This is a genomic window from Methylobacterium sp. Leaf91 (assembly GCF_001422815.1).
Lineage (GTDB): Bacteria > Pseudomonadota > Alphaproteobacteria > Rhizobiales > Beijerinckiaceae > Methylobacterium.
Window position 1 is genome coordinate 1 of sequence record NZ_LMMP01000049.1, and the last position, 56,716, is coordinate 56,716.

Genomic DNA, 56,716 nt, shown 5'->3' on the forward strand with positions numbered 1-56,716 from the left:
TCTGCCACACTTGCGGCGGATGAACGCCCGATTAACACTACCTACTCCGAAATCTGCCACACTTGCGGCGGATGAACGCCCGATTAACACTACCTACTCCGAAAGAATGAATCGACCGATTCCTCGAGGCCGGGAGACAGTCCATGTCCCAGACGATTCACGTCAAACCGACCCATGACGGCACCTATACGGTCTATCGGGGTCCGACGGCCCTCGTGAGCGGCCTCACGCGGCTTCAGGCAGAGCTGTATCAGGCCAGCATCTCCCGCCAGGCCCAGCGCCCCCTGGTGGGATTGACGGCCTGATCCGGGATGGCCGGCGTGTGAACGGTCATCTTCGCGTCAGCTGCAACACCCGGAGGTCGGCAATCGCCCCGGCTTCCGTCAACCCGCGTTCCTTGGCTTCGATCACGTAGCGGTCGTCGGCCTTTCTGACCGTATAGACATGATAGCTCGCGCGGCGGTGCAAGGTGCCGCCGTGCGACACCGCCGAGGCCGAAGGCGCTCCGACCACCGGGACGGCGGCACCACCGGGGCCTTCGACGAAGGCGATGCTCCCCACATGGTTGTGCCCGTGCAGGATCAGGTCCGCGCCGGCACGCGCGATCATCGCCGTGAACGCATCCGCGTCCTTCAATTCGCGCCCGGGCGACGCCCCCCCTGGCTGCGGCGGATGATGGATCATCGCCACGCGAAACGGTGGTTCGGGCTCGGCGCCCAGCTGTTTCAGAATGGTCTCGACAGCCTGGATCTGAGAAGGGCCGAGGCGCCCACTGGCGACGAAGGGCTTGGTGGGAATCGCGGACGAGACCCCGATCAGGGCRAGCGGTCCACGGCGCCGGAGATAGGGGAAGATGCCGTCGGTGCCATCGTCACCGGAGGTCCAGGCGCGGCACGCCTTCAACAGCCCTTCGAGTGAGCCGCGCACATAGGCGTCGTGATTGCCCGGAACGAAGCTCACATCGTCCGGAGCGCCGAGTGCTTCGAGGAAGACCCTAGCCGTCGACCACTCACTCGGCAGACCGATGTTACACAGGTCGCCGGTGCAGGCGATGTGGTCGTGAGGCTGCGTCCGCAAGTCGGCCACCAGCGCCGCGAGGATCTCCATGTCGTGGTGTCGGCTGCGCCCGCGGCGCCAATTCACATAGCCGGTGGCGCGCTTGCCCAGAAGCTGGCGCAAGCGAGGACGTGCGATAGGGCCGACATGCGGATCGGTGAGATGGGCGAGGCGAAACATCGGTTCCGTTTCGGATGAGGAGCTCGCCTTCGCCACTGGCGGCTGCCGCGTCAAGCCTCGCAAATCGTCGCTCGCGCGTTCGAATCCAGGATCGCGACGGCGTAAGCTCACACATCATAGAGGACCGCGTCGGCGCTCCGATACGGTGCTTCCTCCCTTGCATGATGGCCGTTCCGCCGGACGGATGAGGTCGGGCCCGCCCTGGCGAGGTTGCGCCGGCAATTCGAACGGCGCTAGACCACCCCGGACCGGCCATGCTCCCCAGCGAGCGCCGTTCGGCGGATGCGCAGACGACGCAACCTGCCGCACGTGCGCCCTGAGGGCCGACCGGACGAAGGGCCGAACGTCCGGCCCGCGGAACCGAGTGTATGAGCCTTCTCAAACGCGTCGGCCGGTCGCCACCGGTTCAAAAAAGCCTCGGCTTCGTCGCCTTCCACTACCTGCGCTTGGTACGCGCGACGAACCGCTTCACGGTCGAGCCGGCCGAGCCGCACCGCTGGCTCGACGGGAAATCACCATTCATCGCCGGTATGTGGCACGGCCAGCATACGATGATCTCGTTCATGCGCCGTCCGCAGGACAGGATCGCGACGATCATCTCGCGGTCGGCGGATGGCAACATCAACACCATCGCCCTCACCCGGATGGGTGTCCGCGTCATTCGGGCCTCCGGGGCGCGCGGACGCACCGTGCGCGATGCGAAGGCGAAAGGCGGCGCGGAAGGCCTGCGCGCCATGATCCGTGCCCTAAAGGATGGCGAGAGCGTCGCCTTCAGCGCCGACGTGCCGAAGGTGTCGCGCCGCTGCGATCTCGGCATCCTGACACTGGCGCGGTTCTCCGGTCGGCCGGTCATTCCCGTCGCGGTCGTCACGAGCCGGCATCTGCGCTTCAACAGCTGGGACAAGGCCTGTTTCGGGCTGCCCTTCGGCAGGGGTGCCATGGTCTTCGGTGAAGCGGTCCTCGTCCCGCGCGACGTCGATCCGGAGGAATTGGAGCGCTTGCGTCAGCGCCTGGAGAACGAGATGAACCGGGTTCACGACCGGGCCTACACCCTCGTCGGCCGCCCGGACCGGGTCGTCGATCCGGTGGCTGGGTCCCTGGCCCTCGGGCCGTTTTCGTGAAGGCTCCCCCGCTCACCATCGCTCTACGGGCTTATCGCTTCGGCCTCTATGTCGGTGAACCGGCGGTGGCGGGCCTKCTGGCCTGGCGCTCCCGCCAGGGCAAGGAGGATCCCGGGCGCCTGCCTGAGCGTCGCGGCCTTGCCGGACGAGCCCGCCCGAGCGGTTCCCTGGTCTGGATGCACGGAGCGAGCGTGGGCGAGGCCCTCTCGCTCGTCGGATTGGTCGACGGCATGATCGCCCGGGGCTTCAGCGTCCTCGTCACGACGGGGACGCGCAGCGCCGCCGAACTGATCGGGCGGCGCCTGCCCGCGGGCGCGGTCCATCAGTACATGCCCCTCGACGCGCCGCGCTGGATCGAACGGTTCCTCGATCACTGGCAACCGGACATGATCGGGCGGCGCCTGCCCGCGGGCGCGGTCCATCAGTACATGCCCCTCGACGCGCCGCGCTGGATCGAACGGTTCCTCGATCACTGGCAACCGGACYTGGCGCYGGTGGCGGAATCGGAGATCTGGCCGAACACCCTCATCGCCCTGCACCGGCGTTGTCACTGAAGCAAGTCGCGTGCGCCCTCTAACGCATCGACCCATCACTAGTGCGCTGGCTCAGACGGATGGTTCAGGGGTTCGGCTGACGGCTGCGAGACCGTCAGGCATGGCTTGCCCAATGAAGAATGCCGCCGCACTGAGTGCGCTAATGGTTGCCGGGAAAGCGGCGCGGCTCTACCATTCGGAATGACCGAAAAGCTGACGACAGCCGCCCTGTGCGACCTGAATTTAATTTCCCAAGAGGAAGTGGCGGCTGCCGTCGAAGTGTTTCTTGCAAATTCGATGGCGCCGCCTTTCGTTTTCAAGGAAGGCTACCGTCTCGATCTGGGAAAAGCCGTGCGACGGCATCCCGGCGCGAATGATTTCGTGAACCGGGGCAATGCCGGCCCCCTGATGAAGCGCCCCTTCGTGCTGGCTGCCATCCTGCAAGCCCGCCCCATGCGTGGCTGACCCTATTTTTCGGCCTCGGCGCCAGTTGTTTCGTTGAGAACGGGAGTCGCGCGGCCTCTTTGTGCGGCCTGACCCAGCATCGGTTCATGCCGTTGCCCGTGTTCTGAGATTTTCGCTGAGAGTCCCTGGCGGCCCGATCACAATGCGGGCGGAGACGACAAAACTCTGACCGCCGCGGCCTTCAGTACCGGCAGAGCTGCCTTTCCCCCCGATAGGCCGAGAGCGACATCCTCAGACAGGGCGCGCTCCACAGCGACGCATCTTGACGCTTCTCTTTGGCAAAATATATGTTACTCATCATCTTATTCGCGATGAGTCGTCGACGGGGAAATGCGTGATGGATGCGAGGATTGCGCTCGGGATGATCGGGCTTGCCCTGACGGCATGCTCGCCGGCCGAGACCGCCGTGTCACCTCAGCCGCCCTTGGTCCAGACCGTGGAGGTCGTGCGCAGCGGCAGCGGGATGGCCCGCTACACGGGGGTGATCCGGGCTCGCACCGAGAGCAATCTCGGCTTCCGCGTCGGAGGTAAGATCTTCGAACGTCTCGTCGATCCGGGTGACCGGGTGACGCGCGGCCAGCCTCTGATGCGCCTGGACCGGACCGATTTCAGCCTCGCGCTCAACGCCGCCCGCGCCTCCGTCGAGGCTGCCCGCGCTCAGATGATCAAGGCCAAAGCCGACGAGGAGCGCAGCCGAAAACTCGTCTCAGACGGCTGGACCTCGAAACAGACCTACGATCAGAACAAAGGCGCGGCCGACGCCGCCATCGCGCAATTCGCCAATGCCGAAGCCCAAGCGAGCCAGATCGCCAACCAGGCCGGCTATGCCGAGTTGCAGGCCGATGCGGACGGGGTCGTGATGGAGGTCCCCTCGGAGCCCGGTCAAGTGGTCGCCGCCGGGCAGACGGTGGTGAAACTGGCACGTGATGGCGCGCGCGAGGCAGAAGTGTTCCTGCCGGAGGGCAGCCGGCGTGCCGCGCAAGGCGAAGCCTCGGCCACCCTCTACGCCGAAGGCGAGAGCACCTATCCCGCGCGGCTACGTGAACTCTCGGCAACCGCCGACCCCGCCACGCGCACCTACCGCGCGCGCTACATTCTGTCGGGCGGCGGCGAGACCGCGCCACTCGGCGCGACCGTGACCCTGCTGCTTAAGACCTTGAGTGCCGGCCGTGCCGCCGCGGTGGAAGTTCCGCTTGGCGCGCTGTTCGACCAAGGCCAAGGCACCTCCGTCTGGCGCTACGACGCAGCCACCGAAACAGTGCGGCCTCAAGTCGTGAAGGTCGCTCGTATGGGCGAGGAGCGCGCGGACATCGTCGCGGGCCTGAGTGCGGGTGACCGTATCGTGGCGCTGGGTGCTCATCTGCTGAAGCCCGACCAGAAGGTCAGGCCGGCCCCGGCGAGCATGACGGGAGTCGTGCGGTGAGCGGCTTCAACCTTTCAGAACTTGCGGTCCGAGAACGAGCGGTCACGCTCTTTCTCCTCATTGCCCTTACGGGCGCCGGCTTCTTCGCGTTCGAAAAGCTCGGGCGCGGAGAGGATCCGGCCTTCACCGTCAAGGTGATGACGGTTTCGGCTGCCTGGCCCGGCGCCACCGCCGAGGAAATGCAGCGTCAGGTCGCCGACCCGCTCGAAAAGCGCCTGCAGGAACTCGTCTACTACGATCGCGCCGAGACGACAGTCCGGCCCGGCCTGATGATGACCAAGGTCATTTTCAAGGACAACATGCCGCCGGCCAAGCTCCAATCGGAGTTCTATCAGGCCAGGAAGAAGCTTTCCGATCAGGCCTCCAGCCTGCCACGTGGCGTGCTTGGGCCGCTGTTCAACGACGAATTCTCCGACATCTATTTCGCCCTCTACGCGGTGCAGGCAAAGGGTCTTCCGCACCGGCAGCTGGTGCTACGGGCCGAGGATATGCGCCAGCGCCTACTGCGCGTGCCCGGCGTCGAGAAGATCAATATCCTCGGCGAGCAGGCCCAAAAGATCTTCGTCGAAATCTCGTATCAGCGCCTTGCCACCCTCGGAATCACCGGCCAGCAAGTGCTGGCGGCGCTGGCCAATCAGAACGACGTCACACCGGCAGGCTTCGTCGAGGCGGTGGGTCCACGCGTCTACCTGCGCCTGGACGGCGCCATCGACGGACTCGACGCGATCCGAAACCTCCCCGTTGCGGCCGGGGACCGCAGTCTCAAGCTCGGCGATATCGCCGAGGTCAAGCGCGGCTACGAAGACCCGAAGACCTTCGAGATCCGCAACGACGGCGAACCGGCGCTCATGCTCGGCCTCGTGATGAAGCCTGGCTTCAATGGCCTGAACCTCGGCGCGGCCCTCAATGCCGAGGAGGTGGCGATCCATCACGAGACGCCGGCGGGCATCACCTTCACCAAGATCACCGACCAGGCCAAGGTCATCGACGACGCCATCCATGAATTCATGGTCAAGTTCTTCACGGCCCTCGGCGTGGTGATCTTCGTCTCCCTTGTGGCGCTCGGCTTCCGGGTCGGCATCGTCGTGGCGCTCGCCGTGCCGCTGACCCTCTCGGCGGTGTTCGTCGTGATGATGGTGACGGGCCGCGACTTCGACCGCATCACACTGGGCGCCCTCATCATTTCGCTCGGGCTACTCGTCGATGACGCCATCATCGCCATCGAGATGATGGTGGTGCGCATGGAGGAAGGCGCCGACCGGATCGAGGCCGCGACCTATGCCTGGAGCGCCACCGCCGCGCCGATGCTGACGGGCACGCTTGTCACCATCGCAGGCTTCCTGCCGGTGGGCTTCGCCGCGTCCACCGCCGGGGAGTATGCCGGTAACATCTTCTGGGTCGTAGCATTCTCGCTGATCATTTCTTGGATCGTCGCCGTGACTTTCACGCCGTATCTCGGCATCAAGCTTCTGCCGAACATCAAGAAAGTGGAAGGCGGCCACGAGGCCATCTACGCCACGAAAAACTACCAGCGCCTACGCCGCGTCGTGCGGATGTCGGTCGACCACAAATGGATGGCAGCCGGCATCACGGTAGGTCTGTTCGCGCTCGCGGTGGTCGCCATGGGGAAGGTCGAACAGCAGTTCTTTCCGAATTCCGAGCGCCCCGAACTCATCGTCGAGGTGACCCTGCCGGCGGGATCGGCTTTCGCCACCACCGAGGCCAGCGTCAAGCGGATCGAAGCGGCCGTACGCGAACTGTCCGAGGCTGGGGAGATCACGAGCTATATCGGCCAGGGCATGCCCCGCTTCGTGCTCTCTTTCGATCCCGAACTGCCAGATCCGGCCTTCGCCCAAATCGTGGTGCAGACCGCCGATGCGGCGACCCGCGACGTCCTACGCGGCAGGGTCCGCAAACTTGTGGAAGAGGGCCGCTTCCCCGAGGCGCGGGTGCGCGTGCTGCAGATCGTATTCGGCCCTCCCATCCGCTTCCCCGTGGCCTTCCGGGTCGTCGGCCCTGATCTCGACGTAATCCGTGGCATCGCAGCCGAGATCCGAGAGGTCATGGCGGCCAACCCGAACCTGCGCCTGGTTCATCTGGACTGGGGCGACAAGACCCCCAATCTGAGGCTCGCCTTCGACCAGGAGCGACTGCGCCTGATCGGGCTGACCCCGAAGGAGGCAGGCCAGCAGCTGCAGAATTATCTCAACGGCACCCCCGCCACGCAGGTGCGCGAGAACCTGCGCTCGGTCGATGTGCTGCTGCGCAGCCCCGGCCCGGAGCGGCGCTCACTCGGCGAGATCGGTGACCTGACGCTGGCGACGAAGGACGGACGCCAAGTGCCCGTGTCCCAAGTCGCCCGGCTCGAGAGCACCAGCGAGGATGCAGTCCTGAAGCGCTACAATCGCGAGACCTATATCCGCGTCCAGGGCGACGTGATCGACGGAAAGCAGCCACCGGACATCCACGCTCAGGTTGCGCCCCTGCTCGATCCGATCAAGGCCAAGCTACCCCCGGGCTACCGCATCGACACAGCCGGCGCGGTCGAGGAAAGCGCGAAGGCGATGATGTCGCTCGTGGCGGTTTTCCCGATCATGTTGATCGTGACCCTCACGGTCATCATGATTCAGGTGCGTTCGTTCGCGGCCATGTTCATGGTTTTCGCCACCGCCCCGCTGGGCTTGGTCGGTGCCGCGCCGACTCTGCTGATTTTTCACCAGCCCTTCGGCTTCAACGCCATCCTAGGGTTGATCGCCCTGTCTGGCATCCTGATGCGCAATACGCTCATTCTGGTGGACCAGATTCACCACGACCGTGAAGCCGGCCTGTCGGATTACGACGCCATCGTCGAATCGACGGTGCGGCGCGCCCGCCCCGTCATCCTGACCGCAGCCGCCGCCATGCTCGCTTTCATCCCACTCACCCATTCGGTGTTCTGGGGGGCTCTGGCTTACGTCCTCATCGGAGGCGTCGGTGTCGGGACGCTTCTGACCCTGCTGTTCCTCCCCGCGCTCTATGCCCTCTGGTTCCGCGTGAAGCGAGTTCCGGACAAGGACCGGACGACTGCCGGCGCGACCTCGATGGCTCACCCGGCCGCATCGTGAGGGGACACATCAATCATGCCCGACCGCTTCGGGCATGCCGACATCGCGCGTTCACCCGGTGAATGCGCGGTACATCGACCGGCTCGCGATGGTGCCCTCCTCGCGCGGGCCGGTCGATCGTCTGATAACTGGTCTACGGTCGATTAAGCGGAGCGGCTTCCGCCCAAATGCAAATACCGGATTGCGTGAATGCCATACAGGCCACGAATTCATCACACCCGTAGCGTTCTAATTTTCAACAATCGAATGAATAAAATCTAATGTCGAGCTGATATCATCGTATAAGCCAAGTCATATCTGCCGATATAAAGCCCTCGTTCCACGAAAGCCCGAATCTATACCGTCGGTACGAGCAACTGACTAGCACCAATACGGTTGTGTGAGTACGTCCAAAGCACGGTCTATCGTCCGCCACCACCGCCCGTATTGGGGATCGCGACTTCAGGCTTGTTGGCGTTGCCCGCAGCACCCGAGTTATTCGAACGGCTTTCCGCGCCTACGGCACCATACGCCTCGGTTCCAATAGAGCCTGGACCACCGTTATCGATTCCCCCCGGCTTCACCACCGGCGCGCCGTTGGTCCCCGGCGTTGTCATACGTGCCGGGCCAGGTTGCTTGATTTCCGCCGGCCCTGACGATTGTGCGAAGGCGGGAGCGGACGCAGTCAGCATCACTGCAAAGAAGGAAGTAGCGATCTTCGTCATGAAACGTCCCAGAATTCACAAGTGAATCTCTGAGACGTCAACCTACGTGAGGGCGATCAGTTTCAAGCTTTGCAGCCTATCACACTCGACACAGCTCAAGACCTTGTAGGCAGCCAGCTATGAACCCGGCAATATGGCGGGTCGAACAAGCTCCTTACGTTCGGTCACATGGCTGTATCCAGGTTCCGCCTGCGGTATCCGCTCGCTTGGCGTTCCGCCCTGAAGCCCATCCTCTATCGAAGGAGGCACCTCATTGGGTTCGTCCGGAAAAGGAGGCCAGATTGGACGATCGGGTTGCACCAGCTTCACCATCGAGCGACCTCCCAGCAATCGGCGTCAGAGACACATACTGGGATATAATATGCCAACGCAATTTGCAAAGCGGCCGGCAGGACCCATTCGGATTAGGTCGCTGCGGCCATGCTAGTCAGGAAGGAATTCGGCCGTTCGTGGAAGGGCTAAGGCGTCAACCGTGACGCCATATACCCCATCGGCTAAAGCCAATCGGGGAAGGCCCGCCCCCACGTCACGTTCCAGCGATACGGTCTTAGCGGCGGTCCGGCGTTCAACCAGGACCTGCCGCTATCCGAGTGCAGAACCGAAGAAAACCGAGCTTATCGCTCGCCAAAGCCCGATAGGAGCTTCTCGATCTGAGCGAGACCGTTCTCGCGGGCCTTGGCCTCGCTGGTCAGGCTTCGGTCCGAGCGCTGAACCAGCTTGCCACCCTTGCGAATGGCCCATTGGTAGGTCGCGCCCTCGGTGCGGGGGCTGAGGATTTCCAGGGTGTAGGGGTATGTCGATGTTTCGGTCATGTCCCCTATATGGCGCAAGCCTTGCGCGCCTTCCACCCTTTAATAGCCATATCGCTTACTGACGGAACAAACCCAGCGGGCGCTCTGGGTCGGAGCAACGTGCGAAGTGGTGGCGCTATCCCCGCTCCGGTCCCGCCTGGCTCGTCACATGGTCGGCGATGGCTCCAGCGGTGGTGAGCCAGATTTCGTCGCGGTGGGAGGCGATGTGGGCAAGCGCCGCCCGAAGCGGCCGCAGCCGATGCGGCTGACCGACGATATAGGGGTGCAGGGCAATCCCCATGACAAGCGGGGCACGCTCCGATTGCAGCAGCATCTCGTCGAAGCCATCGACGATCATATCGGCGAAGTCCCGCGCGGAATCTTTCCTCGCCACGATAGCGGGGATGTCATTGAGTTCCTGGGGATACGGCACCGAAAGGATGCGCCCGCCTCCGCGTGTGGAGAACCAGATCGGCTGGTCGTCATGGGCCCAATCGAGGAGATAGCGGTATCCAGCCTCGGCCAGGAGGTCCGGCGTCACGCGAGATTGCGAGATCCAGGGACCGAGCCATCCGGCGGGGGCCTTGCCTTCCTCCCGAGCCAGGATGGCAGTGGCTTCGGCGATGAGGGCGCGCTCGGCATCCTCGTCGAGGCTGCCCTGTCGCTCCGCGTTGGTGCGGCCATGGCCGACGATCTCGTCGCCGCGTGCCCGGAAAGCCTCGATCAGACCGGGGCAATCCTCGTAGATCCGGCTGTTGGCAAGGACGCTGGCGGGAAGGCAAAGCTCGTCGAACAGCGCTTTCATCCGCCAGGCGCCGACGCGATTGCCCCAGTCGCGCCAAGCATAGTTCAGCACGTCCGGCTGGGGACCGCCGGGAGCCAGTTCAGCGCCGAGGCCTGATCCGAAATCGAAAGTCTCGAGATTGAGAGCGACATAGACCGCGAGGCGCTTCCCCCCCGGCCAGTCGTAGACGGGACGATCGGGCAGGGCGCTATAGCGGTAGCGGCCGTGGTGTTTCGGTGCATCCGTCAATGCATCGCGCTCCATGATCGATCTCATTCCCTCGAATTGTCAGGCAGCACCGAGATAGGCCGCGGCAAGGGTCTCATCGGCGGAGAGTTCCGCCGCCGAGCCCGAGGCGACGACGCGGCCCTGTTCCAGCACGTAGCCGCGATCCGCCACGGTCAAGGCCAGTGCGGCCATCTGGTCGACGATGAGGATGGTCACGCCCTGGTCGCGCAACTCGGCCACGACGGCGTAGAGGGCGTTGATCATGGACGGGGCGAGCCCGAGCGAGGGTTCGTCGAGGAGGAGGATGCGCGGCTGCGCCATCATCCCGCGAGCAATGGCCAGCATCTGCTGTTCGCCGCCCGAAAGTAGCCCGGCCCGGCTCGTTGCCCGGTCGCGAAGGCGGGGAAACCGGTCGAGCAGGGCCTCGATCTCACTCGGATCGATCGGGGCCTTGCGTCCATGCGCGCCGAGCCGGAGGTTCTCCAACACGGAGAGTTCCGGGAAGACCTGCCTGCCTTCAGGCACGAGGGCGAGGCCGAGGCGGGCAATGGCATGGGCCGGTAGGCCGGCGATGGCACGGTCCTCCAGGATCACCGCGCCCTCTACCGGGCGGAGGAGACCGCTCAACGCACGCATGGCGGTGGATTTTCCCGCCCCATTCGCGCCGAGGAGCGCGACGGTCTCGCCGGGACGGACATCCAGCGACAGCCGGTCCAGGACCGGTGCGGCGCCGTAACCCGCGGTCAGGTCGAGAGCCGAGAGAACCGCGTCGGCGGGACCTTTCCAAGGGGACGGGCGCGGCCGGGCAGGGGTATCGGCACCACCGAGATAGGCCCGCAGGACGGCGGGATCGGCCCGTACCGCAGTGGCGTCCCCCCGCGCGATGGGCCGGCCGGCATCCATGACGAGGATATGGTCCGAGATGCCCATGACGAGGGGCATGTCATGCTCGACGAGAACCACCACGATACCGCAATCGGCGATGCGGCGCAGGAGACCACCCAAACGGTCGGTATCAGCGCGAGTGAGGCCCGCTGCGGGCTCGTCAAGCAGAAGGACGCGTGGCTGACCGGCCAGGGCCCGCGCGATTTCGACGAGGCGGCGATCCACGTGAGGCAGTTCGGCGGCGGGCCGGTGGAGGGCTCCGGTATAGCCGACGAAGGCGAGGAGGGCGGTAGAGGCGGCGACATCGCTTCTCGCGCCTGCTCGGAACAGACGCCCGGGGGCAATGGCGAGGGCCACGTTGTCGATGACCGACAGTGAACCGAACAGCCGCGTGGTCTGGTAGGTCCGGGCAATGCCGGCGCGGGCGATACGGTGAGCGGGCAGACCGGCGAGATCTTTGCCGACGGGATCTTGGCTCGGGAGATCTTCATTTGGGCGATCTTGCCCCATCAGCCGGATCGCCCCGGCACCGGGCCGATAGAAGCCCGAGACCATGTTGAGAACGGTGGTCTTGCCGGCCCCGTTCGGGCCGATGATGCTCGTGACGGCGCCAGGGGCGGCGTTCACCGAGACGCCCTCCGCAGCCTTGATGCCGCCGAAGCTGATGCCGATCCCCTCCACCGAGAGCGCTTCGGGCGACCGCTGCGCGAGATAGGTGGCAACGTCTCCCCCGACGCGTGGCACTGTCTCGGAAACGCGGCGCGGCAGGAGCCGGGCGAGGCTCCCGACGATGCCGGCCGGCACCAGCCACAGGACCACCAGCGTCGCGAGGCCGAAGAACAGCAGGCGGTACTCTGCGAGCCCGGAGAGGGTCTCTGGCAGGAGAACGGTGACCAGGGCACCGAAGAGCGGCCCCAGCACTGTGCCGGCGCCTCCCACCACCACCGAGAGTACGAACAGGATCGACTGGGTGAACGGGAACGAACTCGGCGCGATGAACAGCATCAACGGCGGCAGCACCGCCCCGGCGAGACCGGTCAGTGCCGCCGAGATCATGAAGGCCAAGGTCTTCACCCGCACCGGATCGAAGCCGAGGGAGGCGGCGGCGACATCCGCGTCCCGCACCGCCCGCATGGCGAGGCCGAGGCGGCTGCGCGCGAGGCGATGGAAGCCGTAGAGGGCGAGGCCGGCACCGAGTATCGACAGGATCGCGAGTTCGCGCTCGAGGAACGGCAATCCGAACAGCGTCGGGCCCGTGGCGATGACGAGGCCGTTCTGGCCGCCGGTGAGCGCACCGCCCTCGATCAGGCCATGCTCGACGATGAAGCCAAAGGCGATCGTCACCATGGCGAGGTAGGGGCCCTTGACCCGCATGGCGGGGATCGCGAGCACGCCGCCGAGAACCCCTGAGAGCAGGCCGGCGGCGGGGAGCGCCAGCCAGAAGCTCACCCCGGAAAGGGTCAGGATGGCGCTCGCATAGGCGCCGATCGCGTAGAAACCGGCATGGCCGAAGGAGATCAGGCCGGTGAGGCCGAGGAGGACGTTCAGCCCCGTTCCGGCCAGCGTCGTCAACGCCACGAGGGCGATGATGAAATGGCTGTACCCGTCGGTGGCGGCCACGAGGCCGATCCCCGCGACGGTGAGGGCGAGAATGGCGAGGGGCAGGGCGGAGCTTCCGGCGCGCATCGGCTCAGACCTTGTTCACGGCGGCCCGGCCGAGGAGGCCGTCAGGACGCAGCGCCAGCGCGAGGATGATCACCGAAAACACCACGATCTGGGTGTAGCCGGAACCGAGATAGCCGGTGACCAGGGCTTCCACGACGCCGTACAGCAGACCGGCCAGGACCACGCCGGTGGCGGAGCCGATCCCGCCGAGAATGGCGACGGCGAAGGCCTTGATGCCGAACAGGGTGCCCATCTCGGCCGAGACCGAGAACAGCGGGGCGATGAGGAGGCCCGCCGCGCCCGCGAGCAGGGCGGAGAGCGCGAAGGCGCAGGCCACCGCCCGACGCACGTCGATGCCCATCAGCCGCGCAGCGTCGGCATTCTGCGCCACCGCAAGCAGAACGCGGCCGAGATCTGTCCGGCGGAACACCGTGTGGATGGCGAACGCGACGGCGAGCCCGACAACGGGGATCACGATCTGCAGTGGGTAGATTCCGGTACCGAAGAAATCGACCGGGTTGCGCGCGAGCGGGGAGGGCAGGCTGCGCGGTTCCTTGCCAAAGGTGAACAGAATGACGTTGTCGAGCACCACGCCCCCGGCCACCGTGGCAAGGAGCCAGGCATCCGAGTTCCGCTCGACGAAGGGGCGCACCAGAATGCGCTCGACCACGATGCCGAGAAACGCGCAGCCGGCCAGGGCTGCGGCCACCGCCAACGGCATCGGCCAGCCCAATGTAACGCCCAGCATGTAGCCCAGCACCGCCCCGAGGGTGACGGCGCTTCCTTGCGCGAAATTCACCGTACCGGAGACGGCGTAGGTCACGTGGAAGCCGAGGGCGATGAGCCCATACATGCTCCCGAGACCGAGGCCGCTCACAAGGGAGCCGGTCAACATGGAACTCTCACTTTCACCGTATCATGTGGTCCATCCCACCCAGCCACCTCATCGCTGAGACGCCGCAGCGAAGCGGAGGCCTCGAAGGAGGCGTCCAGTTCGCACAGTGAGTTCCGGAGACCTCCTTCGAGGCCGCTTCGCGGCGCCACAGGATGAGGTCGCGGGTGGGATGAACGGCGATGGCCGCTTCCTCAGTTCGCCACGGCGACGATCTCGCCGTCCTTGAACCGCGTGAACACGTAATCCTGTGGGCCGAGCGCGTCGTGACGGTCCGGGGCGAAGGGCTTGTCGTAGGTCTTGATCAGGCCGGGATAGGTGGCGATCTTGTAGAAGCCGTCGCGCACGTCCGGCCCCTTTGTGGACTTGGCCTCGCCAATCGCAAGGGCCAGGAGATGCGTCGCGTCGTACGCGTTGGCGATGCCCACGGCTGGGGTCACATCGGCCATGGACTTGATCGCCGGATACTTGGCCTTCAGGGCATCGAGCACCGCCATCGCCTTTGGCGAGGTATTGCCGGCGAAGGTGAAGGTCTGAATGAAATGCACCTTGGCGGCGCTCGGGCCGGCAAGCTCATCGAAGCGACCGCCGGCAGGCCCCCAATGCGACACGACGGGTACGCTCCATCCCATCCGGTCGAGGGATTTCACGATCTGGGCCGAGGGCCCGACATTGCCGACCAGGAACAGGGTGTCGGCGCCGGCCTCCTTCAGCCGCGTGAGTTGGGGCACCATGTCCACGTCGGACGCCTCGTATTTCTCGATGCCGGCGGCAGGAAGACCGGCTGTCTTCAAGGCCGCCGTCAGACCCTGCTGGTTCGACTCGCCCCAGGCGTTGTTGACGAGGATCATGCCGGGCTTCTTCGCCTGATGGGTCTTGATCGCATAGGCGACGAGAGCCTCGTCCACGAGGGCATCCACCGCCGAGACGCGGAAGGCGTAGTTGTCGGCGGCACCGTTACGCGTGATGCCGGTGCCCGCCGCCCAGGGGCCGAGGAAGGGCACTTTCATCTGGTTGGCGATGGGCACGATCGCCATCGAGACCGGGGTATCGAGACCGCCGACCAGGGCGACGACGCCGACGCGCTGGATCAGCTCCCGGGCGGCCAGCACGCCCTTCGACGGGTTGGCCTCGTCATCCCGCGCCACGAGCTCCAGAGGCCGCCCTAGAACGCCGCCGGCAGCGTTGACCTCGTCGATGGCGAGACCGATGCCTCGCGAGATCGCCTCGCCGGACTTGGCGGATTGGCCAGACAAGGCGGTTACGAGGCCGATCTTGATTGTCTCCGCCGCCTGCACCGGCGCGACGAACGCGAGACCGGCCAACGCGGTCGCCCCGAGGGCGAGGCGACGGGTCAGCGATGATGGGCTGTGCTTGCGCATGGACGGCTCTCCGGAAGAATCGGGCCCATCACCGCAACCACCATGCCATTTGTCAAAGCGTTGATATACTTCATCTAATTCCAAAAGCGCGGATTGCGATGCCTGCTTTCACGCCAAACTGCATACACTTATTGCATGCACTTTTTGCAAGCTCGGAGCAGTGTCGGGATCGAACGGAGACCAGAGCATGACCCAAGCGACCGAGGCAGAAACCATCACCGACACCGATGCGGCCATCGTCACTGCCTATCTCGAAGCCTCCATGGTGCCCGACCCTGAAACCGCCGCGCGCTATATGGCGCCGGGGATCGAGATCGTCTTCACTGGCGCCCGGGTCTTCCGGCATCCCCGCGAGGTGACGGCCTTCAACGCGGGCCGCTATGCCTGGGTGAAGAAGCGCATGGAGCGTCTGGACGTGGTGCCGGGAGAGGGAGTCACCACGGTCTACAGCCTCGGCACCCTTTACGGCGAATGGCCGGATGGAACGCCGTTCGAAGGCAATCGCTACGTCGACCGCTTCACGGTACGTGACGGTCTGATCGTGACGATGGAAGTCTGGAACGACAGTGCCGAACGACTGCTCACGAAGCACGGCGTCTCGGCTTAGGCGCTCCCCTCAGGCGTCGGCTCCGGCGAGCCGCCGCGTGTCGACGAAGGTGCGGCCATCCGGAAAGCGATAGCTGATGCTCTCGGACAGTCGTCCGTTGGCACGGATCAGGATCGCGGAGGGCCGGGTGAGATCGTCGATCCGCGTCAGCGCCTCGGCAACCGTCATCGGCACGTCGCGGCCGCCGCCGAGTTGACGCCACCATTGCACCGCCTTCTCTCGGGGGTAACCGGCCTGCTCCAAGGCGATCCGCACCCGGTGGCTCGACCCGTCATCGGTCTGGAACTCGACGTCGAGGCTGCCGGATGAAGCATGGCGGCCGAGCCGCCACCGGGAGACGCCGCGCCAGACCGGTACCGCGCGGGACAGGATCGGATGCTCGTCGTCGGCCGCGGCCTCATGGCTCGGCCCATCCTCGTCGGTCTCGTCCGGCTCGACCCAGCACGCCTCGCAGGTGCTGGCATTGAGAGCGATGAGCGCGCCGCAGCCGGGGCAGGGCTTGGCCCGGATCTCTCCCTCTCGGCCCTTGATCGCGGCGGCACTGCGCGCGGTGACGATATCTACCGGCCCGTGCATCCGTACCAGGCCGGCATAGTCGAGGATCAGCGCATCGGACTTGCCCGGCGCGGTCCGCAGCGCACGGCCCACCTGCTGGACGTAGAGGCCCGTGCTCTGGGTCGGCCGCAGCAGAGCGATGAGGTCCACGCGCGGGACGTTGAATCCGGTCGAAAGGACGCCGACCGAGGTCAGGCAGCGTAGCCTTCCGGCGGTGAAATCGCGCACGACCCGGTCGCGATCGCGCTTGCCGGTCTCGCCCGTCACCATTTCGCAGCTGAAGCCTTCCGCCCGCACCGCATCGCGCACCGCCTCGGCATGGGCGACACCGGCGCAGAAGGCGAGCCAGGCCCGGCGGTCGCGGCCGAAACCGGCCATTTCCTCCACCGCCGCGCGGGTGATCCAATCCTGGTTCACCGCCGCCTCGAGGGCGCTCGGGATGTAGTCGCCGCCGCGCTTGGCCACGCCAGACACGTCGAGCGCCGTGGCGGTGGCCTTGCAGATCAGCGGGGCGAGGTAGCCCTGGTGGATCAGGTCGCCGACATTGGCCTCATAGACGATGCGTTCGAACAGGCGGCCTTCGCCTTCGTCGAGGCGGCCGCTATCGAGGCGGTACGGAGTCGCGGTGAGGCCGACGACGCTCAGCTCCGGTCGGGCGGCACGCAGGGCCGCGAGGAACCGGCCGTACCGAGTCTCCGCGTCGCGAGGAATCAGATGGGCTTCATCGACCACCACGACATCGAAGGCACCGATGGCGTCGAAGCGGTTCCAGACCGATTGGATGCCGCAGAACAGGATCTGCGTCGCGGTTTCGCGTCGGTTCAAGCCGGCCGAGTAGATACCGGCCGGCGCAGCCGGCCAGTAGGTCATGAGCTCACGATGATTCTGGGCGATGAGCTCGCGGGTATGGGTGACGATGGCAATCCGCGCGCCGGGACGCTCGGCGAGCACTTCGCGGACCAGGGCCGCGATGACGAAGGCCTTGCCCGCCCCCGTGGGCAGGACGATCAGCCCATCGCCGGTCTCGTTGCGCCACGAGGCATAGAGTGCGTCGAGGCTGGCGCGCTGGTAGGGTCTCAGGTCCATCGCCGGCTCTGTAAGGCCGTTCTCGCCGAACCGGAACACTGCCCGGCGGGATGCGGCCTCGCCGGATGGTCAAGCCCCTTCGCCGACCACCTCATCGCGCATCACCCGCGCGATGCGCTCCACCATTCCCTGCGACAGACGGACGAACTGCCCGGTGCCATGCCCGCGCCCATCGAGTAACTCGGCGAAGAGGGGCTTCGCGGGCTCGCAGACCAGGGCCGCCACCGGCCGCGTATTGCGCCGCTTGGCCCGCAGCCGCTCGGCCAGCGCATCGGGAACGAAAGGTTCACGCAAGGCGGGCTTCTCCTGTCAGGGCCGACGGTCCGAGGAGAGGGGCCTAGGCTTTCAGGGTTGCCGAGAGATTAAAGCCGCCGGATTGGCGCATGTCGCAAGCCGGCGCGGAATCGCATTTGCGCCGCTTCAACCAGCCCGGCGTCGCAAAGTACTCTTCTCGGTGACGTAGGGTGCCAGGACCCGGCGGAGGTCCCGCTCGCGCGGCGGCTCGGCAACGATTTGCGCCCGCACGGCCACGGCATCGAGGTGATGATCCATCAGATGAGTCGCACGATCGACGTCGCCGGCCATGAGCGCCGCCACGATCTCGCGATGCTCGTTGACGGCGCAATCCGAGGAGTGCGGACGGCTGTACAGCGAGAGGGTCAGCGCGCAGCGATAGCCGAGCTCGGCCACGTAGCGGACGAGGACGGGGCTGCCGGTCATTCGCGCCAGCAGGAGGTGAAACTCGGTGGCGAGCCGGATCGATGGGGCTTCCGGTCCGCCACGGACCGCGTCCTCCTCGTCGATATGTGCGAGCAGAATCGCTTCCTGCTCGGCGGTGAGGCGACCGGCCAGTCGCTGGACCACGAGGCGCTCCAGGGAGATGCGGACCTCGAACGTGTCGCGTGCCTCTTCCCAGCTCGGCGTCGCCACGATGGCGATCCGGTTGCGGCGGAGTTCCACCAGCCCTTCACCGGCGAGTTGCCCCAGCACCTGCCGCGCGATGGTGCGGCTCACGCCGAAACGGTCGCCAAGGGCATCTTCCGGCAGGCGATCACCGGGCGCCAGCGCGCGCTCGACGATGGCGCGGCGCAGGGATTGGCACATCATTCCCACGCGATCCTTGGCCACCTGCGTCTCAATTCCCGCCATCGCCCACTCGCATCCCTCGTCGCAGCGTTTCGGCCACGGGCGTGTCTCCGGCACGCTTGTCATCGTCGCCCACCGGTGACGCAACCGCCATGCATGAGCGAGACCAAAGCTGAGCGGGAATCGAAGACTCTCGCAGAAGTTGCAAGGCCGCAGCACCAGCGCCACCGTGATGTGCTGGACGCTTCCCGACGTTACTGGCATCACCTCGACTGTTCGTCGAGCGGCCCGAGACACGCTTGTGACACCCGCTCCCGACGGCGCTTCCTGGAACAAGCCGCCGGCTCTCCCTTTCATCGTGCCCCAGCGAGCCACCCGATGACGATGCTCTCGCTCCTGTCCCTCCGCGCCCGTATCGAGGCGGGAACGCTCACCCCCGCCCAGGCCATCGTGCGGACCCGGGACGCGATAGCGGAGCACGAACCGTCGGTCCGTGCCTTCGTGGCGACCGATGCAACCCCGCAAGTGTCCGATACGGGCCCGCTCGCCGGCATCGCGGTTGGCATCAAGGACATCATCGACACCGCGCACCTCCCGACGCAGATGGGATCGTCGATCTATGCCGGTTGGCAGCCGCGCGCCGATGCGCCGATCGTGGCGCGTCTGAAGCGCCTCGGCGCCGTGCCCCTGGCCAAGACCACGACGACCGCCTTCGCCTTCGTCGATCCCACGGAGACACGAAATCCCCGCGCGCCGGGCCGGACCCCGGGTGGATCGTCCGCAGGTTCGGCAGCGGCGGTGGCCGCCGGGATGCTGCCGCTGGCACTGGGAACACAGACAGGCGGCTCGGTGATCCGGCCAGCGGCCTTTTGCGGCGTGGTGGGCGTGAAACCCTCGTTCCGGCTGCTGCCGACGGTCGGCGTGAAGTGCTTCTCCTGGACCCTCGACACACTCGGCCTGTTCGCCGCGAGCGCAGCCGACGCCGCCCATGCCCTCGCCCTCATCGCCGGCCGGCCGGAGATCGACGGGACGGGGCCGATTCCAAGGATCGGCCTCCTCGTTCCCGAGTATTGCGAGGCCGCCGAACCCGGCGCGCTGCAGGCTCTCGACCGGGCGCGGGTGATGGCGGAAGCGGCAGGTGCCGACATCCGCGACTTCGCGTTGCCCGACGAGTTCCGCCATGCCTTCGATGCGCACGCGACGATCCAGGATTTCGAATCGGCGCAAGCCCTCGCCTGGGAATACGATACCCACCGCGATTCGCTGCCGCCGCTCCTGCGCGGCCATCTCGACACCGCCCGGACCATCGAGGCCGCTACCTACGATGCCGCCCGGCGGGTGGCTCATCATGCGAGGCGCAGCCTGCGGGACATCCTGCGCGATTCCGATCTCGACATCCTTCTGACGGTCTCGGCCCCGGGCCGGGCGCCGGAGGGGTACGCCTCCACCGGGGATTCCCGCTTCAACCGGCTCTGGACGCTGATGGGAGTGCCCTGCGTCACCATCCCCGTGCCGGGGGAGGGGGCCCCGCTCGGCGTGCAGATCATCGCCCGTTTCGGGGACGATGCTCGTGCACTCTCGGCCGCGAGGTTCCTGGAAAAGGCTTTCGCCAAGCAGTCATGACGGCAGCCCGGTTGCCCGGCTGCCGTCGCAAGTCTGCGACTCGGATGATCGAAGCTCAGGCCAGCGCTAAACCTCTATTGATCGTGCGTCATGAAAAGGCCGGCGTCTTAGAGAAGAGACAAGCGCGGCGGCTTCGCTTCGCCTGGGTCGTCCAGACTTCTCCGCTGAACGGTGAGCTACGTTTCCATGCGCCTGCTTCAGCTTCTCTCGATCCTCATGCTCTTGGCATTGTCCTCGACGGCTCGGGCGGTTGAGGCGCCGCCGGTGAGCGGCGCAACCGCGCCAGCCCCGGCAGTGACCATCGTGCCGGCCGCCGGCCGGGAGATCGTCGAGCAGGCCGTGGTCACCGGCACGCTCGTCCCGCGCGACGAGATCTTGGTGGCGCCTGAGATCGAGGGCTACCGCATCACGGAATTGCTGGTGGAGGAGGGAGCAGAGGTCACGAAGGGCCAGGTCCTGGCCCGGCTCTCGTTGGAGATGATCGCCACGCAGGAGGCGGCCAACGCCGCCGCCGTCGCCAAGGCTCACGCGGCCATCGTTCAGGCACGTAGCCAGATCGTCCAGTCCGAGGCCGCGCAGATCGAGGCCAACCTCGCGCTGGAACGCGCCCGCTCCCTCATCAAGACCGGGAACGCCACGGCGGCGGTGCTGGAGCAGCGGGTCTCGGCAGCCCAAGGCGGCGAAGGCCGGCTCGCCGCGGCGAAGGGCGGCTTGCAACTCGCCGAGGCCGATCTCTCGGCGGCGCGGGCGCAGAGCAACGAGATCGCGCTCAAGCGCGCGCGCACCGACATCAAGGCACCCGACGGAGGCATCGTCAGCCGCCGCACCGCCCGGATCGGCGCGGCGGCGACGTCCACGGGCGAACCGTTGTTCCGGCTTATCGCGCGCGGCGAGATCGAACTCGAAGGCGAAGTGCCGGAAACCTGGATGCCCCGGATCAAGCGCGGCAACATCGTGCGCCTCGAAGCGGACCAGGGGCGAATCGTGACGGGCAAGGTCCGACGGATCGACCCCGAGATCGACCGGCTGACGCGCCTCGGCAAGATCCGTATCAGCCTCGACCGCGACCCGGCCCTGCGCATCGGCGCCTTCGCGCGCGGCAAGGTCGAGGTGGCGCGGCGCGATTCCGTGGCCGTCCCCCTCTCCGCGGTACTCTACGGGATCGATGGCTCGGCCCTCGTCTACGTGGTGAATGACGGCACGGTGGAGGCCCGCAAGGTCGTCTCCGGCCTCGCGGCGGACGGGTTCATGGAAATCCGCGAGGGGTTGAAATCCGGTGAGGCCGTCGTCGCGCGGGCCAGCAGCTTCCTTCGCCATGGCGACCGGGTCAGACCGGTGCAGCCGAAAGCCGAAGCCGCCGCCTCCGTGACGTCGCGCTGAGAATCGGACCCGTCAGCCCATGCGCCTCAACATCTCAGCCTGGGCGATCCGCAAGCCGATCACCTCGATCGTGCTGTTCCTCGTCCTGATGATCCTCGGGCTCGTCAGCTTCCGCTCGCTGCCGATCACGCAATTCCCGAACATCGACATCCCGATCGTGGCGATCCAGGTCACCCAGGCCGGCGCGGCTCCCTCCGAGCTGCAGACCCAGGTGACGAAGGTGGTGGAGGATGCGGTCGCCGGGGTGAAGGGCGTCAAGCACATCATCTCGACGATCTCGGAAGGCGTCTCGGCTACCACCATCGAGTTCCGCCTCGAAGTGAACGTGGACCGCGCCGTCAATGACGTGAAGGACGCCATCGCCAAGGTGCGGGTGACGCTTCCGCGCACCATCGACGAGCCGATCATCAGCCGCGTCGAGATCGCCGGCCTGCCGATCATGGTCTACGGCGCCTCGGCGCCGGCGATGACGCCGGAAGACTTGTCCTGGCTCATCGACGACGTGATCGCCCGGCAGGTCCAGGGCGTGAAAGGCGTCGGCGGAGTCGAGCGTCTGGGCGGTGTCGCTCGCGAGATCCGTGTGACACTCAAACCCGACCGGCTCCTGGCACTTGGCATCACCGCGGCGGACGTGAACCGCCAGCTCCGACTCACCTCGGCCGACATGGCGGGCGGGCGCGGCGAACTCGGCGGCCAGGAACAATCGATCCGAACGCTGGCCGGCGCCGCCAGCCTCGATACCCTGGCCCAGACCTCGATCGTCGTACCGGGCAACCGCAAGGTCCGCCTGGACGAGTTGGCGACGCTGGTGGACGGGTCGGAGGAGCCGCGCACCTTCGCACGCTTCAATGGCGAGCCCGTCGTCGCCTTCGCGATCTCGCGTGCGACGGGCGCCAGCGATGCCGAGGTCGCCAGCGCGGTGGCTCGCAAGATCGCCGATCTCGCGGCGAAGAATCCCGGTGTCCGGTTCGACCTAATCGACACCTCCGTCATCAACACGGTGGGCAACTACCATTCGGCGATGCTGAGCCTCATCGAAGGCGCGGCGCTGGCCGTCATCGTCGTGTTCCTGTTCCTGCGGGACTGGCGGGCGACGCTCATCGCCTCCATCGCGCTGCCGCTCTCGGTGCTGCCGACCTTCTGGGTGATGAGTACCCTCGGCTTCTCGCTCAATGCCGTCAGCCTGCTGGCCATCACCCTCGTGACGGGCATTCTGGTGGACGATGCCATCGTGGAGATCGAGAACATCGTCCGCCACATGCGGATGGGTAAATCCGCCTACCGGGCGGCCCTCGAAGCCGCCGACGAGATCGGCCTCGCGGTCATCGCGATCACCGCCACGATCATCGCTATCTTCGCACCCGTCTCCTTCATGAGCGGCATCGCCGGTCAGTATTTCAAACAGTTCGGCCTCACCATCGCGGCGGCCGTGTTCATGTCCCTGCTGGTGGCCCGCCTCATCACGCCGCTGCTCGCCGCCTATTTCTTGCGCGATCACGGTCCCGACCACGAGCGCGAGGGGCCTGTGATGCGGGCCTATACCCGCGTGGTCGCGTGGTCCGTCAGGCATAAATACGTCACGCTGGTCGTCGGCCTCGCGTGCTTTGCCGGGTCGATCATGTCCACCGGGCTGCTGCCCGCCGGCTTCCTTCCCGCAGAGGATGCGGCACGAACGATCTTCGTCGTGGAATTGCCGCCCGGTGCCCGCCTCGCCGACACCACCCGCGTCACGGACGGCATCGTCGACAAGATCAGGGCGCTGCCTGAAGTCCGCAGCGTATTCGTGGATGGCGGCCGCCAGTTGCCGGCCAAGAAGGAGGTGCGGCTCGCGAGCTTCACCATCAACCTGACGCCGAAGAACGCCCGTCATCGCACGCAGAAGCAGCTCGACCGGATCATCGGTGCGATTCTGCGAGAGGAGCCGGACATCCGGTTCTGGTCGCTGCGAGACAGCGGGCAGCGCGATCTCGCGCTCATCATTTCGGGGCCGGACCTGCGCCTCGTCTCGGAGACGGCGGCGCAGTTGCAGCGTGAGGCGGCCACCGTGCCCCACCTCGTCAACGTACTCTCCACGGCACCGCTCGACCGTACCGAGATCCGCATCCGCCCCAAAGCCGGCGTCGCCGCCGATCTCGGTGTCTCCACGGACCTCATCGCCGAGACCGTGCGGGTGGGGACGATCGGCGACATCGGCGCCAACCTCGCCAAGTTCAACGCCGTCGACCGGCAGGTGCCGATACGGGTGCAGCTGCCCCTCGCCCTGCGCGGAGACCTGTCCCAGTTGGAGAGCCTGAAAGTCCCGGTGAAGGGGGGCGCCTCCGTTCCGCTCTCCACGGTGGCCGATCTCAGCCTCGGTCGCGGTCCCACGGCGATCGACCGTTACGACCGCTCGATCCGCGTGGCCCTGGAGGCCGACATGGAGGGCTCGGACGCGCTGGGCACCCTGATCGAAGCCGTGATGGCGCTGCCGACCGCGCAGAACCTGCCGCCGGGCGTGAGCATCAGCCAGACCGGCGATGCGGAAATCATGGGCGAGGTGTTCGAAGGGTTCGCCCTCGCCATGGGTGCGGGACTGATGATGGTCTTCGGCGTTCTGGTGCTGCTGTTCGGAAACTTCCTGCAGCCGCTCACCATCCTGTTCTCGCTCCCTCTCTCCATCGGGGGAGCGATCCTCGGTCTCTTGATCTTCCACATGCCGATCTCAATGCCGGTGGTCATCGGCATCCTGATGCTCATGGGCGTGGTCACCAAGAACGCGATCATGCTGGTGGATTTCGCCATCGAGGAAATGGCGCGGGGCGTGGATCGCGCCACCGCGATCATCGATGCGGGGCGTAAGCGCGCCCGCCCCATCGTCATGACCACCATCGCCATGGCGGCGGGCATGGTGCCGTCGGCCATGGCGCTCGGCATCGGTGGCGAATTCCGCGCGCCGATGGCCGTCGCGGTCATCGGCGGCCTCATCGTCTCGACCGGCCTGTCGCTGATCTTCGTGCCGGCCATCTTCGTCCTGGTCGACGACCTGTCTCGCCTTTTCGTCCGACTCTTCGGCCGTTTCATCGGGCGGAAGGACGAACCCACCGAGGGGGTATTCGCCCTGCCGGCCACACTGGCCAATGACGGAAAGGGCTTTCCGTCACGCTCCGCGGCCGAGTAGGCGCTGGTCTCAGCCCTTCCTATCGAGCGGACGCCCCAGCAGCCGCGCGAACTCGGCCTCGATCTCCTCCACTGAGAATGGATTCTGTGCGGCGGGAGGGGCGCGACGCGGGGCCAGCGGCTCCTTGCTCGCCGGTTCCCGAGCGGCTGGGAGAGGAGGTGGTGGTGCCGGCAAGAATACTTCCGGTTCGCTTTTGTCCTGACCGTCGGGAGCAGACTCACTCGGAACGGGCTCGTCCCGGCTCGGCTTCACCGTCGATGGATCGGCCTTGGGAGGCACGGCGGCCTGCGGCGGTTCGGCGTCTGCGGGCTCGGCCATGGCGGCCGCAATCGGATCCACCGGCCGATCAGGGGCGGATTTCTCTGTCTTCATCGGATCGAGAACCGGCTCAGGCCTCGGCGCAGGCTTGGGCTCCGCCAGCGGCGTGGATGCCTTCGGCGGCACGGCCTGCGGCGACGGAGAAATTGCGGCGGATGGCCGGCGAAGAGCCTCTTCGAGCTGCCTTGCCATGTCGGACAGGATCGCCGCGTCCACCGGACGGGAACTCGTCGGCCGCGCCAACGGCGGCGGAACGGCGGGAACCTGCTCGACCATCGGGGCGGGTTTCGCCGTGGGTTGTGGACGCATCGGCGGCTCGGTGCGCGCAGGCTCGGTCACCGGTGGCGCGACCGGGGTCGGGGGGGCTTCAACGACCTCGTTGGCATTCGGTGTTGCCGCGGCGGGCACAGGCGGTTCATCGGCCACATCCGAGCGTGCCTCCGTGGGGCGCTGACGGTCGGGGGCTTCGGCCTTGAGGTTCGCGAGCGGCGGCGGATTCCGACGGGCCGCCTTTGCGGCGATGATGTCGGCTTTGCTGGGCTTCGGAGCGGTCTTCGGCTCTTCGGGAGCATCGCCGCGCGGCTTGGGCATTGCCGCCAGTTCCGGCGCCGCTGCCGGTGAACTCGGCTCGCTGTAGGCCTGAGCTTTCGAGACTTGAGATTGGGGTGTCGGCGGCTGCAGATCCGGCACTTGAAAGACCGGCGCCTGGAACATCGGAGGCTCGGTCGGCCGCGCAGGCTCGAAGGTCGACTCCTCCTGGAGCGGCTCGACCTTGGCCACTTCGTCGACAGGGAGGCGGGCGCCGGCGCCGCGATGGATGTTGCGTTCTACGATGACGTCGTTGGGGCCACCGACGAGAAGCAGATGCTCGACATTGTCCCGGCGCAGCAGGATCAGTTGCCGCTGCCTGTCGAGTTCGTAGATATCGACGATACCGAGGCGGGGCTGTCGTCCGCGGGGGCCGGATTTGGCCAACGCCATGCCCCTTCCCGAGAATCGCCGGAAGACCAGCACGATCGCGGCCAGCACGGCGAAGATGACGGCGAAGATGATCAGGAACTGGAGCGGAAACGAGCCGTCCGAATTAAAGAACGCTGACAAGATCGGGCTCTTTCGGGTTTCTGGCCGAGGCCATACGCACAGGTTGTCCTGATATCACGCTTGGGGCGGTCACAGGCAATAACGTTAAGATTTCGTTTACGGTAACTCGTTGATTTGGTTAACGCACGTTCCCCTGCTCGCTGAAATTGCAGGAATGCCGTTGCCCACAGAAAAAGCCCGGCACGCGATAATCGCGGTAGGGCCAAGAGCAACCGGGACCGCCAGCGACCAGTGTTATATGACGTGTATGACCGAGCTTATAGAAATGCTTGGTCACCCAAGAAGCGAGCGATCGCACGAGCTCAAGCAGCTGAGCGGCAACACGCCAGTGATCGCGTGCTTGGCGAGCATATTGTTAAGGTCGCTGGAATTATTATGCCCATATAGCCAGTCGTCGATGACCGGTGAGGCGTTCATCTGAAACAAAAAGCCCGCCACGGCATGAGCCGGGCGGGCGAAGTCCGTTCAGGGGAGGAACACGAGGTCATGCCCAGGAGGCCGTACTAGTTCCGACTTGGTGCGATCCTGTACAGAGGAGAAATCAGCTCAGAGAGGTCTGTAGGTCGATCGCGCACCCCGCTACCGGCAAGTCGCCGCCTCACGGAACTCGTCCAGCCCCACAGTGACGTGTCGGCCGTTTTCGACGATGCCGGGATGTGCCGCCCGCCTAGAACATGGGAGTGCCCCCTGTCACCGGCACCAACGCGCCGGACATGTAGCTGCCCTCGCGCGAAGCCAGAAGGACATAGGCCGGCGCGAGCTCGGCAGGCTGACCCGCTCGGCCAAGGGGGGTGTCCTCTCCGAGCTTCTCGATCTGCTCCGGGCTTTTCACGATGGGTTGGATGGGTGTCCAGATCGGGCCGGGCGCCACGCAATTCACCCGAATACCCTTGGGGGCGAGCAAGTTCGACAAGCCAATGGTGAGGCTCGCGATGGCGCCCTTTGTCGCTGCGTAGATCAGCATCGTCTTATCGGCGATCTTGGCCTGCTGACTGGTCGAATTGACGATCGCGGAGCCGGGTTTCATGTGAGGTACCGCCGCTTGGCAGAGGTAGTACATGGCGAACACATTGGCTCTGAACGACCCTTCGAGATCCTCCGACGTCACGTCGTCGAGATCTTCGTTGACCGTCTGCGCAGCTGCGTTGTTCACCAGGATGTCGATGCCACCCAGCGCTTCGACGGTGCGAGCGACGAGTTCACGGCAATGCGCCTCGTCGCGTAGATCGCCCGGCAGCAACAGAGCACGCCGGTCGGCCTTCTCGATCCACCGAGCGGTCTCCTCCGCATCGGACTGCTCAACCGGCAGGTAGGAGATTGCGACATCCGCTCCTTCACGGGCATAGGCGATCGCCACCGCGCGACCAATTCCGCTGTCGCCCCCCGTGATCAAGGCGACCTTGCCGATCAACAATCCCTTGCCGACATAACTCTCCTCACCATGGTCCGGCACGGGTGTCATCTTCGAGGTCAAGCCAGGTCGTTCCTGCTGCTGGTCTCCGGGGAAAGGCGGGCGGGGGCCGGCGGTGCGTGGGTCTGAGGTCATCGTCTGTCCTTCCGAGGGCCTCGGCTAACGTGACAGAAGGCCGTTCGTAGCTGCGGCAGAATGGTGCTGGAATGTGCAACCTCTACAGCCTCATCACTTCGCAGGCAGACATCCGTAAAGCATTCGGCGTTGCGGAGGATCGCGCCGGAAACCTCCCGAGGATGCCGGGCATCTTCCCCGACCAGATGGCGCCCATCGTACGGATCGAGGATGGCAGGCAGGCCCTCGAGATGTTTCGATGGGGCATCCCAGGTCCGAAGCAGTACGGCGAGAATCCGGTCACAAACGTCCGGAACGTGAAGAGCCCGCACTGGCGGCCCTGGCTGAAGCCGGAATACCGCTGTCTCGTCCCGGTCTCCTCTTTCAGCGAGTACGCGGACACCAAGCCGAAGAAGACGCCCACGTGGTTCGCCCTCGATGACGACCGTCCGCTCTTCGCCTTCGCCGGCATCTGGCGTCCCTGGACCGGCGTGCGCGGTACCAAGGCCGAGAACCCCGACCGCGAGGAAGCCGAGCACCGGCTGTTCTCGTTTCTCACGACAGAGGCCAATGGGATCGTCGGCCCGGTTCACCCGAAGGCCATGCCGGTCCTGTTGACGACATCGGAGGAGTGGCGGACGTGGCTCGAGGCGCCGACCGAGATCGCCCTCGAGCTACAGCGCCCGCTGCCCGACACCATGATGAAGGTTGTGGCGGCCGGAGCCCGGCGTGATCCGGCAGAATGACTATCGCGCGCCGGTTGTCTCAGTCCTGTAAACAGATCCGTCGCGATATGAATCTAAACGAGCCGGTGCATTGCATGCACAGGTTGAGAAGCGAGAGACAGCCGGAGCGAGCCGACCTATTTGTGGGGGCCCTTGGCTAGGAACGCGTCCTCGGGCCTTGCGTCGTGAGCCTATTGACCGCCGATTCTGCGGCAAGACCTATCAGAGCGCCTGTCAACACATCTGCGGGGAAATGCGCCCCGCGTAGAACTTGAGCTGCGACAACCCCGGCAGCGGTGACATACGCGACACCCTTGACCTCGGGATAGACTCGAGCGGCGGCACAAGCGACCGCGGTACTCAGGGCGGAATGGCCCGAGGGGAAGGATTGCCATGGCCCGTTGCCGGTTCCAGGCCACCCTCGCGCGTAGATCCCCTCATCCATGAGGACGTTTGGGCGCGTTCGATGCACCGTCCGTTTCAAGCTCGTTTTCACGACGCTCGCCAGAATACCGGCCTGGAGCATGTGTCGGCCTGCCTCAGCGAGGCGGCGATCGCGCTTCACGATGCCCAAGGCCAAAGCACCAGCCGACAGAGCGAGCAGCGACTTCCAACTCCCGATTTCGCTCGCTAGCCCTAGCGCTCGAACGGCCGGATGATTCTTGGCGCCTGCGAGCGTCAGCCCCGCCGTGACGTCTCCAGCCTCGAAACGATCGGCGATAGCCGATGCCCTGGAATGAGACTGTCGAAGGGGCGATCGCGCAAGCATGGCCTTAAACGCCCGCCATCGGGAATCGTTCGCCGCTGCCTTGACGGACAGAAGCTCCTACACCGCTTCGGACTGATTGGATGATGCCTTTGGGCCGTCACCTGTGATGCATCGGGCATAGCGCCTCCATCCTGCGCCCCCTATTCCGTCCGGCCCATCACAACTGCCGGGCCCCATGTCTGCATCACCCGCCTTCAAGATCGAACCAGGCAGCCCCCAATCGTGGCGTGAAGCCTTCCTCAGCATGAAGCCTAATGTGGTCCCTTGCCCTGGGCTGACGGTACAGAATTGGCAGGGCGTCCATGCCGCGGCCCTGGACTTCCTCGACAAGTACGCCGACGAGGCTGGCCGTCTCGGCTGGACGACGCTGGACTTGTTCGGCGTGCACCCCGAACTCGGCGTGATCCGCTCCGATTTCTGCGGAGCCCTCGTTCTGAGTAGCGATCTCGTGTCGAAGGTCGAGCCGGACTTCATCCGTTTCGAGCGGACGCGATACTTTCGGACTGTGCCGGGGCGACCGCACGGTGCCGTGCCGATCTGGACGGTGAAGCGTTAGACGCAGCGGATGACCGTTCGAGCCGCGAGTCCTGTGTCGAGATATCTGCCTCGTCTCGCGTGCCGCAAACGCACGGTGCTGCGGCACTCGTACCGGGTTCGCGTGGCGAACCTAGCGAGGGTGCGTGACGTTGTGGGTTTATGACAAATGCGCCTCACACCCCGACCTCGGACAAAATCGCGGATGCGAACCGCCGGGAAATCGCGATTGAGCATCTGCTGTTTGGCACGATTCGGTTCGTCGCCCAGCGCCACCCGGACTTACTGGACGAACTCGACCGCAGCGTGGATCATCTTTGGGACAAGGCTCATGACGACACCCGAGATGATGAGGCTGTGCGCGAGATAGCGAGGCGTTTCATCAACAGCCTTCGTGCTTCGGATTAGGCCGAGGGGTTAAGGCCCGCGGGTTTCCTCGATCAGTTGTTGAAGCCTAAGGTTCGAGTAAGCCGGCTCAGCCCTGCGGGTGGCTTGAGGGAATGGGACCGCGATGGCGTTTAAAGCGAAATCAGCCTCGGAGACGAAGGCCGCCGATCTGGCGCTGGCCCTCGCTCGGATTGCCGACCGCGAAGGAGCGCCGGTGAGCATCGGCGTCGAGCAATTGCGACGCGGCAACCCCCGACTGACACCCCTGGCGATCGGCCAGATGTACCGGAAGCACCGCGATATCCTCGAAGCGGGTTTGGCTGAGCGCGGGTACGTTCTGGTCGATTATACCGACCAGGGTCCCGGGCGGGGGATGGAATTCGAGGTCGGGGCTGCCTGATCCGTTGAGCGATGAGCGAACTGCCCCGCGTGGCCGGAGCCATGCGGGGCAGGGTTCGCAACACGCAGAGGGTCAAGCGAGATCGTTCTGCCCCTCGGGATCATCAGACAGCCGCTCGGCCGGATCGACGGTTTCCTGGGTATGGCTGCCTTCGATCTTCGAGGTTTTCGTGATGACCTGATCCATTGGTACGTTCAGCGGATCCTGAGCGTCCGGCGCAGCCGTTGGGCCTGCCTCATCGGTTTGGGGCGTTTTCTTTTCGGTCATGGTGTCCTCGCTGGCGTCTTGAACGAGACCAACGACTGGGCGAGACGGATGTTCGAGCAGGATCCTGTCTCACGTCATCTGTGCGAGCGCGCATATATTAACGGTGAAGCTCGAACTGCCTGGATGGGCAGGACTTGGGGGCCAAGAGCAATGGTGCCGACACAATCGCGATATGTCGTAAGGCCCCTCAAGGGAATCGCGGGGCTCGTACTCTTATGGCTGAGCTATCAGATATGGTTTGGGCTGATCACGTACCTACCGCGTGATAGCGCGTTGGGCTGGAGCGCAGCGACCGCACTTGGCGCGCTAGGGATCCGTTGGATATTCCGCTGCTTCAAATCCAATTCGGAAATCGAAAGGCCGGCTGTAGCATCAGCCTAGCGTATTCGCGGGCATGTCTCGTCAGGCTACGGGCTTTCATTCTCACGCGGCCTTGCGGAGGAGATGTATCAAGTAAGAAGGCCAGAAATCTATCGCATCTCGTTCGAAAGATGGGATCTTACGGAGGGTTTCCCGTCGCCTCGTTCCACAAGGCAAAATTTCGATCCGCCTTACTCCGCACTTCCATAACCGGATGAGGCGTTCCACCGACATGCATCTGACTATGCAACTTAGGAACTCTTACGGTAATGGCAATTGTGCTTGTATGATATAATGACGTATTATATATCATAATACCAGAACAATTTTATTATTATACAATATTTATATAGTATGACGACTTTTCTTTCGCGATTTTATTTTGTCGCCATTGAGTTTTATAAGCACTATCTCTGCATTTTTAATTACATCCTGTTTAGGTGAACTCATCATTGTTTCTTTTTCAATAATACGCTCCATTCTGGCGATTTCAGTTTCTATTCTTCGCAGCTTTCGACCCGGCCACGCAGACAACACGACGTCGGAAATCTTATTTATAAGGCGCCCGGCTGATTTTTTCATTGGATCTTGAATTATACAACTTGAGATTTCTTTTCATCTAGCCTTGTATGGGCAACCATGAGTTTGTACAAGGCTGAAATAGAATTATCTTGCCGAATGCACCGAACCGTCTGATTGATGACCAAGTTGGACAAGCTGTGAAAACAGGCAGCGGGAAACTCGGAAGGGGCACTAAGCAATGAGCCCGTATGTCGCGGTTATCATGGCCTCGACCGCCATCGGCTACTTTGGCCTGCTGATCTTAGCGCTTCTCTACGATCTGCCATTCCTGCTTGCGATGCTGGCGCTCCTGGCCGTCTATGGATTCACGCCTCGTCGCTGGTTCGATTGAAAACCAGAATCCGCCGTGGTGTGAACCGGGCTGGTGAAGGCTGACTGGTCCTCATGCCGCATTCATCGAGTTGGCGTATAGGTTCCTTGGAGCGACGGCTTGGGCTCATCGAAATGCCCAGCCTAAGGTTGGATTTGGAGGAAAACGATGACGTTCAAAATGCTGTCTGCGATTGCAATCGTGGCCAGCGCCATTGGCTTCGGCAGTGCCGCACAGGCAGCCCCATTCGCCGCTGCACCGGCTGCGGGCGCGTTGGAGGACGGTCTTGTGACCAAGGCGGCGGGATATTGCGGCCTCGGCTATTACCCTGACCGCTTCACCGGGCGCTGCCGCGGCAACGGCTCCATCAATCACGGCCCGCGCCGCTTCTATGGCCCTGGCTATGCGAGGCCTTACGCCCGCCCCTACTACCGGCCCTACGGTCGCCCGGTTTATCGCGGCTACTGATCAGCAGACACCGCTGCGCCAAGACGCGTTAAGGAAACCCCGCTCCGGTTTTCACCGGGCGGGGCAATGTCGCGCTCTCGGGACGACCGAACGTTGCGATGCGCAGCGTCGGGTCCAGTAGGCTTTAAGGGCGCGCTGAACATGTGCGTCGTGTCTGTGCATTCGGTTCTCGATTGCTCGCTCTCACACGATTGCGGTCAGTAACCCGCTGTGAGGCTCCCCCTGGTCATGGATGACCCGGACGGTCTTTGCGATCCGGTTAGTGACCTCGGTCTGCCGGGGGCGAGGCCACGGAACTCCTTCATCACGTCGACTGCCGCGCGCGCAGCACCTGCAGGAACGGCGGCACGTCGGCCACCGTTACGGGAGCCGGCGGCGGTCAGTGTTCCCTTTCGCCTCGCGCTCCCGTCACCATCCATCCAATGAGCAGCGTCGTATTCCCGCTGAGGAACACCCGCATGACCTCTTGGCCGGCAACGGCGTCCTTCAAAAGTCCAGCCGGCCCATCACCCGGCGACCTGTTCTAACGTGTCGGGAGCCGCACCCATTCGGCTCTTGCGCCAGACGCCGTCAGGACGGCAAGGTAGACCGGCAGCGTCGCGAACTGTGTGGGCGTATCAAAGAGCGGGATCTTGAACCGACCGTCGCAACTTACCTTCGGCCTGCTGCTCACCGGGCTGGCGGGCTACATCGATGCCATCGGGTTCATTCAGCTCACCGGGCTCTACACATCGTTCATGAGTGGCAACACCACACAGATGGGGGTGTCGATCTCTCACGGTGCGGTGGACGGCATCGTAAAACCGGCAGTCCTGATCGCCACGTTCCTGCTCGGGTCGACCATTGCCAGCGGCCTGTCGATCGTCACGCCCGCGCCTTGGAAGACGACGATCGTTTTGACCTACGAGGCCATCCTGGTCTTCGGAGCGTTCGCCCTCGGGCTGCAACTGCCTGATTTAGGTCTGGTGTCGTTCTTCCTGGCTCTCGCCATGGGCGCACAGAACGCGGTTCTCGGCTCGGTGCAGGGCTTCCGAGCGGGAACGACGTTCATCACTGGGGCGCTGTTCAGCCTGGGTCAAAAGATCGCCGCTGCCTTCACGAAGACGGGACCGCCGCTGGGCTGGATTGGTGATGCCGCAGTTTGGTTGGCCCTGCTGATCGGAGCCATTGGCGGTGCCGCCGTCTACAGCGCGATCGGTATCTTCGCCTTGATCTTCCCGGCTGGATTGACGGCCTGCCTCGCGGCTCTGGCCGCGCTCTTCGCAAGGACGCATCGGGTTCGAGCCTGAAAGACGGCTGAGAGAGGCCGAAGGTCAATCTGATTGCCGACCCATCACTGTCCGACACCGTACGCGGAACCAGCCGGGGGTATTGCAGGATTGATCCTCAAAGAAGGAGCACGCGATGTGGATCTTGCAATGGGGCGACAGCACCAACCGAGCCGGCGGGCAATGGAACCACGAGGAGCATGAAAGCTCCGAGAAGGCCCTGGCAGCCGCCAAAACGAAACTTCAAATGGGTTTATTCGCGCATGCCATTCATTCTCCCGCAGGGGTGCAATGGATGACGGGAGACGAGATAACCAACGCGGTCGAGCAGGATGAAGCCGTACCGACCCCCTGATCAGCGTCCGGCTGTCGCGTCCTCGCAACTGTCAGCGTGAAAGTGATCCGTCATGTCCAAGGCGAGACGACTTACCCCAGCAATATGGGTGGTGACTACGACTGCTTCACTCGCACAATCCGTAGACCAACCACATACCGAAGCGGGTCGGACCCAACCGGCCCCCAGCCCAGCGGGCAGCCATTACCCGGATATGGGATGGCTATGGTTTAGCATCCCGATTCTGCTGATTATGGCTGCCATTTATTTCATTGCGAAATGGCGCTCTTCGTCCTCGCCTGAACGGAGAGACTAAATCTGTTGATCAGCGAATACACTATGCCCAGCCGAAACAAGAACCCTAAGGGCGCAAACGAAATCCAGCCAGCCTGTTAATCAGTAAAAATGTAAATTTATATTATCAGCCTCCGTCTGGCCATCTGGCATAATCCGCTCCGCAGATGCGGGGGATGTCCGATGGTCCTGGTAAAGCTCAGCCATGTGCTGAAGGAGGAGCGAAAACAGACCCGTCATCGTTTTACGAACGGCACATCAGGCCGTATCGAAGCTATCTGCTAACTCGGTTTGATTGGGCGGCGCGTGCGGGAGCCGATATCCCGGTCAGCCTTTGGTCAGGCATTCTTCCTTAAGACTTCGTTAACACAAAATTTCCGCCCCGAACGCCGGTCGCGTCCAGGAATGTTCTTAACCGAACATTAACCATGGAGGCGGCAGATTTTGCCCACCGCTCCGGGAGATTCCGGCGGCGCCGAGGGGCTTCGAGCACCGTGTCCGTCACCGACCTTCCCATCCTGTCCATGCTCCGCACCCGGATGCAATGGCACCAGACGCGCCAGAAGCTGCTCTCGGAGAACGTCGCCAACGCCGACATGCCGGGCTTCAAACCGCGTGATCTCGCGAGCCCGCGCTTCGGCAACGGAGCCGGCGACCTCGCTCAGCCGGCAGGCTCCATGGGCGGCAACTCGGGCCTCGCGGTCACCAGCCCGGCCCACATCGCCCTGAACGGCGGTCCCGAAGGACCGGGTGCCGATCCCCGCCGGTTCAATGGCTTCGAGATCAGGCCGAGCGGGAACGGAGTGAACCTGGAGGAGGAGATGATGAAGGCGGGTGACAACCAGGCCGAATATCAATTCGCCGCGACGATGTACCAGAAGAGCCTCGACAAACTGAAGATCGCCATCGGCAAGCGCTGATCGTCCCGCCCTCTGAGCTTGCGGAGAACCTGCCGTGGACTTCCTCAAATCCCTGACCATCGCCGCATCCGGTCTCAAGGCCCAGTCGGGCCGGATGCGGATCATCGCCGAAAACATCGCCAATGCGGATTCGGCCCCGAGCGCGGTCGGCGCCGAACCCTACCGGCGCAAGATCCCGACCTTCACCCAGCACATCGACCGGGAGACCGGCGCGTCGATGCTGGAGGCCGGGCGGGTCAGGCGCGATCCCTCTCCGTTCCGCACCAAATACGATCCCGGCAATCCCAGCGCCGATGCGCGCGGTGAAGTGCGGATGCCCAACGTCAACGGGCTGATCGAGAACATGGACATGCGCGAGGCACAGCGCTCCTACGAGGCCAATCTGAACATGGTCACCGCGACCCGCAAGATGATCAACGCCACCCTCGCCATCCTCAAGGCCTGACGCTCCTCTCCCTCCGAAAGTCCGCCGCCATGCCGACCAACGCCTTCGCCGCAGGAGCCTACGCCGCCGTCCAGAATATCGGCGGCATGAAGGGCGGCGCGCCCAAGATCGCCCCGACTTCTGCAGCGGATGGCGGCTTCACGTCGCTTCTTTCCTCGGCCCTGGACAAGATCGGCGAGAGCGGCGCCAAGGCCGATGCGCAAACCCTGGCGGTAGCGGGCGGCAAGGCCAACGTCGTCGATGTGGTGACCGCCGTGGCGGAGAGCGAGACGGCACTCCAGACCCTGGTCGCCGTCCGGGACCGCGTGATCTCCGCCTATGAGGAAATCATGCGGATGCAGATCTAGTCGCCACCGCTTTTCTTTGCCTTCCTGCCCGCCTCCTCATCCTGAAGTGCCCGCGTCAGCGGGCCTCGAAGGAGCCCTCCAGAGCCCGGCGAGCGAACTGGAGCCCTCCTTCCAGGCCTCCGCTCCGGCACCTCAGGATGAGGGCGCAGACGAGATGCCGGCCGACATCGCCGCCGCCCCGAAACAATCCGCGAGCTCACTTCCATGACCGGCCTTGCCATCCTCGACGTCTCCCGGGACGGGATCTTCGTCTTTCTCAAGGTCGCAGGACCGCTGATGATCGTCGCCTTGGTCGTCGGTCTCGTGGTCTCGCTGCTCCAGGCGCTGACGCAGATCCAGGAACAGACGCTCATCTACGTGCCCAAGATCGTCGCGGTCTTCGCAGCGCTTCTCTTCATGCTGCCCTTCATGGGCGATGCACTTGCCGGCTACATGACCCGCATCGCCGCCCGCATCGTATCCGGCGGATGACGCGCCGGGCCGGGCGCTGCTATGCAGGATCATGAACCTGCTCCTGCCCGGCATCGCGGCGGCCTACCTGCTCACCTTCGCGCGCATCGGCACGCTGATGATGCTGCTGCCGGGGCTCGGCGAACAATCCGTCTCGCCGCGCATCCGCCTCGCCTTCGCATTGCTGGTCTCGCTGATCCTGTTCCCGATGGTGCGCCCGCTCCTGCCGATGCAGGGCGCCACCCTCGCGGCCCCCGGATTGATCTCGCTTCTTATCGGCGAATTGCTGATCGGGCTCGTCCTCGGCCTCACCGTCCGCATGGTGCTGGCCGCATTGCAGACCACGGGCGTCATCGTCTCGCAGCAATTGGGCCTGTCCTACGCGATGACCGTGGACCCGACGCAGGGCGGCCAGCAGGCGGCGCTCGGCAATTTCCTGATGATGCTCGGCATCACCCTCATCCTCGCCACGGATCTGCACCACGTGGCTCTCGACGCCATCGGGCGAAGTTACGTGATGCTGCCGCCCGGCGGCGTGCTGGCCATGGGGGAGGCGGCCCAGCTCGCCCTTCGGGCGATGGCGCGGGGCTTCCTCCTGGCGGTCCAGATCTCGGCGCCGTTCATCGCGTTCGGCATCCTGTTCAATGTCGGGCTCGGTGTGCTCTCGCGCCTGATGCCGCAGATGCAGGTCTTTTTCATCGCCGTGCCGGCCTCCGTCCTCATCGGCATGCTGATCCTGTTCGGCAGCCTCGGCATCATGATGGGTGTCTTCCTCGACGACATCGGCCGCTATCTCGGCGAGTTGACCGGGCGGTGACGGCAGTGTCGAAAGGACCTGTGAGACAGCGGACAGGGGAGCGCTGAGCCATGTCCGACGACAGCGATCAGGAAGACAAGACAGAAGAGCCGACTCAGCGGCGCATCGAGAAAGCGATCGAGCAGGGCAACGTCGCCAACAGCATCGAGGTCAACACCTTCTTCATCCTGTCCGCCTTCATGATGGCGCTGCTGCTGGCATCGGGAACGATCGCCAAGGACCTGCTCGTCAGCTTGCGCGCCTTTCTGATGAACGCGCATCAGGTCCCCTCCGACCCCACCGCCTATACCGAGATGGGGATGAGGATGCTGCTGATCTGCGGCCAGGCGCTCATGATTCCCGTCAGCCTCGTGGTCATTGCAGGCCTCGCCGGCGGTTTGGTCCAGCACCCCCTGGTCTTCTCCACCGATGCCCTGATGCCGAAATTCGATCGCATCTCGCCGATGGCCGGCGTCAAACGCATCTTCGGCGTGGAGGCCATGGTCCAGTTCATCAAGGGCTTGGCCAAGCTGATGCTGGTGGGGGTCGTCGCCAGCACCATCCTGTGGAACGAGCGCGATCGGCTCGAGGTCTTCGCCCGGCTCGACCCCGCGGCGATGCTGCCTGCCATCCTGGGCATCGCCCTCAAGCTTCTCGGCGGTATGCTCGCCATGTTCGTGGTCATCGCCATGGGCGACGCCTTCTATCAGCGCTTCCGCTGGCGCTCGAAGCTGCGCATGACCAAGGAGGAGATGAAACAGGAGCACAAGGAGAGCGAGGGCAATCCGGAAGTGAAGGGCCGGATGAGGCAGATCCGCGCGTCGCGGGGCAACAAGCGCATGATGGCCGACGTCCCGACCGCCACGGTCATCGTCACCAACCCCACCCACTACGCCGTCGCCCTGCGCTACGAAGCCGGGATGGCGGCTCCGATCTGCGTTGCCAAAGGCGTCGATTCCCTGGCGCTGCGCATCCGGGCCGTGGCCAAGGAGCACGATGTTCCCATCATGGAGAACCCGCCGCTGGCCCGGGCGCTCCATGCCACGGTGGAGATCGATTCCGAGATTCCGGCGGAACATTACCGCGCGGTGGCGGAGGTGATCGGCTTCGTCATGCGGCTGAAGCGCCGCGCGGCGTGAAAACGCCACGCTTTATGCACCTTTTTTGACGAGACTGGTCCGTGACGTCCTGAGGATACCCTTGCTGCCGACGCGGCCCGGGCGCTAACCGGGATCGGTCGAGGGTGGAATGGCGCCGAAATGGCTGAGGTGAGCGGACCAACGAAACCGGTGTCGAGCGCCATCGACCGGTCGGAGAGGCCTGGGCGGGTCGGACTGCTCCTCGTTCTCGCCGGACTTCTCGTGGGCGCGGCGGTAGGCTTGTCCTTCGTCGCGAACGAACAGGCGCAGCCGCTCATCCTGGGGCTTCTCGCCCTGCTCGCCATGGCCGGCGTGTTCTGCCTGTTCGCCCTGGCGATCGGCGCACTCCAGCTCTCGGGACAGACCGGGCGCGACGACATCACCAAGGCCATCGTCGACGCATCGCCCGAAGGCGCCATCGTGGTGGAGGATGGCGGCCGCCTCATCTACGCCAACGAAGCCTATCTCCGTATTTCCGGTGGAGAGACCTTCTCGAACCTGAGGCCGGTGGAGCGCGTCTTCGTCGGCTCGCCCGATGTGTCGGAGGCGGTCTACCGCCTCGCCCAGGCAGCCCATGACGGGCGCGGCCACGTGGAGGAAATCCGCATGGCGCCCCCGCCTCAGGGCGAGACCGAGCGCGCCTTCGCCTGGTTCCGCATCGCCGTGCGCGCGGTGGAGAGGCCGAGACTCCCGGCGACCCTGTGGACAGTCACCGACATCACGCACGAGCGCGAGCGCCAGGAGAACGTCTTCCAGGAGCTTCAGCACGCGATCGATTATCTGGACCATGCGCCGGCCGGCTTCCTGTCCATCGATCCGGCAGGCTCCATCGTCTACATGAACGCGACGCTGGCCTTCTGGCTCGGCTACGACCTCGCGACCGTGGGGTCCGGCGGCCTGCGCTTGCCCGATATCGCACCCAGCGCCGACGTGCTCACCGCCACCGAGGGATTGCCCGGCGAGGTGCGCACCGACCGGTTCGACCTCGACCTGCGGCGCCGCAACGGCCAGCCGTTGCCGACCCGGCTCTACCATCGCGTCGCCTTCGGCCAGGACGGCAAGCCGGGCCCGTCGCGCACCTTCGTGCTCAACCGCTCGGCCGGGGCCGAGAGCGACGAGCCGCAGCGCGCCGCCGAGGTGCGGCTCGCCCGCTTCCTCAACAACAGCCCCATCGCGATCGCGACCCTCGACCGGACCGGGCGCATCGCCCGCGCCAACGCGTCCTTCGCCCGGTTGTTCGGCGGCACCCCACGCCAGGCCGTGCCGGATGGGCGTGGCGAGCTCGGCACCGAGCCGACGATGTGGGAAGCCCTGCTCGACCGCGACAGGGCCGTCCTCGAGGGCGCCCTGGTGAAGGCCGCCGACGGGACCGTGGAGGTGCAACCGATCGAGGTGGCGCTGGCAGGGCCGGGAAACCGTTCCGCGCGGGTCTGGCTCAGCCCGGCCGGCGGCGACACCTCGGCGGCAGCGGATGCGGCCACGCCGGCCGACCGTGAGCGCGTGATCCTCTATGCCCTCGACACCACGGCGCAGCGCCAGCTAGAGCAGCAGATCGCCCAGACCCAGAAGATGGACACGGTGGGCCAGCTCGCCGGCGGCATCGCGCACGATTTCAACAATGTCCTCCAGGCCATCATCGGATATTCGGACCTTCTGCTGGCCAGCCACAGGCCGACCGATCCGGCCTTCCAGGACATCATGCAGATCAAGCAGAACGCCAACCGGGCCGCGAGCCTGGTGCGGCAGCTGCTGGCCTTCTCGCGGCGCCAGACCCTGCGCCCGGAAGTGATGAATGTCGGCGAAGCCCTGTCCGATCTGACGCTGCTGCTCAAGCGCCTGCTCGGCGAGCGTGTCGATCTCGACCTCAAGCACGGGCGCGACATCTGGCCGATCAAGGCCGACGTGAACCAGTTCGAGCAGGTCATCGTCAATCTCGCGGTGAATGCCCGTGACGCGATGCCGAATGGCGGCCAGCTGCTCATCCGCACCGCCAACATCCTCGAAGGCCAAGAGACCAACGAGCGCCAACCCGGCGCACCGGCGGGCGACCATGTCCTGATCGAGGTGCTCGATACCGGCGAGGGCATCCCGCCCGACGTGATGGAGAAGATCTTCGAGCCCTTCTTCACCACGAAGGATATCGGCAAGGGGACCGGCCTCGGCCTGTCCACCGTCTTCGGCATCATCAAGCAGAGCGGCGGCACCATCGACGTGCAATCGACCGTTGGCAGCGGCACCGCCTTCCGGATCTACCTGCCGCGTCACGAGCCTGCGGCCGAGCCCGTTCCGGAAATCGCCGTCGCCGTTGCCCCGCAGAGCAACGCGGAGATCGCCGCCAGCCGGCTCAGGGGAGCGCGTGACCTCGAAAAGCCCGGCAGTGGCGGGCAATCCGCCCCGCGCAAACCCTCGCCCGATCATACCGGGCAGGGCGTGATCCTGCTGGTGGAGGACGAGGATCCGGTCCGCGCGGTCAACAGCCGGGCCCTGTCGGCACGGGGCTACACAGTGCTGGAAGCGGCCTCGGGCCTCGACGCTCTGGCCCTCATCAGCGATGTCGACCAAACCATCGATCTCGTCGTCTCCGACGTGGTGATGCCCGAAATGGACGGCCCGACGCTGCTACGCGAACTGCGCAAGCACCGTCCTGATCTGAAGGTCATTTTCGTATCCGGCTATGCCGAGGACGCGTTCCGCAAGAACCTGCCCGACGGCGAGGATTTCAACTTCCTGCCCAAGCCCTTCAGCCTCAAGCAGCTCGTGGAAACGGTGAAGGAGACGATCGCCCGTTAGGGCGACGTTCTCCAGCCGAATGATGCGAAATCGGCACCCGGCACCTTGCAAAAAGAGAACAAAACAAGTACATCATTCGCATCCGAGGCACATTGAGCCTTGAGCTCTCCCCATGCATAAGGATGCCGACGAATGGCTCAGCCCGCGCTGAAAGTTGTGGATTCCCCGATGGTGGACAAGGACAAGGCGAAGGCGATCGATGCCGCGCTGTCCCAGATCGAGCGTGCTTTCGGCAAGGGCTCGATCATGCGACTCGGCAAGAACGATAAGGTGGCGGAGGTTGAGACCGTCTCCACCGGTTCGCTCGGCCTCGACATCGCGCTCGGCGTCGGCGGCTTGCCGCGTGGCCGGGTGATCGAGATCTACGGCCCCGAATCATCAGGCAAGACCACCCTTGCCCTTCACACCATCGCCGAGGCCCAGAAGAAGGGCGGCGTCTGCGCCTTCGTGGATGCGGAGCACGCTCTCGATCCGGTCTATGCGCGCAAGCTCGGCGTGCAGCTCGACGATCTCCTGATCTCGCAGCCCGATACCGGCGAGCAGGCCCTGGAAATCACCGACACTCTGGTGCGCTCGGGCGCTATCGACGTGCTCGTGGTCGATTCGGTGGCGGCGCTCACGCCCCGCGCCGAGATCGAGGGCGAGATGGGCGACAGCCAGCCCGGCCTTCAGGCCCGCCTGATGAGCCAGGCCCTGCGCAAGCTCACGGGCTCGATTTCACGCTCGAAATGCATGGTCATTTTCATCAACCAGATCCGGATGAAGATCGGCGTCATGTATGGCAGCCCGGAGACGACCACCGGCGGCAACGCACTGAAGTTCTACGCGTCGGTGCGCCTCGATATCCGCCGTATCTCGACCCTCAAGGATCGTGACGAGGCCATCGGCAACCAGGTTCGCGTCAAGGTCGTCAAGAACAAGGTCGCGCCGCCCTTCAAGCAGGTCGAGTTCGACATCATGTTCGGCGAGGGCGTCTCGAAGGTCGGTGAGTTGATCGACCTCGGGGTGAAGGCCGGGATCGTGGAGAAGTCCGGCGCCTGGTTCTCCTATGCGAGCCAGCGCCTCGGCCAGGGCCGCGAGAACTCGAAGGGGTTCCTGCGCGACAATCCGGATATCGCCAACAAGATCGAAGCCGCGATCCGGCAGAATTCGGGATTGCTGGCCGACAAGATCCTCGAGACCGCCAAGCCCACGGCGGACGATCTGGACGAAGGCGAGGCCTGATCGCCTCGTAAGTCATGAAAGAGGCCGTCGCGGACCATCGCGGCGGCCTCTTTCATGTTCGGACTATCCTATCGGTGCGAATCGGCCCGATGCTCGCTCTTTGGTCGATCGCCAAGTCCAGAGACGAGCGCCGTCGAGCGTTCGAAGGGTGCAGCGTTAAGAAACAGGAACGCACGATCGCGGAGCGGGCGTGACTCGACGGTCCGGCCTCCTTATGAGGGCGCAAGCCACGAAGAAGCCTCGGGTTGTCGTCTCGACCGCCCCAAGCGCACGACAGAGTCATTTCACGATGAGCGGCGTCAACGAGATCCGGTCGGCCTTTCTCGACTATTTCGCCAAGGCGGACCACGCCGTGGTGCCGTCGTCGTCCCTCGTTCCCCGTAACGACCCGACCTTGATGTTCACCAATGCGGGGATGGTGCAGTTCAAGAACGTCTTCACCGGCGTCGAGAAGCGGCCTTACAACCGTGCCACCACGGCGCAGAAATGCGTCCGTGCCGGCGGCAAGCACAACGACCTCGACAATGTCGGCTATACCGCGCGCCACCACACCTTCTTCGAGATGCTCGGCAATTTCTCCTTCGGCGATTATTTCAAGCCGCAGGCGATCGAACTGGCCTGGAGCCTGATCACGAAGGAGTTCGGCCTGTCGAAGGACCGGCTCCTCGTCACCGTCTACGCGGATGACGAGGATGCGGCCGGGCTCTGGCGCAAGATCGCCGGCTTCTCCGACGACCGGATCATCCGCATCGGCACCTCGGATAATTTCTGGCAGATGGGCGATACCGGCCCATGCGGTCCCTGTTCGGAGATCTTCATCGATCAGGGCCCCGGATTGCAGGGCGGTCCTCCCGGTTCGCCGGACGAGGATGGCGACCGGTTCCTCGAATTCTGGAACCTCGTCTTCATGCAGTACGAGCAGATCGAGCCGGGCAACCGCCTCGCTCTGCCGCGCCCTTCCATCGATACCGGCATGGGGCTGGAGCGCATGGCGGCAATCCTCCAGGGCGTGACCAGCAATTACGACACCGACCTGTTCAAGGCACTGATCGATTCGGTGAGCCATGCCGTCGGCCGTCCCCCCGAGACAGGAAACGTCGCGTCCTACCGCGTCATCGCCGATCACCTGCGCTCGGTCTCGTTCCTCATCGCCGACGGTGTGCTGCCGTCGAACGAGGGCCGCGGCTACGTCCTGCGCCGCATCATGCGCCGGGCCATGCGCCACCTCGAACTCCTCGGCTCCCGCGAGCCGGTGATGTTCCGCCTGGTCCCCACCCTAGTCCGCGAGATGGGTCAGGCCTATCCCGAACTCACCCGCGCCGAGAGCTTGATCTCGGAAACCCTCCGCCTTGAGGAGACCCGCTTCCGCCGTACCCTCGAGCGTGGCCTCGCCATCCTCGATTCGGAAAGCCGTTCGCTGGTTCAGGGCCAGAACCTGTCCGGTGAGACCGCCTTCACCCTCTACGATACCTACGGTTTCCCCCTCGACCTGACGCAGGACGCGTTGAAGGCGCGCGGCATCGGCGTGGACACGGAGGCGTTCGGCCAGGCGATGGAGCGCCAGCGCCAAGCGGCGAGAGCAGCCTGGACCGGCTCCGGGGAATCCGCCACCGAGACGGTCTGGTACGGCATCAAGGAGCGCGTCGGCGCCAGCGAGTTCCTCGGCTACGAGACCGAGAGCGCCGAAGGCATCATCACCGCGATCCTGCGTGAAGGCAGGGAGGTCGACGGCCTGTCGGCGGGCGAGACCGGCCTCGTCCTCGTCAACCAGACACCCTTCTACGCCGAATCCGGCGGTCAGGTCGGCGATACCGGCCTACTCTCTGCCACCGGCCTCAAGGCGCGCGTCACCGCCACGGAGAAAAAGCTCGGCGATCTTTTCGTCCACCACGTCACCGTGGACGAAGGTCGGCTCACCATGGGTCAGCCGGTCGAGCTTGCCGTCGATCATGCCCGACGCTCGGCCATCCGGGCCAACCATTCGGCGACGCATCTGTTGCATGAGGCGTTGCGTCAGGTACTCGGCGACCACGTGGCCCAGAAGGGCTCCCTCGTCTCCCCCGAGCGGCTGCGCTTCGATTTCAGCCACCCCAAACCGCTGGACGAGGCCGAACTTCGCGCCGTCGAGGACATCGCCAACGCCGTGCTGCTGCAGAACACGCCGGTGGTGACCAAGCTCATGGCCCAGGACGAGGCCGTCGCCTCCGGCGCCCGCGCGCTGTTCGGCGAGAAATACGGCGACGAGGTTCGCGTCGTCTCCATGGGGCGTCCGGTCGACAACCAGGGTGAACTCGCCGAGGAGGGCCGGCTCCCGGCCTTCTCCATCGAGCTTTGCGGCGGCACCCATGCGGCCCGTACGGGCGAGATCGGCCAGATCACCGTGCTCGGCGAGAGCGCGGTCGGTGCCGGCGTACGCCGGATCGAAGCCCTGACGGCGGGGACGGCCCGGCGTCACCGCGCCGAGGAAAGCCGCACCCTGAGCCAGATCGCAGGCCTGCTGAAGTCCCAGAGCGCCGACGTGCCCGAGCGACTGAGCGCCCTCATCGAGGATCGCCGTCGCCTGGAACGCGAATTGTCCGAAGCCAAGAAGAAGCTGGCGATGGGCGGCACGTCGGGGGGCGATGACGGCGTCACCGAGATCGCCGGAATCAAGGTGATGGCCAAGGTCGTGGAAGGCGTGGAGACCCGCGACCTCAAGAGCCTGGTGGATGCCGGCAAGAGCCGTATCGGCTCCGGGATCGTCGCTCTGGTCGGGCTGTCGGCCGATGGAAAAGCCGGTCTCGTGGTCGGGGTGACCGCGGATCTCACCGACCGCTACGACGCGGTCGCCCTCGTCAGGGCGGGCGCCGGGCATCTCGGCGGCAAGGGCGGCGGCGGTCGCCGCGACATGGCACAGGCCGGCGGACCGGAAGGATCGGGCGCCCAGGCCGCCATCGACGCAATCCGCGAAGCGCTGTCGGTCAGTTGACGCGTTTCCAGGTCTGCCGCTTGCAGAACACGCTCATTACGCAGCCGGCGACCTCGACGACGTTCGGCCCCTTCACCGTGAGACTTCCCGAATAGGTCTTGCCGTCATTGGGGTTGTAGAGCGAGCCGTCATAGCCGTCCCCCGACGGGGTGCCCGCATTCATGATCTGAATCCCGATGAGGTTGCGCGATTTCAGCGACGCATCGGGGTTCTTGGAGTCCAGCCCCGGACCGGGAACGCTGACGAGCGTGCCGCAATAGCCGCTTCCGCAACGCGCGATCCGCACCTTCGAATCGCCGTTCTCCGTCAACCACACCCCGCTCGGGTCGATGCCCTTCTGGGCGAAGGCCGCCCCGGTCATGGCCAGCGCCATCAAAAGCGCAACGGTGGGCCGTGAGGTGACTTGCCTCGACGTCATGATGATCCTTTCTGCTCTCGAATGGTCACGGCGGCCGTCGGATCGGCCCGGCTCTGAAGGAGGCGGGAGTTACCCCTCCGGTACGGGGGGAGCAAGTCGATCGAGGGCTGGGGCATCCCTTGACAGGAAAGCCGTCCACGCGCCTACAGGCACTGTCTGGCGAGGGTTGTATCCAGCGATGCGTGTGATTGAGACAGAAATTCCTGCGGTGAAACGGGTCGTGCCCAATCGTTTTGGCGATGATAGGGGCTGGTTTAGGGAGACCTTCCGGGCGGACATCCTGGCCGAGGCCGGCATCGACGTCGCCTTCGTGCAGGACAACCAATCCTTCTCGGCGCAGACCGGAACCGTGCGCGGCCTGCATTTCCAGCTCGAACCCGCAGGGCAGGCCAAGCTCGTCCGCGTGCTTTCCGGGTCCATCCTCGATGTCGCCGTCGATCTGAGGCATGGGTCCGAGACCTATGGCCGGCATGTCGCCGTCCGGCTCGACGCGGCCGAGGGGGAGCAGCTTTACGTTCCCGTCGGGTTCGCCCACGGGTTCTGTACCCTCGAACCCGACACCATGGTCGCCTACAAGGTGTCGTCCTACTACAGCCGGGCGCATGACCGGAATCTCGCCTGGAACGATCCGGATCTGGCGATCTCCTGGCCGGTCAGCGCGGAAGCAGCAATCCTGTCCGACAAGGACCGGGTGGCGCCGTCCCTCGCCCAATTGGGCACGGTCTTCTGATCGGCGGTCCTTCCACAATTTCAGCGACCGCAGCTTCAGCGACAGGATACGAGCCCGCTGATGCGCGACCACCAGGATTTGTCGACATGGCCAAACCCCAACGCATCCTGGTCACGGGCGGATGCGGCTTCATCGGATCGGCGCTGGTCCTGCACCTCGTCGAGGATCTCGGCCGTGAGGTCGCGACACTCGACGCACTGACCTACGCGGCCAACCCGATCTCGCTGGCGTCCCTCGACGGCAATCCGCGTCACCGGCTCGTCACGGGAGACATCTGCGATCCCGCCGCCGTCCATGCCCTCTACGCCGAGTTCCGGCCCGACGCGGTGATGCATCTCGCCGCCGAGAGCCATGTGGACCGCTCGATCACCGATCCGGGCGCTTTCATCCGCACCAATGTCGTGGGCACGCAGGTGATGCTCGACGGCGCCCGCACCTATTGGGAAAGCCTCGACGGCGAGGCGAGGGCGGGATTCCGCTTCCTCCACGTCTCCACCGACGAGGTCTACGGCTCGCTCCCGCCGGACGGGTTCTTCACCGAGGACAGCCGCTACGACCCGCGCTCGCCCTATTCGGCTTCCAAGGCCGCCTCCGACCATCTGGCGCGGGCCTGGGGAGAGACCTACGGCCTGCCGGTTCTGATCACGAACTGCTCGAACAATTACGGCCCCCGGCATTTCCCGGAGAAGCTGATCCCCCTGATGATTCTCAACGCCCTCGAAGGCCGTCCGCTGCCGGTCTATGGCGACGGGCTTAACGAGCGCGACTGGATCCACGTCGAGGACCACGCACGCGGCCTCGTCGCGGTGCTGGAACGTGGGTCGCTGGGGGAGACCTACCTTCTCGGTGGCCGGTCGGTGCGCAACAACCTCGCGGTGGTGAAGGCTCTCTGCGCCGCCTTCGACCGACTACGGCCGGAGCATGGCCCGCATGAGCGCCTGATCTCGTTCGTCGCCGACCGTCCGGGCCATGACCGGCGCTACGCCATCGACCCCGGCAAGGCCGAGCGGGAAATCGGCTGGACCCCCACCAAATCCTTCGAGGACGCGCTCGAGGACACCGTACGCTGGTATCTCGACAACGAAACCTGGTGGCGTCCGATCCGCGAGGGCCGCTATACCGGCGAGCGCCTCGGCCTCGGCACACCTGCCGCGAAGGCCTGAGATGAATATTCTGATCCTCGGCGGGGCGGGCCAGGTCGGCACCGAACTGCTGGCCTCCCGGCATTGGGGCGCGGGCGTGACCCTCGTCGCCCCGACCCGTACCGAACTCGACATCACGGACGCTGCGGCCGTGGCGCGGATCTTTACCGAGCGCACGATCGGGGCGGTGGTGAACGCCGCCGCCTACACCGCCGTGGACAAGGCCGAGTCGGAGGTGGTGGAGGCCTGGCGCCTGAACGCCCTGGCTCCCGCCATCCTGGCGGCCGAGACGGCGCGGCGGGGCATCCCCCTCGTCCACGTCTCCACCGATTACGTCTTCGACGGCACCGGTTCGGGCGCCTACACGTCCGACGCGCCGATCGGCCCGACGAGCGTCTACGGCGCCAGCAAGGCCGCTGGGGAGATGGCGGTCCGCACCGCCAATCCGCGTCACGCAATCCTGCGCACGGCCTGGGTCGTGAGCCCGCACCGGGGCAACTTCGTGAAGACGATGCTGCGGCTCGCGGCCGAGCGGGATGCGCTGAACGTCGTGAACGACCAGCGCGGCTGCCCGACCTCCGCCGCCGATCTCGCCGCTGCCCTCGCGGATATCGCCCTGCGTCTTTCCGCCGACAGCGACGCGCCCACGGGCACGCACCATTTCGTCAATGCGGGTGCCACCACCTGGCACGGTTTCGCGCAAGCCATCGTCTCCGGTTCGGTCGCGCGCGGGGGCCGGAACGTTCCGGTCAACGGCATCCCCACCAGCGCCTATCCGACGCCGGCGCGGCGGCCCGCCAACTCGGAATTGTCGACGGAGAGCCTGACGAAAGCCTACGGGCTGACTCCGCGCCCTTGGCAGGCCGCCCTGGACGACATTCTCGACCGGCTTGTCGGCCCCGCGCATCATTCAGCAGAGGCACAGTCATGAAGGGCATCGTTCTCGCCGGCGGGTCCGGCACGCGGCTCCATCCGGCGACCTTGTCGATCAACAAGCAGCTGCTGCCCGTCTACGACAAGCCGATGATCTATTATCCGGTCTCGGTGCTGATGCTCGCCGGCATCCGCGAGATCCTGATCATTTCGAGCCCCGAGCATCTCGGCAATTACGAACGCCTGTTCGGCACCGGCGAACAGTTCGGTCTCTCCTTCAGCTACGCGGTCCAGCCCCGTCCGGAAGGCCTCGCCCAGGCCTTCACCATCGGTCGCGACTTTGTCGGCTCGGACGATGTCGCCCTCGTTCTGGGGGATAATCTGTTCTTCGGCTCGGGCATGAGCGCCATGCTGAAACAGGCGCGCGAACGCGAGACCGGCGCGACGATCTTCGCCTATCACGTGGATCACCCGGAAGCTTACGGCGTGGTCACCCTCGACCGCGAGGGGCGGCCGCTGCGCATCGTGGAGAAGCCATCGGTGCCGGAAAGCCCCTGGGCGGTGACTGGCCTCTACTTCTACGACAACCGCGTGCTCGACATCGCCGCCGCCGTGAAGCCCTCGGCGCGCGGCGAATTGGAGATCACATCCGTCAACCAGGCCTATCTCGATCTCGGCGAACTCCATGTGCAGCGCATGTCGCGCGGCTATGCCTGGCTCGATACGGGGACGCATGACAGCCTGCTGGAAGCGGGCGAGTTCGTGCGCACGCTGCAGAACCGGCAGGGCCTGCAGGTCGCGTGCCTGGAGGAGATCGCCTATCTCCAGGGCTTCATCGACAAGGCGCAGCTGATCGCGCGCGGCGAACTCTTCGCCAAGACCGCCTACGGCCAGAACCTGCTGAAACTGTCGAAGCTCGACCCGGAATCCCGCCTCGACGAGTGAGCAGGGTGGTCAATCGTCGCCTCTCACGAGAATGGCGCCCGTATAGGTCTCGCTGACTTCGCAGATCGGGCGTCCGGATCGATCCGACAGGATCGCCTCGATGGCGAAGACCTGGTCGGACGGGCCGGGAACACCTGCATCGTGGGGCCATAATCGAAGCAGGCGCAGGTTTCGCCGTCTGGGGAACAGGGTGTGGACCACCCGGCCGAAGGGAATCTCGGTCTCGTCGAGGAGCAGGTTCATCTTTCTCGTCAGACGAGCCGGGACGTACCAGTTCTCGGCCTGGGAGAGGACATGGCCTCCCCAGCTCAGCCGAACGTGCCGGTACCGGACCACTTCCCCGTCGGAGAGGTCGAGCCTTTGACCCTGCACAGGGCTCGGCTGTCGTTCGGGACCCACGACCCGCGTCGCCACCAGATTGGCGCTTGAGGCGAGCCGACGCTCCCGGCACCAGCCTTCCAGCACGGATGTCGCACTGTCGCCGCCGAGGAGCCGCGCGCTCAGGGTCTCGATCAGCGCCTGGGCCGTTTCCGTAGAGCAGGAGGCGAGGGGGGCATGCGGTCCGGCGGGAAGGGTCATGGCTTCGACCTATCATGCAGCCGAAACCGACACACGCCATGATCGGGCACCTGTCCCCGCTGGCAAAGCGGGCGCGCAGGAACTCATCAGCGTCTCGGCATCCTTGGCGGGATGGAAGGGAGGGCCGGCTGCTCGGGGCGGGAAGCGCCTTGGTGTGGGATCGTCAGATGCCGCCCGCGCCGATGACCGTGAGGCCCGTGACCTGCGAACACCACCGATCGACAGAAATCGCCAGAGGCGCCGATCCACGTTTTATTTAACTGAATTTGATCTCATCGTTCGATAACAGTTTATATCCGCATAGTGACACGAATCCATAATTCAAAGTTTTATCAAACAAGAGAGACTCAAATGGCGGTGGTGAACCTGACTCAAAATTCCGACGTCTACGTTAACCTGCTCGGGCGAAGTGACACGATCAACGGTCTATCCGGCGATGATATCATCTCGGGTCGGGACGGGAACGACGTGATCGACGGTGGGGCGGGTTTCGACATCGCCAATTACATGGATGATTACGAGGCCAAGGGCATCAAGGGCGTCATCGTCAATTTCGCCACCGGCAAGGCCACCGACGGGTTCGGCAATACCGATACGCTGATCGGCATCGAGGCGACGATGGGATCGCGGCTCGCCGACCGGTTCACGGGAGGCAATAAAGCCCTGGACAGCGCGGGAGAGTATTTCTACGGGCTCGCCGGCACGGACATCATCGATGGCGGCAGCGGTTTCGACGAAGCCCGCTACGATCGGGATGCAGGGTTCGGCGGCAAGAAGGGCGTCACCGTCAACCTCACGACCGGCAGGGCCATCGACGGGTTCGGAAATGTCGACACACTGCGTAACATCGAATCGGTGCGGGGCACCGCCTTTGCCGACCGGCTTTCGGGAGGGGACACCGATCCCGTCGGTCCGAACAACTTCTTCCTCGGTCTCGGCGGGGATGACGTCATCGATGGCGGCTCGGCCTACGACGAGGTACGCTACGACAAGGACGTCAATTTCGGTGGCACGCGTGGGGTCATCGTGGACCTCGCCGCGGGAAAAGCCACCGACGGGTTCGGAGCGACCGACACGCTCCGCAACATCGAAGGCGTACGCGGCACGCAATACGCCGACTCCCTGCACGGTAACGATTCGAACGACCGGAGCTTCGATAGCCTGATCGGCCTCGGCGGCGGCGACACCCTCGACGGCGGCGGCGGCAACGACGCGGTCCGCTACGACAGGGATGCGAGTTTCGGCGGAGCCCAGGGCGTCACGGTCGATCTCGCCAAGGGCATCGCGACGGATGGGTTCGGCTATCGCGATACGCTCATCAGCATCGAGGCCGTGCGAGGCACGCAGTTCGCGGACATGCTGACGGGCGGCAATACGGCGAGTGCCGCCTACGAAGGCTTCTACGGACTTGGGGGTAACGACACGATCGCCGGCGGTAGGGGGTTCGACGAAATCCGCTACGACCGGGACGTGGATAATGGCGGCACCCGGGGCGTCGTCGTGAACCTCGCCACCGGCACGGCGACGGACGGTTTCGGCAATACCGATACGCTATCGGGGATCGAGGCAGTCGCGGGCACGGATTCCGCCGACCGTCTGACCGGCGACGGGCTGGCGAACCGCTTCACGGCGCAAGGCGGCGACGATGTCCTGGATGGCGGAGCCGGGCTCGACACGATCGATTTCCGAAACGACGATCTCGCCGGGGCCACCCACGGCGCGGTGGTGGATCTCGGTGCCGGCACGGCCACCGACACCTATGGCGGCACCGATAGCCTGATCTCGATCGAATCGGTTTCCGGATCGGTCTTCGCCGACACGATGACCGGTAGCAAGGTGGCGAACACGCTCGTGGGCAATGCCGGCGGCGACCGCCTCGACGGAATGCTGGGTAAGGATATCCTGACCGGAGGGGCGGGAAGCGACACGTTCCGTTTCAGCACCGCCTTCAATGCGGCCAATCTCGACCACATCACGGATTTCGCAACCGCCGATACGATCGAGATCGCGCGGACGATCGTGCCGGCACTGCCCATCGGGACATTGGCCGCCGCCGCGTTCAAGGACCTGTCCACCGGCGCGGTGAATGCCGACGACCGCATCCTCTACGACCGGACCACCGGGACCGTGTCCTACGACAAGGATGGCAACGGCAGCGCCCTGGCGGTGACCTTCGCCGTCCTGGATCAGCCGATCGCGCTCACCAATCTCGATTTCCACATCGTCTGAACGGACGTATCTTCCCTGCCGGGCGCGTCGTCCTACACGGCGCGGCCGGTATGCCGATATCCCAGATGAGCTTGAGGGATGTCGTACTTCGTCCGCTCGCGGAGCATGAGGCCGGGCTATCGAAGAAAGCGAATGGTGGAGCCTAACGGGATCGAACCGATGACCTCTTCCATGCCATGGAAGCGCTCTCCCAGCTGAGCTAAGGCCCCACATTCCGAAACAATCGTGACATCGTCTCACGATCGTCGTCATCATCGGTGAACACCACCGAGATCTGCTGTTTTCCGGCTCGTCGAAGGCCGCATCTAGCGACCACATCGACGACTCGGACGAAAAGAAATGGTGGAGCCTAACGGGATCGAACCGATGACCTCTTCCATGCCATGGAAGCGCTCTCCCAGCTGAGCTAAGGCCCCACTTCTGGGACCACCGCAACATGTCTCGCGGTGGTCGTTCCGCCAACCTGCCTTGCGGCGTCCGGCGGAGGCGGTTCTATATTCGGGCGCTTGCCCGGACTCAAGCCCCTAATCGCATTCACCGCCGAGAATTTTACGCGGCATAGGATTTTGCTGCGATCGCTCTCGGGGACGCAAAGGGTGCCGAGGTCGGGCCTCAGCTTTCCTCGTCGTTCTCGATATCGCCGTCGATGAGGTCGGCCACGTCGTCGTCGCCGGTATCTTCCTCCTCGAGGAAGGTGTCGTCGGCATCTGTCGAATCGGCATCGTCGTCGCCGGTCGTGGTATCCGCCTCGTCCTCAGCGGCCTCGACCTCGTCGAGGGAGACGATCTCGGGACCGCCCTTCTCGGCATCCGTATCCTCGTCGTCGTCAGCCGGCACGGCTGCGGAGCGGGAGGCGAGCGCTGGAGCGGCCATGCGCGACGTGGCGGCGGCCTGATAGATGGTCCCGCATTTCGGGCAGGTCGCCGGATCTTTGTCGAGATCGTAGAATTTCGCGCCGCAGCTCATGCATTGACGCTTCAAGCCGAGTTCCGGTCTGGCCACGGGCGAACCTCTGATAGGGTTTTGGGAGAGGCGCCCCGTTAGTCGGGTGAAACCGTCCTGTCAAATACTCTCGTCAGGACACCCCGACTACCTGGGCCTCCGGTTTATCCGGATTTAACCGCCCGGAGGCCTCTCCGGGTCGGATGACGCCGCCCCGCCTGCGTGGTAACCGGCGCTACGATGTTCGCCGGCTGCATGGCCGGCCCCTGACGGCGCGACCGCGCCAGAAGCCGAAAAGTTGTCGATCCCGTGTCGCATCACTCCGAACCGCAGCCCCTGACCGCTTCCGCCGGCGCGCCCTTGCGCGGCGCGCTGCGGCCTCCGGGGGACAAGTCGATCTCCCACCGGGCGATGATCCTTGGCCTCCTCAGCATCGGCGAGACCCGTATCGAGGGATTGCTCGAAGGTGACGACGTGCTGCGCACGGCCGACGCCGCCAGAGCCCTCGGTGCGGGCATCGATCGCCTCGGGCAGGGCAGCTGGGCGGTGCGCGGCGTCGGCATCGGCGGGATGATGGACCCGGCCGGCGCGCTCGACTTCGGCAATGCCGGCACCGGCTCGCGCCTGATGATGGGCGTCGTCGGCGGGCAGGACGTCACCGCGACCTTCGACGGCGACGCATCCCTGCGCAAGCGCCCCATGCGCCGCATCCTCGATCCGCTGATCCGCATGGGCACCCAGGTGCTGAGCGAGGAGGAGGGCGGCCGCGTGCCGTTGACCCTTCGCGGGCCGAAGGAAGCCATTCCGATCACCTACGAGACCCCGGTCGCCTCGGCGCAGATCAAATCGGCGGTGCTCCTCGCCGGCCTGAACGCGCCCGGAACCACGACGGTGATCGAGGCAGCGGCGACCAGGGACCATAGCGAGCGCATGCTTCGCCTGTTCGGCGCCGAGGTCGCGGTGAGTCCGCACGGCCCGGGCGGCCACGGCCGCTCCATCGCCCTCACGGGCCAGCCGATCCTGCGCGGCACCGACGTGATCGTGCCGGCCGATCCGTCCTCCGCGGCCTTCCCGCTGGTGGCGGCGCTCATCGTCCCCGGCTCGGAGGTGACGATCAAGGGCGTGATGATGAACCCCCTGCGCATCGGCCTCATCACGACGCTGCTGGAGATGGGCGCCGATATCGAGCGCCGTAACGAGCGCGACGAGGGCGGCGAGACCGTGGCCGATCTCCATGTCCGCGCCAGCCGGCTCAAGGGCGTCGACGTGCCGGCCGAGCGGGCCCCGGCGATGATCGACGAATATCCCATTCTCGCCGTCGCCGCCGCCTTCGCCGAGGGCGTCACCCGGATGAACGGGCTGCACGAGCTGACGGTGAAGGAATCCGACCGCCTCGCCGCCGTGGCGGATGGTTTGCGCGAGAACGGCGTGACCTACCGGATCGAGGGTGAGGATCTCATCGTCGAGGGCGACGGCTCCGCTGCGCGCGGCGGCGGCACCGTCGCCACCCATCTCGACCACCGCATCGCCATGGCCTTCCTGGTGATGGGCCTCGCGACGAAGCAACCCGTGACCGTCGATGACGGTGCCATGATCGCCACCAGTTTCCCGAGCTTCCTGCCGACGATGCGGGCGCTCGGCGGCCGCATCGCGGAGTAGGTCCCATGCCAATGGTCATCGCGATCGATGGACCCGCCGCCTCGGGCAAGGGAACCCTGGCCAAGCGCCTCGCCGCGCATTACGGCCTGCCCCATCTCGATACGGGTCTGCTCTACCGGGCCGTGGCCCTCAGCGTGATCGATGCCGGGCGCAACCTCGACGACCATGCCGCTGCGGCTCGGGCCGCCGCGACGCTGATCGCCGACCGCCTCGCGGATCCGCGCCTCCGGGAGCGGGCAATGGGAGACGCGGCCTCCCGCATCTCGTTGATCCCGGCCGTGCGCGCGGCTTTGCTCGCCTGGCAGCAGCGCTTTGCCGGCGGCGCCAGCGGCGCCGTCCTCGACGGGCGCGATATCGGCACCGTGGTCTGCCCGCAGGCGCAGGTGAAACTGTTCATCACCGCCGCCGCCGAGGAGCGCGCCCGGCGTAGGCATCTGGAACTCCTTCGACGGGGAGAGCCGGCGAGCCTCGGGGCGATCCTGTCCGACATCGTCGCCCGCGATGCACGCGACGCGCAACGCTCGACAGCCCCTCTCAAGGCCGCTCCCGACGCCGTTCTTCTCGACACCACCGATCTCGATGCGGACGAGGCCTTCGAGGCGGCGCGCGCGGTGGTGGACCGTGCGCGGGAGCACTGACGCGGCTCAGTGCTCCGGCTCGAACCCGTAGCGGTTCGGGCCCGCCATGCCCGCCAGCCCCACGGTCTCGATGAGGAACCAGAGATTGAACCCGGTCATCACCAGGGTGGCGACGATCACGGCCACCGGGTAGGCATCGGCGAGAGTCTCGATCGGGGCGAAACCCGCGACGGTCACGAAGGCGTTGGGGAGCAGCCACCATCCGGTCCGCCCCCGGTCGTGCAGACGCCGGACCGTGGCGACCGTCACGAAAGCCCCGCCCCCGATGGTGCCTGCTGCCACTACGATCAGCGCCGCGGACCGCGCCTCCATCGACGCGACCAGGATGGCAATGCTGCCCGACACGACGACAAGCAGCAGCGTGCCGATCAATTGACGGTGATAGGCTCGGCGGGACAGGCGGCCTCGCGGATCGAAATGCGCCGCAGGCCAAGCAAAGCCCGTCATCGAGAAAAGCCCGTCATCATGTCCCCCTCGGCTTCACCCGCCGGGTCGGCGGCTCGGTCAGCGGATCGTCCGGCCAGGGATGACGCGGGTAGCGCCCGCGCATCTCCGCGCGCACGGCGGCCCAGGAGCCGCGCCAGAAGCCGGGCAGGTCCTTGGTGATCTGGATCGGACGCGAGGCCGGAGACAACAGGTGGAGGACCAACGGCACGCGACCGCCCGCGATGGCGGGATGGCGGTCGAGGCCGAACAATTCCTGCACCCGGACGGCCAGAACCGGCCCGCCCTCGGCATCGTAGTCGATGGGGATGCGCGATCCCGTCGGCACCTCGAAATGGGTCGGGGCCTCCGTATCGAGGCGATGACGCATCTCCCAGGGTAGAAGCGCGCCGAGCGCGCGGCCGAGATCGTCTGCCGTGATGGAGTCGAGGCTCACACGGCCCTCGATTTCCGGCGCGAGCCAATCTTCCACCGACGCGCCTAATGCCTCATCCGAGAGGTCGGGCCAAGTCTCGCCCTCGGCAGCGCGAAGAAACGCCAACCGGGACCGCCACTGGGCGAGGGCGGGCGTCCAGGGCAGGCTGTCGAGGCCGAGCCCGACGATGCCCCGCGCCAGGATCGCGGCCGAGGAGGCATCCGGTTTCACCGGCAGGATCCGCTCGCCGAGGGTTGCCGCGCCGAGACGGCGG

The 56,716-nt window shown here is 65.3% G+C and carries 52 protein-coding genes, 2 tRNA genes and 1 pseudogene (1 of these 55 cut by a window edge); 34 read left to right on the forward strand and 21 right to left on the reverse strand.

What is annotated here, in order from left to right:
- Positions 1–143 precede the first annotated feature (143 nt).
- Entirely contained in the window at positions 144–305 is a 162-nt protein-coding gene (locus ASF32_RS26050) for a hypothetical protein (RefSeq protein WP_200919205.1), read from the forward strand.
- A gap of 25 nt (positions 306–330) precedes the next feature.
- On the opposite strand, the gene ASF32_RS19910 is transcribed toward ASF32_RS26050, so the two are convergent.
- Positions 331–1,236, reverse strand: coding sequence for a metallophosphoesterase (locus ASF32_RS19910; RefSeq protein WP_056432538.1), 906 nt, complete (start codon positions 1,234–1,236; stop codon positions 331–333).
- A 368-nt stretch (positions 1,237–1,604) separates the two neighbouring features.
- Here ASF32_RS19910 and ASF32_RS19915 point away from each other — a divergent pair, with 368 nt between their 5' ends.
- The 5 genes and pseudogenes from ASF32_RS19915 to ASF32_RS19935 all read left to right on the forward strand — a co-directional run bounded on the left by ASF32_RS19915 (position 1,605) and on the right by ASF32_RS19935 (position 7,882).
- Positions 1,605–2,357 carry a lysophospholipid acyltransferase family protein gene (locus tag ASF32_RS19915; RefSeq protein WP_056432541.1) on the forward strand — a complete coding sequence of 251 codons (753 nt, stop codon included), beginning with the start codon at positions 1,605–1,607 and terminating at the stop codon, positions 2,355–2,357.
- Positions 2,354–2,902, forward strand: a pseudogene (locus tag ASF32_RS19920) (glycosyltransferase N-terminal domain-containing protein); the annotation flags it as partial. The gene ASF32_RS19915 and the pseudogene ASF32_RS19920, both read left to right, overlap by 4 nt.
- 189 nt (positions 2,903–3,091) lie before the next feature.
- Positions 3,092–3,355: a hypothetical protein gene (locus tag ASF32_RS19925; RefSeq protein WP_056432548.1), complete on the forward strand. Its 264-nt coding sequence runs from the start codon at positions 3,092–3,094 to the stop codon at positions 3,353–3,355.
- A gap of 337 nt (positions 3,356–3,692) precedes the next feature.
- Positions 3,693–4,778 carry an efflux RND transporter periplasmic adaptor subunit gene (locus tag ASF32_RS19930; protein WP_056432551.1) on the forward strand — a complete coding sequence of 362 codons (1,086 nt, stop codon included), beginning with the start codon at positions 3,693–3,695 and terminating at the stop codon, positions 4,776–4,778.
- Entirely contained in the window at positions 4,775–7,882 is a 3,108-nt protein-coding gene (locus ASF32_RS19935; RefSeq protein ID WP_056432553.1) for an efflux RND transporter permease subunit, read from the forward strand. The genes ASF32_RS19930 and ASF32_RS19935 overlap by 4 nt, the downstream gene beginning before the upstream one ends.
- A 401-nt stretch (positions 7,883–8,283) precedes the next feature.
- Here ASF32_RS19935 and ASF32_RS25615 read toward each other — a convergent pair whose 3' ends face one another.
- The 6 genes from ASF32_RS25615 to ASF32_RS19960 all read right to left on the reverse strand — a co-directional run bounded on the left by ASF32_RS25615 (position 8,284) and on the right by ASF32_RS19960 (position 15,213).
- On the reverse strand, positions 8,284–8,586 hold the full coding sequence (locus tag ASF32_RS25615) for a hypothetical protein (protein ID WP_156467911.1): 303 nt from the start codon (positions 8,584–8,586) through the stop codon (positions 8,284–8,286).
- Positions 8,587–9,200: 614 nt separating this feature from the next.
- Complete coding sequence (locus ASF32_RS19940) at positions 9,201–9,398, reverse strand: hypothetical protein (protein ID WP_018042694.1); 198 nt, start codon at positions 9,396–9,398, stop codon at positions 9,201–9,203.
- A gap of 115 nt (positions 9,399–9,513) precedes the next feature.
- Positions 9,514–10,425 (reverse strand): polysaccharide deacetylase family protein, encoded by a 912-nt coding sequence (locus ASF32_RS19945; RefSeq protein ID WP_156467912.1) that lies wholly within the window; start codon positions 10,423–10,425, stop codon positions 9,514–9,516.
- Between the two features lie 24 nt (positions 10,426–10,449).
- Positions 10,450–12,960, reverse strand: a complete 2,511-nt coding sequence (locus ASF32_RS19950) for an ATP-binding cassette domain-containing protein (RefSeq protein ID WP_056432561.1) — start codon at positions 12,958–12,960, stop codon at positions 10,450–10,452.
- A gap of 4 nt (positions 12,961–12,964) precedes the next feature.
- Positions 12,965–13,834, reverse strand: a complete 870-nt coding sequence (locus tag ASF32_RS19955) for a branched-chain amino acid ABC transporter permease (protein ID WP_056432564.1) — start codon at positions 13,832–13,834, stop codon at positions 12,965–12,967.
- A 191-nt stretch (positions 13,835–14,025) separates the two neighbouring features.
- A complete protein-coding gene (locus ASF32_RS19960) occupies positions 14,026–15,213 on the reverse strand; it encodes an ABC transporter substrate-binding protein (protein WP_056432567.1) in 1,188 nt (395 codons plus the stop codon).
- Positions 15,214–15,400: 187 nt separating this feature from the next.
- On the opposite strand from ASF32_RS19960, the gene ASF32_RS19965 reads away from it, so the two are divergent.
- On the forward strand, positions 15,401–15,820 hold the full coding sequence (locus tag ASF32_RS19965; RefSeq protein ID WP_056432572.1) for a nuclear transport factor 2 family protein: 420 nt from the start codon (positions 15,401–15,403) through the stop codon (positions 15,818–15,820).
- Between the two features lie 9 nt (positions 15,821–15,829).
- Here the strand turns inward: ASF32_RS19965 and ASF32_RS19970 are convergent, their stop codons facing one another.
- The 3 genes from ASF32_RS19970 to ASF32_RS19980 all read right to left on the reverse strand — a co-directional run bounded on the left by ASF32_RS19970 (position 15,830) and on the right by ASF32_RS19980 (position 18,610).
- Positions 15,830–17,461, reverse strand: a complete 1,632-nt coding sequence (locus ASF32_RS19970) for a DEAD/DEAH box helicase (RefSeq protein WP_056433096.1) — start codon at positions 17,459–17,461, stop codon at positions 15,830–15,832.
- A 69-nt stretch (positions 17,462–17,530) separates the two neighbouring features.
- Positions 17,531–17,755: a hypothetical protein gene (locus ASF32_RS19975; RefSeq protein ID WP_056432575.1), complete on the reverse strand. Its 225-nt coding sequence runs from the start codon at positions 17,753–17,755 to the stop codon at positions 17,531–17,533.
- 126 nt (positions 17,756–17,881) lie between these two features.
- Positions 17,882–18,610 carry a GntR family transcriptional regulator gene (locus ASF32_RS19980; RefSeq protein ID WP_056432578.1) on the reverse strand — a complete coding sequence of 243 codons (729 nt, stop codon included), beginning with the start codon at positions 18,608–18,610 and terminating at the stop codon, positions 17,882–17,884.
- Positions 18,611–18,931: 321 nt separating this feature from the next.
- Here ASF32_RS19980 and ASF32_RS19985 point away from each other — a divergent pair, with 321 nt between their 5' ends.
- From ASF32_RS19985 to ASF32_RS19995, 3 genes are all read left to right on the forward strand, one after another.
- Positions 18,932–20,170: an amidase gene (locus tag ASF32_RS19985; protein ID WP_056433104.1), complete on the forward strand. Its 1,239-nt coding sequence runs from the start codon at positions 18,932–18,934 to the stop codon at positions 20,168–20,170.
- Between the two features lie 186 nt (positions 20,171–20,356).
- A complete protein-coding gene (locus ASF32_RS19990) occupies positions 20,357–21,550 on the forward strand; it encodes an efflux RND transporter periplasmic adaptor subunit (protein ID WP_056432581.1) in 1,194 nt (397 codons plus the stop codon).
- A 19-nt stretch (positions 21,551–21,569) separates the two neighbouring features.
- Entirely contained in the window at positions 21,570–24,707 is a 3,138-nt protein-coding gene (locus ASF32_RS19995; protein ID WP_056432584.1) for an efflux RND transporter permease subunit, read from the forward strand.
- Between the two features lie 9 nt (positions 24,708–24,716).
- On the opposite strand, the gene ASF32_RS20000 is transcribed toward ASF32_RS19995, so the two are convergent.
- Both ASF32_RS20000 and ASF32_RS20010 read right to left on the reverse strand, forming a co-directional pair.
- Positions 24,717–26,126 carry a hypothetical protein gene (locus ASF32_RS20000; protein WP_056432587.1) on the reverse strand — a complete coding sequence of 470 codons (1,410 nt, stop codon included), beginning with the start codon at positions 26,124–26,126 and terminating at the stop codon, positions 24,717–24,719.
- Positions 26,127–26,793: 667 nt separating this feature from the next.
- Entirely contained in the window at positions 26,794–27,672 is an 879-nt protein-coding gene (locus ASF32_RS20010; RefSeq protein WP_056432595.1) for an SDR family oxidoreductase, read from the reverse strand.
- Positions 27,673–27,743: 71 nt separating this feature from the next.
- On the opposite strand from ASF32_RS20010, the gene ASF32_RS20015 reads away from it, so the two are divergent.
- Positions 27,744–28,397 (forward strand): SOS response-associated peptidase, encoded by a 654-nt coding sequence (locus ASF32_RS20015; protein ID WP_056432599.1) that lies wholly within the window; start codon positions 27,744–27,746, stop codon positions 28,395–28,397.
- 136 nt (positions 28,398–28,533) lie between these two features.
- On the opposite strand, the gene ASF32_RS26995 is transcribed toward ASF32_RS20015, so the two are convergent.
- Positions 28,534–29,145, reverse strand: a complete 612-nt coding sequence (locus tag ASF32_RS26995; RefSeq protein WP_082470035.1) for a phosphatase PAP2 family protein — start codon at positions 29,143–29,145, stop codon at positions 28,534–28,536.
- Positions 29,146–29,320: 175 nt separating this feature from the next.
- On the opposite strand from ASF32_RS26995, the gene ASF32_RS20020 reads away from it, so the two are divergent.
- The 3 genes from ASF32_RS20020 (at position 29,321) to ASF32_RS20030 (ending at position 30,466) form a co-directional block, all read left to right on the forward strand.
- The gene (locus tag ASF32_RS20020) at positions 29,321–29,701 is read left to right on the forward strand and encodes a hypothetical protein (protein ID WP_082470037.1); all 381 of its coding nucleotides are present in this window, start codon (positions 29,321–29,323) and stop codon (positions 29,699–29,701) included.
- A gap of 140 nt (positions 29,702–29,841) precedes the next feature.
- Positions 29,842–30,087, forward strand: a complete 246-nt coding sequence (locus ASF32_RS20025; protein ID WP_056432602.1) for a hypothetical protein — start codon at positions 29,842–29,844, stop codon at positions 30,085–30,087.
- Between the two features lie 103 nt (positions 30,088–30,190).
- Positions 30,191–30,466: a hypothetical protein gene (locus tag ASF32_RS20030; protein WP_056432605.1), complete on the forward strand. Its 276-nt coding sequence runs from the start codon at positions 30,191–30,193 to the stop codon at positions 30,464–30,466.
- Positions 30,467–30,538: 72 nt separating this feature from the next.
- Here ASF32_RS20030 and ASF32_RS25620 read toward each other — a convergent pair whose 3' ends face one another.
- Positions 30,539–30,733 (reverse strand): hypothetical protein, encoded by a 195-nt coding sequence (locus ASF32_RS25620; RefSeq protein WP_156467913.1) that lies wholly within the window; start codon positions 30,731–30,733, stop codon positions 30,539–30,541.
- Between the two features lie 1,120 nt (positions 30,734–31,853).
- Here ASF32_RS25620 and ASF32_RS26055 point away from each other — a divergent pair.
- The 13 genes from ASF32_RS26055 to alaS all read left to right on the forward strand — a co-directional run bounded on the left by ASF32_RS26055 (position 31,854) and on the right by alaS (position 45,428).
- Positions 31,854–32,006, forward strand: coding sequence for a hypothetical protein (locus ASF32_RS26055; RefSeq protein WP_200919207.1), 153 nt, complete (start codon positions 31,854–31,856; stop codon positions 32,004–32,006).
- Positions 32,007–32,165: 159 nt separating this feature from the next.
- Positions 32,166–32,453, forward strand: coding sequence for a hypothetical protein (locus ASF32_RS20035; RefSeq protein WP_244483683.1), 288 nt, complete (start codon positions 32,166–32,168; stop codon positions 32,451–32,453).
- A 632-nt stretch (positions 32,454–33,085) separates the two neighbouring features.
- A complete protein-coding gene (locus ASF32_RS20040) occupies positions 33,086–33,742 on the forward strand; it encodes a YoaK family protein (protein ID WP_056432611.1) in 657 nt (218 codons plus the stop codon).
- Positions 33,743–33,857: 115 nt separating this feature from the next.
- Entirely contained in the window at positions 33,858–34,076 is a 219-nt protein-coding gene (locus ASF32_RS20045) for a hypothetical protein (protein ID WP_056432614.1), read from the forward strand.
- Between the two features lie 767 nt (positions 34,077–34,843).
- The gene (gene flgB, locus ASF32_RS20050) at positions 34,844–35,269 is read left to right on the forward strand and encodes a flagellar basal body rod protein FlgB (RefSeq protein ID WP_056432617.1); all 426 of its coding nucleotides are present in this window, start codon (positions 34,844–34,846) and stop codon (positions 35,267–35,269) included.
- A 34-nt stretch (positions 35,270–35,303) separates the two neighbouring features.
- On the forward strand, positions 35,304–35,714 hold the full coding sequence (flgC, locus tag ASF32_RS20055) for a flagellar basal body rod protein FlgC (RefSeq protein WP_056432620.1): 411 nt from the start codon (positions 35,304–35,306) through the stop codon (positions 35,712–35,714).
- Between the two features lie 29 nt (positions 35,715–35,743).
- The gene (gene fliE, locus ASF32_RS20060) at positions 35,744–36,061 is read left to right on the forward strand and encodes a flagellar hook-basal body complex protein FliE (RefSeq protein WP_056432623.1); all 318 of its coding nucleotides are present in this window, start codon (positions 35,744–35,746) and stop codon (positions 36,059–36,061) included.
- A gap of 204 nt (positions 36,062–36,265) precedes the next feature.
- Entirely contained in the window at positions 36,266–36,532 is a 267-nt protein-coding gene (fliQ, locus tag ASF32_RS20065; RefSeq protein ID WP_027174271.1) for a flagellar biosynthesis protein FliQ, read from the forward strand.
- A gap of 31 nt (positions 36,533–36,563) precedes the next feature.
- Complete coding sequence (gene fliR / locus ASF32_RS20070) at positions 36,564–37,328, forward strand: flagellar biosynthetic protein FliR (RefSeq protein ID WP_056432627.1); 765 nt, start codon at positions 36,564–36,566, stop codon at positions 37,326–37,328.
- A gap of 50 nt (positions 37,329–37,378) precedes the next feature.
- Complete coding sequence (flhB, locus tag ASF32_RS20075) at positions 37,379–38,446, forward strand: flagellar biosynthesis protein FlhB (RefSeq protein WP_056432630.1); 1,068 nt, start codon at positions 37,379–37,381, stop codon at positions 38,444–38,446.
- Positions 38,447–38,566: 120 nt separating this feature from the next.
- On the forward strand, positions 38,567–41,236 hold the full coding sequence (locus ASF32_RS20080; protein WP_056432633.1) for a response regulator: 2,670 nt from the start codon (positions 38,567–38,569) through the stop codon (positions 41,234–41,236).
- 132 nt (positions 41,237–41,368) lie between these two features.
- On the forward strand, positions 41,369–42,460 hold the full coding sequence (gene recA / locus ASF32_RS20085; RefSeq protein WP_056432636.1) for a recombinase RecA: 1,092 nt from the start codon (positions 41,369–41,371) through the stop codon (positions 42,458–42,460).
- A gap of 289 nt (positions 42,461–42,749) precedes the next feature.
- On the forward strand, positions 42,750–45,428 hold the full coding sequence (gene alaS, locus ASF32_RS20095; protein WP_056432643.1) for an alanine--tRNA ligase: 2,679 nt from the start codon (positions 42,750–42,752) through the stop codon (positions 45,426–45,428).
- Here the strand turns inward: alaS and ASF32_RS20100 are convergent.
- On the reverse strand, positions 45,421–45,846 hold the full coding sequence (locus tag ASF32_RS20100) for a DUF2147 domain-containing protein (RefSeq protein ID WP_056432646.1): 426 nt from the start codon (positions 45,844–45,846) through the stop codon (positions 45,421–45,423). The genes alaS and ASF32_RS20100 overlap by 8 nt on opposite strands.
- Positions 45,847–46,024: 178 nt before the next feature.
- Here ASF32_RS20100 and rfbC point away from each other — a divergent pair, with 178 nt between their 5' ends.
- From rfbC to rfbA, 4 genes are all read left to right on the forward strand, one after another.
- The gene (rfbC, locus tag ASF32_RS20105; RefSeq protein WP_056432649.1) at positions 46,025–46,576 is read left to right on the forward strand and encodes a dTDP-4-dehydrorhamnose 3,5-epimerase; all 552 of its coding nucleotides are present in this window, start codon (positions 46,025–46,027) and stop codon (positions 46,574–46,576) included.
- Positions 46,577–46,662: 86 nt separating this feature from the next.
- On the forward strand, positions 46,663–47,739 hold the full coding sequence (gene rfbB / locus ASF32_RS20110) for a dTDP-glucose 4,6-dehydratase (protein ID WP_056432652.1): 1,077 nt from the start codon (positions 46,663–46,665) through the stop codon (positions 47,737–47,739).
- A gap of 1 nt (position 47,740) precedes the next feature.
- A complete protein-coding gene (gene rfbD / locus ASF32_RS20115) occupies positions 47,741–48,649 on the forward strand; it encodes a dTDP-4-dehydrorhamnose reductase (RefSeq protein ID WP_056432656.1) in 909 nt (302 codons plus the stop codon).
- Positions 48,646–49,536 (forward strand): glucose-1-phosphate thymidylyltransferase RfbA, encoded by an 891-nt coding sequence (gene rfbA / locus ASF32_RS20120; RefSeq protein ID WP_056432662.1) that lies wholly within the window; start codon positions 48,646–48,648, stop codon positions 49,534–49,536. Before rfbD ends, rfbA begins: the two co-directional genes overlap by 4 nt.
- Positions 49,537–49,545: 9 nt before the next feature.
- On the opposite strand, the gene ASF32_RS20125 is transcribed toward rfbA, so the two are convergent.
- Positions 49,546–50,115 (reverse strand): hypothetical protein, encoded by a 570-nt coding sequence (locus ASF32_RS20125; RefSeq protein WP_056432665.1) that lies wholly within the window; start codon positions 50,113–50,115, stop codon positions 49,546–49,548.
- Between the two features lie 351 nt (positions 50,116–50,466).
- Here ASF32_RS20125 and ASF32_RS20130 point away from each other — a divergent pair, with 351 nt between their 5' ends.
- On the forward strand, positions 50,467–52,344 hold the full coding sequence (locus ASF32_RS20130) for a calcium-binding protein (RefSeq protein WP_056432668.1): 1,878 nt from the start codon (positions 50,467–50,469) through the stop codon (positions 52,342–52,344).
- A gap of 133 nt (positions 52,345–52,477) precedes the next feature.
- Here the strand turns inward: ASF32_RS20130 and ASF32_RS20135 are convergent.
- From ASF32_RS20135 to ASF32_RS20145, 3 genes are all read right to left on the reverse strand, one after another.
- Positions 52,478–52,553: transfer RNA gene (locus ASF32_RS20135), tRNA-Ala, on the reverse strand.
- A 131-nt stretch (positions 52,554–52,684) separates the two neighbouring features.
- Positions 52,685–52,760 (reverse strand) — tRNA-Ala (locus tag ASF32_RS20140).
- 196 nt (positions 52,761–52,956) lie between these two features.
- Positions 52,957–53,346, reverse strand: coding sequence for a TIGR02300 family protein (locus ASF32_RS20145; protein ID WP_082470039.1), 390 nt, complete (start codon positions 53,344–53,346; stop codon positions 52,957–52,959).
- 249 nt (positions 53,347–53,595) lie between these two features.
- Between ASF32_RS20145 and aroA the strand changes: the two genes are divergently transcribed.
- Both aroA and cmk read left to right on the forward strand, forming a co-directional pair.
- Positions 53,596–54,945, forward strand: a complete 1,350-nt coding sequence (gene aroA, locus ASF32_RS20150; RefSeq protein ID WP_056432674.1) for a 3-phosphoshikimate 1-carboxyvinyltransferase — start codon at positions 53,596–53,598, stop codon at positions 54,943–54,945.
- 5 nt (positions 54,946–54,950) lie between these two features.
- Entirely contained in the window at positions 54,951–55,583 is a 633-nt protein-coding gene (gene cmk, locus ASF32_RS20155; RefSeq protein WP_056432676.1) for a (d)CMP kinase, read from the forward strand.
- 6 nt (positions 55,584–55,589) lie between these two features.
- On the opposite strand, the gene ASF32_RS20160 is transcribed toward cmk, so the two are convergent.
- Positions 55,590–56,030 (reverse strand): DUF805 domain-containing protein, encoded by a 441-nt coding sequence (locus tag ASF32_RS20160; RefSeq protein WP_056432679.1) that lies wholly within the window; start codon positions 56,028–56,030, stop codon positions 55,590–55,592.
- Between the two features lie 16 nt (positions 56,031–56,046).
- Positions 56,047–56,716, reverse strand: partial view of an ATP-dependent helicase HrpB gene (hrpB, locus tag ASF32_RS20165; protein ID WP_056432682.1) — the final stretch only. It continues 1,817 nt past the right edge of the window; only the last 670 of its 2,487 coding nucleotides appear in the window; the start codon falls outside the window, past its right edge; the stop codon is at positions 56,047–56,049.

What these genes read in the sequence shown, in the direction of transcription:
- ASF32_RS26050 (WP_200919205.1), top strand. Translation starts at nt 144, where the DNA reads ATGTCCCAGACGATTCACGTCAAACCGACCCATGACGGCACCTATACG.
- ASF32_RS19915 (WP_056432541.1), top strand. Translation starts at nt 1,605, where the DNA reads ATGAGCCTTCTCAAACGCGTCGGCCGGTCGCCACCGGTTCAAAAAAGC.
- ASF32_RS19925 (WP_056432548.1), top strand. Translation starts at nt 3,092, where the DNA reads ATGACCGAAAAGCTGACGACAGCCGCCCTGTGCGACCTGAATTTAATT.
- ASF32_RS19930 (WP_056432551.1), top strand. Translation starts at nt 3,693, where the DNA reads ATGGATGCGAGGATTGCGCTCGGGATGATCGGGCTTGCCCTGACGGCA.
- ASF32_RS25615 (WP_156467911.1), bottom strand. Translation starts at nt 8,586, where the DNA reads ATGACGAAGATCGCTACTTCCTTCTTTGCAGTGATGCTGACTGCGTCC.
- ASF32_RS19940 (WP_018042694.1), bottom strand. Translation starts at nt 9,398, where the DNA reads ATGACCGAAACATCGACATACCCCTACACCCTGGAAATCCTCAGCCCC.
- ASF32_RS19945 (WP_156467912.1), bottom strand. Translation starts at nt 10,425, where the DNA reads ATGGAGCGCGATGCATTGACGGATGCACCGAAACACCACGGCCGCTAC.
- ASF32_RS19950 (WP_056432561.1), bottom strand. Translation starts at nt 12,960, where the DNA reads ATGCGCGCCGGAAGCTCCGCCCTGCCCCTCGCCATTCTCGCCCTCACC.
- ASF32_RS19955 (WP_056432564.1), bottom strand. Translation starts at nt 13,834, where the DNA reads ATGTTGACCGGCTCCCTTGTGAGCGGCCTCGGTCTCGGGAGCATGTAT.
- ASF32_RS19960 (WP_056432567.1), bottom strand. Translation starts at nt 15,213, where the DNA reads ATGCGCAAGCACAGCCCATCATCGCTGACCCGTCGCCTCGCCCTCGGG.
- ASF32_RS19965 (WP_056432572.1), top strand. Translation starts at nt 15,401, where the DNA reads ATGACCCAAGCGACCGAGGCAGAAACCATCACCGACACCGATGCGGCC.
- ASF32_RS19970 (WP_056433096.1), bottom strand. Translation starts at nt 17,461, where the DNA reads ATGGACCTGAGACCCTACCAGCGCGCCAGCCTCGACGCACTCTATGCC.
- ASF32_RS19980 (WP_056432578.1), bottom strand. Translation starts at nt 18,610, where the DNA reads ATGGCGGGAATTGAGACGCAGGTGGCCAAGGATCGCGTGGGAATGATG.
- ASF32_RS19985 (WP_056433104.1), top strand. Translation starts at nt 18,932, where the DNA reads ATGCTCTCGCTCCTGTCCCTCCGCGCCCGTATCGAGGCGGGAACGCTC.
- ASF32_RS19990 (WP_056432581.1), top strand. Translation starts at nt 20,357, where the DNA reads ATGCGCCTGCTTCAGCTTCTCTCGATCCTCATGCTCTTGGCATTGTCC.
- ASF32_RS19995 (WP_056432584.1), top strand. Translation starts at nt 21,570, where the DNA reads ATGCGCCTCAACATCTCAGCCTGGGCGATCCGCAAGCCGATCACCTCG.
- ASF32_RS20010 (WP_056432595.1), bottom strand. Translation starts at nt 27,672, where the DNA reads ATGACCTCAGACCCACGCACCGCCGGCCCCCGCCCGCCTTTCCCCGGA.
- ASF32_RS20015 (WP_056432599.1), top strand. Translation starts at nt 27,744, where the DNA reads ATGTGCAACCTCTACAGCCTCATCACTTCGCAGGCAGACATCCGTAAA.
- ASF32_RS26995 (WP_082470035.1), bottom strand. Translation starts at nt 29,145, where the DNA reads ATGCTTGCGCGATCGCCCCTTCGACAGTCTCATTCCAGGGCATCGGCT.
- ASF32_RS20020 (WP_082470037.1), top strand. Translation starts at nt 29,321, where the DNA reads ATGTCTGCATCACCCGCCTTCAAGATCGAACCAGGCAGCCCCCAATCG.
- ASF32_RS20025 (WP_056432602.1), top strand. Translation starts at nt 29,842, where the DNA reads ATGACAAATGCGCCTCACACCCCGACCTCGGACAAAATCGCGGATGCG.
- ASF32_RS20030 (WP_056432605.1), top strand. Translation starts at nt 30,191, where the DNA reads ATGGCGTTTAAAGCGAAATCAGCCTCGGAGACGAAGGCCGCCGATCTG.
- ASF32_RS25620 (WP_156467913.1), bottom strand. Translation starts at nt 30,733, where the DNA reads ATGACCGAAAAGAAAACGCCCCAAACCGATGAGGCAGGCCCAACGGCT.
- ASF32_RS26055 (WP_200919207.1), top strand. Translation starts at nt 31,854, where the DNA reads ATGAGCCCGTATGTCGCGGTTATCATGGCCTCGACCGCCATCGGCTAC.
- ASF32_RS20035 (WP_244483683.1), top strand. Translation starts at nt 32,166, where the DNA reads ATGCTGTCTGCGATTGCAATCGTGGCCAGCGCCATTGGCTTCGGCAGT.
- ASF32_RS20045 (WP_056432614.1), top strand. Translation starts at nt 33,858, where the DNA reads ATGTGGATCTTGCAATGGGGCGACAGCACCAACCGAGCCGGCGGGCAA.
- fliE (WP_056432623.1), top strand. Translation starts at nt 35,744, where the DNA reads ATGCCGACCAACGCCTTCGCCGCAGGAGCCTACGCCGCCGTCCAGAAT.
- fliQ (WP_027174271.1), top strand. Translation starts at nt 36,266, where the DNA reads ATGACCGGCCTTGCCATCCTCGACGTCTCCCGGGACGGGATCTTCGTC.
- fliR (WP_056432627.1), top strand. Translation starts at nt 36,564, where the DNA reads ATGAACCTGCTCCTGCCCGGCATCGCGGCGGCCTACCTGCTCACCTTC.
- flhB (WP_056432630.1), top strand. Translation starts at nt 37,379, where the DNA reads ATGTCCGACGACAGCGATCAGGAAGACAAGACAGAAGAGCCGACTCAG.
- ASF32_RS20080 (WP_056432633.1), top strand. Translation starts at nt 38,567, where the DNA reads ATGGCTGAGGTGAGCGGACCAACGAAACCGGTGTCGAGCGCCATCGAC.
- recA (WP_056432636.1), top strand. Translation starts at nt 41,369, where the DNA reads ATGGCTCAGCCCGCGCTGAAAGTTGTGGATTCCCCGATGGTGGACAAG.
- alaS (WP_056432643.1), top strand. Translation starts at nt 42,750, where the DNA reads ATGAGCGGCGTCAACGAGATCCGGTCGGCCTTTCTCGACTATTTCGCC.
- ASF32_RS20100 (WP_056432646.1), bottom strand. Translation starts at nt 45,846, where the DNA reads ATGACGTCGAGGCAAGTCACCTCACGGCCCACCGTTGCGCTTTTGATG.
- rfbC (WP_056432649.1), top strand. Translation starts at nt 46,025, where the DNA reads ATGCGTGTGATTGAGACAGAAATTCCTGCGGTGAAACGGGTCGTGCCC.
- rfbB (WP_056432652.1), top strand. Translation starts at nt 46,663, where the DNA reads ATGGCCAAACCCCAACGCATCCTGGTCACGGGCGGATGCGGCTTCATC.
- rfbD (WP_056432656.1), top strand. Translation starts at nt 47,741, where the DNA reads ATGAATATTCTGATCCTCGGCGGGGCGGGCCAGGTCGGCACCGAACTG.
- rfbA (WP_056432662.1), top strand. Translation starts at nt 48,646, where the DNA reads ATGAAGGGCATCGTTCTCGCCGGCGGGTCCGGCACGCGGCTCCATCCG.
- ASF32_RS20125 (WP_056432665.1), bottom strand. Translation starts at nt 50,115, where the DNA reads ATGACCCTTCCCGCCGGACCGCATGCCCCCCTCGCCTCCTGCTCTACG.
- ASF32_RS20130 (WP_056432668.1), top strand. Translation starts at nt 50,467, where the DNA reads ATGGCGGTGGTGAACCTGACTCAAAATTCCGACGTCTACGTTAACCTG.
- cmk (WP_056432676.1), top strand. Translation starts at nt 54,951, where the DNA reads ATGCCAATGGTCATCGCGATCGATGGACCCGCCGCCTCGGGCAAGGGA.
- ASF32_RS20160 (WP_056432679.1), bottom strand. Translation starts at nt 56,030, where the DNA reads ATGACGGGCTTTGCTTGGCCTGCGGCGCATTTCGATCCGCGAGGCCGC.